The sequence below is a fragment of the Roseiflexus sp. genome (assembly GCF_057785375.1).
Map to the genome: position 1 here is coordinate 1 of NZ_JBYNRX010000008.1, position 57,671 is coordinate 57,671.

Sequence of the window (57,671 nt, forward strand, 5' to 3'; positions counted from 1 at the left end):
TCTCCCCTCGTGGGAGAAGGGGGGAGGGGGGAAGAGGGGATAGGGTCGCCCGCTGGTCCCCCCACCCCCACCCGCCCCCTTCTCCCACCAGGGGAGACGGGGGGAACGTTGCTCCTCTCCCCCTGGCGGGGGAGCGACGGGGGAGGGGTTGGGGGTGGGGGAACAGGCGGCACGCCCCTACGATCCCTCATCCCCCTGACCTCTTCTCCCAATCGCAGCCAGCGTGTAAGGATACCCCTCCAAGGTCTCTCCAGTATGCCAAACTCTGACGATTTCCAGACAGTACTATGGTACCGCTTTACAGAGCGCTGTAGAGTGTCTACTCTTGCTTGTGGTTATGATACACACATGGTGGGTGAGGTTCCTTATGATATCGAAATCCCCCAATTGGCACATCTCCCTCATGCTCGTGGCCATCGTCGCCATCGTAGGTGCGACATTTCTCCTTCCTTCAGCCGTGTTTGCTTCTGGTTCTGTCGTGTATGTCGCTCCTTCGGGAGCTGATACGCCAACATGTGGAAGCACGAGTGAACCCTGTCGCTCGATCGAAGCCGGTCTTGAACGGATTGTCAATCCCGCAACTGGTCGATACAGCGGTGAGATCCGTCTGGCTGCGGGAACATACACCTACCCATCGAATCGGGCAGTTGCGTTCATCTGGCGCAGAGGCGTCGTCACCATTCGCGGCGGGTATTCGATCAGCGACTGGAATGTCAGCAATCCAACGGCGAATGTCACAATCATCGACGGCGAGAATGTCCGGCGTGGCATCTGGATGACGAACAGCACATACGATGCTGCACAGTGTCTGGTCACTATCGAGGGGTTGACCGTAACCCGTGGACGTGTGCGGAGCGATGATCCCTCCGGCGGCGGAATTCTGAACGATAGTTGCACCCTGACGTTACGCAACATCACGATTACGAACAGTGTGGCGCGCGGGCAGGACAACACAAATGCTAATCCTGCGACGTCTCCAGGAAGTGGCGGTGGTCTGTCCATAAGAGGCATTCCCAACAATCCAGCGATCGCAACGCTCGAAAACGTGATAATCCGCGACAACCAGGCCATCGGCGGAAATGACAGCGCTTCAGCGCCGCGCGGCGGCATTGCGTCCGGCGGCGGTCTTTTCGCCATCAACGCACGTGTGCGCGCCACAAACCTGCGAGTTGAGAACAACATCGCGCGCGCGGGCGATGCGCCGGGATCTGCGGGTGTGACTGGCGGCATCCAGTTTGCCGATGGACTTGGGGGCGGCATCTTTTTTGTACTGACTCCGTCGTTTGAACTGAACAATGTTCAGGTGCTCAGTAACCTGGCGGAGGGCGGCGATGCTGGCAACCAGGGCGGTCTGGGGCTTGGCGGCGGCATCAAAATCGAATTGAGCGCCGGCAGCATCACAAATAGCGTCATTCGAGGGAATAGCGCAAAAGGCGGCGTCGGCGCGAACGGCGGCGCAGGACATGGCGGCGGCATTTTCTCGACCGGCTCGGCTGTGACTATGGAAAATGTACAGGTGCTGGAAAACAGCGTCCAGGGGGTCAATGGCTCAACCGTTGGCGGCAATGGCGGGGGTGGAGGCATCTATCTGATCACCACGCCCGGCGTTGCCAGCGCTTTTACTGCCAGTAACATTGTTATCGCCGGAAACAGCGCGCAGGCAGGGAATGGCGTCACGCCAACCGGCGGTGGTATCGATTGCATTGACACGCAGATGACGTTGACTCACGTGACAATTGCCAGTAACGTGTTGCAGGGATCGAGCGCAGGTCTTGGCGCGGCCGTCAGACTGGTTGGTACATCATCGTCAGCCGGTTGCAACGGCGAGATCAGCAACAGCATCATCGCCAGCCATACCGGTTCGCCGATCTACGCCAATAGCCAGAGCGAGCTGACGACCGTCCGTCGCGTCCTGTTCTTCAATAACGGCAGTCCAAATATCACTGCCGAAAGTGGCGCGCCGATCAGCGAGCAAAACTCGTTTGGCGGCAATCCGCAGTTTGTCTCGCCAGGCGCGCCGAACTTCGATTACCACATTCAACCCGGTTCCGCGGCAAGAGATCAGGCGGTGAACAGCACAACCGCGAGCGATATCGATGGACAGGAGCGCCCCTTCGGATCTGCCAGCGATGTCGGCGCCGATGAGTATTCGACTGAAATACCACTCACGTTTTCTTCCATACCGCGTGGTGTGATCCTTTCCTGGCGTCTACCGCCGAACCTTTCGGTGACACAGTATCGTATCGAATATACCAGGAGCGCTGGCGCGAGCGACGCGCTTGAGGGTCCATCGCCGATCAACCAGTCTGGCTCGACCACAACGCTAACCCTGAACGGTCTGACGCGCGGCGCCACGTACACGTTCGTTGTGATCGGGTTGAATGGCGCCGGTGAGGTCGGTCGTTCGCATGAAGTGACCCTGACCATCGCCACACACGAGGCATTTCTTCCACTTGTGGTAAGATAGGTGAAGGACAGGAGCGCGGCTATTACCAATTATTATGAATCTCTGGCTGCTCACATCACAATTTCCCCCGTCGGTCGTCGGCGGCATTGCGCGCTATGTTGCCAATGCCGCCGATATGTTTGCGCGCGCCGGTCATCAGGTGACGGTGGTGGCGGTTGATCAAATGGAAGGCGAAGATGTATTGCCGTCGGGTGTGCGCGTGATCCGCTTCGTGCCGCGAGGACAGACGCTCGCTCCTGACACCTCGAAGGATGCGACCGTCCACAATCCGGCGTTCCCGTACAATATCCTCGCATATCCGATTGCACTGAGTTATGAACTAGCAGAACGGGTTGCGTCGTATGTGCAGCGCGATGGCGTCCTGCCTGATGTAATCGAATGCCAGGAATATCTGGCGCTGCCTTACTACCTGACTCAGCGTCGGCTCGTTGAGCGCCATCCGCTCAGTGATGTTCCGCTGCTGCTGCATCTTCACAGCCCCGATTTTTGCATTACGCGCGCGAATCGCCAACCGCGCCACCGGTTGCCAGGGTACTGGATCGGTCGGATGGAACGGTTCTGTATGCTCTCAGCAGATGCCGTACTGTCGCCAAGCGCCTTTCTGGCAAATGAGATCGCCGGAGAGATACCGCAACTTTTGAACGCCATCGAGGTCATTCCTTACCCCTATCCGCCGTTGCCGTCGCTCCAGTCTGCGCCGGAGCATGGCGACCTTGTGTTCTTCGGGCGGCTGGAGCCGCGGAAGGGGGTGATGGAACTCGTTGCGGCGTGTGATTGCCTCTGGTCGCGCGGTTGCGATTTTCGGTTGACTCTCATCGGGGATGATACGCCCTTCGGTCTGCGTGGCATGTCGGTGGGCGCCTGGCTGCGTCAGCGCTATCGTCGCTGGATCGACGCGAAGCGTCTGGTCATCACCGGCGCACCACTGCCGCCAGAGGCGCTCTGGCGCCGGCTAGAACGGGCATGGGCGGTCGTGGTTCCTTCGACCTGGGAAAATTACCCGAATGTCTGTATCGAAGCAATGGCGCTGGGCAAACTGGTGATTGCCTCGACCTCGGGCGGTCAGGCGGAAATGATCGGGTTCGACGAACATACCGGGATTCTGTTCAGTTGGGAGAAGTCGGGTGATTGTTCGGCTGCGATTGAACGAGCATTATCACTGTCGAGCGAGCAGGTGCAGGCGATCGGCGCGCGCGCACGCGAGCGCATTACGGCGCTGACATCGTTTGAAACAGTGCTGCCGCGACGAATCGCGCACTTCGAGCATGTCATCGCCGACAGGCGACCGCGACGATCCTTTCCTGACCCGATGCCGGATACCCCTCCGCCGGTGCGCATGACGATGCCAGACACAGTTCCGGGGTTGCTTTCGGTTGTTGTGCCTTACCACAACCTTGGGGAATACCTCGCTGAGACGGTTGCCAGTATCGTTGCTTCTTCCTATCGCCCAATGGAAATTGTCATTGTCAATGACGGGAGCGATGATCCTGCCAGCGTGGCGGCACTCGAACAGATCACCCGGAGATACGCCGATCTGACGCGCATCGTCCGCTATGATCGCGGTGGGCTGGCGCGTGCACGCAACCGTGGGGCGCAGACAGCGCGCGGCGAGTTTCTGGCGTTCGTCGATGCGGATGATCTGGTTGAACCTTCCTTTTTCGAGCGCGCCATCGATGTGCTGCAACGGTACGACAATGTCAGTTTCGTCTACTCGTGGGTGCGTTTCTTTGGCGAAGCCGATGCCTGCTGGCCCACATGGAACGCCGAGTTCCCTTTCCTCCTGGCACATAATATGCTGACGGCGTTTGTTGTTGTGCGGCGGAGCGATTTTCTGGCGTGGGGACAGAACGACCCGTCATTCCAATATGCGCTCGAAGATTATGATGCCTGGATTTCGATGGTTGAGCAGGGATGCATTGGGGTCAGTCTCCCTGATCCTCTGGTGCGTTACCGGGTGCGCGGCGACTCGATGTACCACTCGTTGAGCGAAGCCCAGATTCTGGAGATGTACGACCGGATCGTGGCTCGCCATCGTTCTCTGTACGAACGCTATGGCGCTGAACTTTTCGCCCTTCAGAACGAAAATGGGCCTGGATGGCGCTGGAACCATCCAGGGACCAACCCGCCCGATGTCGTTCAGCAACAGCAGATTGCGACGCTGCAACGTCGTGTTGCCCGTCTCGAACGTCTGTTGGCGATACCGCTCAGGGTTCGCCGTGCGCTGCGCAGGGTATGGAGTCGTCACCAGTGATGAACCATGTGCGTCACGCCTTCAGGCGATTAAAGCCGCGCTCCGATGAGTATGGCAATGGCTGGTCATCAGGCGGAGCGCCACGGGTGCTGTTTGCCAGCGGCATGGACGGTGCGCCGCTGCGGTATCGTGTGGCGCATCAGGCGGAGCAGATTACGCTGACCGGCGGCTCGTGGATGCTCCTGCGCGATACCGATCGCCGTCTGGTGCGGCATGTTCGGGAGTGCGCTATGTTGTATCTCTACAAAGCCGCTCTTACGTCGCAGGTATGCGAGGCGATCACTGAAGCGCGCGCTCGTCATCTTCCGGTAGTGTATGATACCGATGATCTGAACTGGGATGAGCGTTTGGTCGACTATTGTGAACTCGAGCGATACTATTCAGATATGGAGGTCACACGGTTTCGCCGCATCTTCCGTGAAGCCGAACGCCTCATGCAAACGGTTGATGGTTTCATCGCTTCGACCGACTATCTCGTTGCCGCGCTCACTGCCCATTTCGGCATTCCTGCCTATGTCAATGCCAATGCGCTGTCACAGGAGGCGCTCGCGCTGGCTGAACCGATCTATTGTCGGCGTTCCACGACACCAACGCGGCTGGCTGTGACGCTTGGCTACTTTAGCGGCTGGCCCAAAGCGCACGAGCCGGATCTGGCAGTTGCGCTGCCAGCCGTGCGACGGGCGCTCAAAGACCTGCCAGGAGCGCGGTTGCGTATTGTCGGGCATTTTGAACGAGATGCGCTGCCGACAGACCTGCGCGACCGGATCGAGTTGGCGCCATTTGTACCGTATGAGCGGCTCTTCGAGGAGATTGGGCGCGTGGATATCAACCTCGCGCCATTGGTCGATAATCCGCATCGTCGCGCCAAGAGCGCCGTGAAATTCCTCGAAGCGGCGCTGGTCGGCGTGCCGACGGTCGCCAGCGATCTGGAGCCATACCGTCTCATAGATCATGGGCGCACCGGCATGCTGGCAGCGGATGAGGAGGGATGGTATGCGAGTATCATGGCGTTGGCTGCCGATCCAATGCGCCGATGCGCGATGGGAGATGCGGCGCGCCGATACGTGCTTGAACACGAAACGACCGTGGCGCGTGCGCCTGGATTTGCGAACCTGCTGCGTCATCTCATTAATACACTTCCACGGAGATAACTGTATACATCAGTGGTGGCGAGAAACACGGGCAACGAAGCTAAAACGGCACGCTGACGGAAAATTATTCCGCCATGCCCCCCTGACAGTTGATGAGGATCGGGGAAATACCCGGTATCGCCAGGGCGCCGCAGGCTGAAGCTCTTGTTGCGTTCCTGCAAGCCGAATGGCTGCTTGCACAGCCTGAGCGCCCCCCGGCGCTGCGGGCTGAAGCCCGTGCTGAGGTCCTGCAAGCCCCTGCGGGGCTTCCACGTCCTGCGAGAGGTTGAGCCGATCGCTCAGGGATGAGGCGCCGACTCGGCGATACGGGCATGCCGGATTCATTTCTCAGATTCATAAGCCGCAGGCTGCTGCTGGCTATTCGGAGAGGCGTCAACCACGTATGACCTCACCGCTAGTTTCAATCATCATCCGCGCCCGCAATGAAGCGCCGGCGCTACGGCGTCTTCTCCCGCTGTTGAAAGCGCAGGAGACCGATTTCCCGTTTGAAATCTGGTTGCTGGATAACGACTCGCACGACGAGAGCGCAGACCTCGCGCGCACCTATGGCCTTCGTTATCACCATATTCCACGAGGCGGGTTCAACTATGCGGCAGCGCTCAACCTTGGCGCATCGCTAGCGGAAGGCGAATGGATTGTCAGTCTATCGGCGCACTGCTTCCCGCAGCATAACCGCTGGCTGGCAGCGCTGACGGCGCCGTTGCGCGCCGATCGTCACGTGGTTGCCACCTACGGTCGCCAGGTGATCGACCCACAGAGCGGCGCATTCGAGGCGCACGGCAATGCCGCGTTGTTCCCGGCAGATGTGCGCCAGCCGAAGATTGTCGCCTTCTCGAATGCCAACAGCGCCGTCCGACGCGATTATCTGCTGATCCATCCGTTCAATCCGGCAATCAAGATTCTTGAGGATCACCTGTTTTATCTGGAGATTGCGGGCGATTTCGATGTGGTGTATGTGCCCGAGGCGGTCGTGATCCATGAGCATGATCGCTTTTCGTGGCGTTACTACGTGCGACGTTGGGCGTTGGAGGGGTGGTCGTTCTACTTTCTGCTGCGCCACCGCGGGTTGCAATCGCCGTATATTCCGCAACGGCTCGTTTCTCCCCGACGGCTGTTGTTCACCTACCCGCGTATCGCATCTGCGTATGCGCGGCGTGGTCAGTGGCAGCCGGCGTTGCGGGCGATCCCGTTCTTCTGGCTGCGCGACTTCGTCTGGCTGGCGAGTTTTGTGCGCGCGCGCCTGCTACACCCCATCATGGCGCAGACTGATACGGCGCTGTTGGTGCGCACCAACCGCTTTCTACGGCGTCAGGCGATGCAGCAGGCGCGCGCGGCGCTTCCCGACGCTCCGCTCGACTGGCCCGAAGAATGGCAGCTCAAGGCGGATTGGGGATTCATCCGGCGGAATATTGCCGATTTCATCCGTGCGTGCCACGAACGGGGGTTCTTTGCCAGTCCGCTGCTCGAAGTCGGCGCATCGGGGCAGAACGATTACCTGGCGGAGTGGTATGAGATGCACACCTCGAACCTGGCGTCGAACCTGCAGGGCGCGGATATGCCGCTCGACATGGAGGATATGCGACAGATTGCGGACAACTCGCTCGGCGCGATCCTCTGCTCGGAGGTCATCGAGCATGTGCGGCATCCGGAGCGCGCGATTGCGGAAGCGTTTCGCACCCTGCGTCCAGGCGGTACGCTGATCATCACAACGCCGTACAACATCGTCATTCACAATACTCCCGAAGATGGCGGGTTTCACGGGCGCAATTTTACGCCGCAGGGGTTAGAACTGATCCTGCGTGAAGCGGGGTTTGAGATTGTGCTGCTCGAGACGCGCGGCGCAACCGAAGTACGACGCCGTATGATGCCAAGTAATGTGTTTGCAGTGGCCCGGAAGCCACAGTAAGCCTATGGTCTCACGATTGCGCCAACGCCTGCCGGCGCTGCTGCGCGCTGCCGTCATGCTGCCACGCTCTGTCACTGCGCCACGCCGTTCGCCGCCGCGTTTGCGGTTTGTTTACCTGCATCCCGGCGCAGCGACGCGCTACCGCGTCTGGCATCAGGTGGAACAGGCGCGTATCGCCGGGCTGACCGCAGATGCCGTTCATCTGCACGACACGGCGCGCGTGTACGATCTGGCGCAGACCGATCTCCTGATTGTGTATCGTCTGCCGCTTGCGGCGCTGACACTCCCTCTGGTGGTTGCAGCACGCTTGCGCCGTATTCCTCTGGTATTCGACACCGATGATCTGGTGTGGGATGAGCGTGAGCGCGAGTACAATTTTCTCGACCGGCATCATGATCCGGCGACGATTGCCCGCCTTTTGCGAGCGGCGCGCGCCATGCGGCGGTTGATGCGGCTCGCCAATAGTCTGATTCTGTCAACTCCATACCTGGCGGCGCTGGCATCCGCCGACATCCGCCGACCGACATTCATCAGCCCGAATGTTCTGTCACGCGAACAGGCGGCGTTGTCGTGCGCCGCGTTCGAAGAGCGGCAACGACGTCCTTCGTCAGAATCGCCAGTGATAGGGTACTTTTGCGGACATGCACATGTTCATGACGAAGACATTGCGACAATTGGCGCTGCACTGCGCGCGACGCTGGATGCCTGTCCTGAAGCGAAACTGCGTTTCTACGGCGAGGTGACGCTTCCGCAGGAATTGACAACGGCGCCTGTCAGCGAACGCATCGAGCGGCATCCGGTGGTTGACTGGCGCGATCTACCGCGCCATATTGCTGCGGTAGATATCAATATCGCGCCGTTGGTCGATAATCCGCAGCGGCGCGGTAAGAGCGCCGTCAAATATCTGGAAGCGGCTGCCGTGGGCGTGCCGACAGTTGCAGTGCGACTCGAACCATACCGCGACGCGATTGCCGATGGCGTCACGGGATTTCTGGCTGCCGCGCACGAGGAATGGGTGGCGGCGCTGATGCGGTTGCTGCGCGACCCGGCATTGCGACGCCGGATGGGTGAGGTGGCGCGCGCCGATGTGCTTGCCTATCACACGACGGAGCGTCAGGCGGAACGATTTGCGCAGGTCGTTAGGGAGATTACATCTGTATAGGACACGGATATGCGCGGGTTGGGACGGATTGGCACGGATTGAAAGCTGTATTCCACATGCTCACAGGACCTCTGAACGGAAATCCGAACAATGTAAGGGCGCGGAGCGGTGAGCGCTGGCTGAGCCTGTCGAAGCCAACGCTCACCGTAAGACGGGCAACATAGCGCCTGATTGATCGCTCTGTGAGAGATAAAGCATGAACATCCTGTTGATAGCGCCATGGTTGTCGCTCGGCGGCGCGGATCGGGTCAATCTTGATCTGATTCGCCAGTTGACGCAGCGCGGTTATCGGTTCAGCGTCGTTGCAACGCTGCCGGGAACGCATGAATGGCGCCCGTTGTTTGAGGAACTGACGCCTGACGTGGTGACGCTGCACCCGGCGATCGCACCGGAACACCAACCAGCATTCATACGCGATCTCATCCGATCACGCAACATTCAGACCGTGCTGATCAGCAATAGCCAGTTCGGATATGCGCTGCTGCCCTATCTGCGGTTCCACTGTCCGGATGCGACATTCATTGACCTGCTCCACGCCGAAGATCCGCACTGGCTGAATGGCGGGTATCCGCGTCTGTCGCTCAGCCACGGGTCCTGGATTGACCTGAGCATCACGGTTTCGCACCATCTGCGCGACTGGATGATCGCGCGCGGCGGCGATCCAGCGCGCATCGAGGTCTGTTATGTGAACGTTGATGCCGACGCCTGGAACCCGATGCGTTTTGATCGCGCGTCGGTGCGGCGAACATATGGCATCCCTCCCGAAACCCCGCTGATCCTGGTGATCGGACGACTGTCGGCCGAGAAACGTCCCCGCCTGGCTGTGCATATCTTTCGGAAACTGGCAAAGCGCGGCATCGCCTTCCATGCGCTGATCATCGGCGATGGACCGGAGCGCCAGGCAATCGAGCGCCTGCTACGCGACCCGCGGCTGCGGGACGTCCGATTGACCGGCGCCTTGCTGCTGGAGCGGGTGCAGGAAGCAATGGCAGCCGGGGACATACTCCTGCTGCCATCGGCGCGAGAGGGAATTGCGCTGACGCTGTACGAAGCGATGGCGATGGGGCTTGTGCCAGTTGCGGCGGATGTCGGCGGGCAACGTGAACTGGCGACGCCCGACTGCGGAGTGCTCATTCCGCCTTCCAAAAGCGAAGCGGCGGCATACATCGCGGCGCTCACCGATCTGCTGCGCAATCCAGCGCGTCGCACGGCGATGAGCGCCCGCGCACGCCGGCGGATTGTCGACCATTTTCGGATCGATCAATTCGGCGAGCGGATGGAGGTGCTCATCCGGCGCGCGCACGAGCGTGCAGCGCGTGCTGTTCGTCCTGTTCCCACGGAACCCGATGCCGCACATAGCGCGACTGAGGCGATACGCCTTGCGCGTCAGTCACGGGATGTTGCGCGTTTGTGGCAAGTTGGCGAGTATGCCGATAGCGCTCCGCTTTCTCCAGCGCGCCGCGTGGCGCTGCAGGGCTTGCGCATCGCGCGGCAACGGCTGCGCCCGTTGTACCGCCGCCTGGTCAATCGTGACGGGCATCCGTTGAGCCGTGGGATCGTTGCAGTGCGGGATTGGATCGTGGAATGGGTGTTTCGTGAGGAGTCTGGCAGACGTGAGCGCGATATAGTGCAATAGGACGCGGATATACACGGGTGCGACAGATTGGCGCGGATCCGCTTGTGAGATGTCTGTGTTCATCCGTCTCGATCCGTGCGAATCCGTGTGCTCCCATGCGCCACACAACCTGAACCTCTCAGACGGGTTGAGTTGCCAGCGGCGCCCGCGCGTGGTACGATCCTGGTGACCTTGCGGAGCAATATGATGAGTCGTCAGTCCGACCTTGACCTGTCCGCCATCCGGGCGCACCTCAGAGCGCGCCAGGAGCACGAATATCAGGCTGCGGAGCAGCGGAGACAGGCGGCGCTGAGCCTCGTCAGCGCAGCGGCTTGCGCCGTCTTCCCGCGCTTTCCCGGCGTTCGCAGAGCATATGTCTTCGGTTCGGCGTTGCGTCCCGGAGCGATGCGTCTGGACTCAGACATCGATATTGCTATCGAAGGGGCGTTGTCGGCTGAAGAATACTTTGCCCTCTGGCGCGATTTGGAACATGCAGCAGGCGACTGGGCGATTGACCTGGTGGAACTGGATCGAGGGGTGCGTTTTGCCGACCGTGTGCGCGAAGAAGGGATGCTGATCTATGAATGCCCGGATTCAGACGTTGAAAGCGGAGATCGTAGCCGACCTGAAGGCGATTGCTGAGATCTACGCAATAGAACACGGATTTGCACGGGTTGAGACGGATTGGTACGGATCGAGGCAATATCCTTTCAGGCGCAGGCGCGATAAGAACGGCTCCAGGCGGCAGAAAGTGGCACCACGATGGCGCCAGACGATACATACCGGCAACTGTTGCAGCAGCGGCGCGCAGCCCACCGACAGGCGCTGCGGCAGGAGGCTGAGCGTTTAGCGACAGAGGCGGCGGCGCTCGGAGTTCAGCGAGTCATCCTGTTCGGTTCCATGGTGCGGAACGAGGACGGTTTGATGAGCGATCTGGATTTGTTGATTGTCTGGGACACGCCGCTCAGTTTTCTGGAGCGCACAGTGGAATTGTACCGTCGGCTCCAGCCCCGCGTTGCGACCGATCTGCTGGTCTATACCCCCGCCGAGATGGAAACGATGGCGCAGACCTCGCTGGTGCGGCGGGCATTGCAGGAAGGACGGGTGCTGTATGAAGCGTGATGCGCGGTCGGAGGGGTTACGCTGGTTGGAACAGGCGGAAGCGGATCGGCACGGCGCGCAATTGCTCTTTGACGGAGCAAGTTATCATCTGGCGTGTTTTGTAGCGCAGCAGATCGCCGAAAAGGCGCTCAAAGCCTTTCTCTATGCTCAGGGTGAGGATCTGGTGATTGGTCATTCGGTGGAGGCGTTGTGCCGTTGGGCCGCCGGATTCGACGCCGACTTTGAGCAACTGCGGCAGGAAGCGGCGCCGCTGGACGGCTACTACATACCAACCCGCTACCCGAATGGTCTGCCTGACAGCATCCCGGCGCGGGTGTATACCCGGGCTGCGGCTGAGGAAGCATTGCGACTGGCTGATCAGACCCTGCGCCTGGTCCAGAAGAAACTGCGCGGCGGACAGGCATCTGGTTGACTCCGCCAGGACCCTTGAGGTCGGGCAAGGTTGCAGACCGGCGCGAAGGACATGCCGCCGGAGGTGATCCCAGGCAGCGCCGATTGCCTGGCGGCAGACCTCAAGGGTCGGGGGCATTTGATCGACAACCCGAAATCGCCCCATCGCCCAACATGTCGAGACGTTGCAATGCAGCGTCTCTGCGTGCAATAACACGTTTCCTTCTCATGCTTAAGGTGCAACGTGCAACATTTCGAGACGTTGCGATGCGACGCGCAACATCATTTGCGACGCTGCGATGTCTTGAGACGCTGCGATGCAGGGTCTCTATGGGCAACACATTCCTTTCTCGCGTTCAACGTGCAACGTTCAACGCTTCGAGACGCTGCAACGTTCAACGCTTCGAGACGCTGCAATGCAGCGTCTCTACCTGAAACCTCCCACCTTACACCTCTTGCCTCACTTGACACCCCCCTCAACCCGTGCTATTATCGCGCTCCGTAGGCATCGAACCCAAATGAGCGCAAACGCAGGCAGTAAAGAGGGCGTTTTTTGGCGACGCCCGCCAGTATTATGGTTGTTTCCACGCCAGAACCCGTTCTTCAAGAAGCGGCGCCGCCCCCCGTTCCCGCCGACGACGTGGTCATCAGCGTCCAGAACGTCGGCAAAATGTATCGCATTTACGAACAGCCCCAGGATCGTCTGAAGCATATGCTGCTCTGGCGCTTCGGCAGGCAGTACGGGCGCGAGTTTTGGGCGTTGCGCAACGTCAGTTTCGAGGTGCGGCGCGGCGAGACGGTGGGAATTATCGGGCGCAACGGCAGCGGCAAGAGCACGCTGCTGCAGATCATTGCCGGTACGCTGGCGCCGACCGAGGGCGAGGTGCGGGTGAAGGGGCGTGTAGCAGCGCTGCTGGAACTCGGCAGCGGCTTCAACCCGGAGTTCAGCGGGCGCGAGAATGTCTACCTCAACGGCGCGATCCTGGGGCTGAGCCGCGAGGAGATCGATGCACGCTTCGACGACATCGCCGCATTCGCGGACATCGGCGAGTTTATTGATCAGCCGGTGAAGGTGTATTCGAGTGGCATGTATGCGCGACTAGCGTTTGCAGTGGCTGTATCGCTTGATCCCGACATTCTAATTGTTGATGAAATACTTTCTGTGGGTGATCTTGGATTTCAGCAGCGTTGCGCAACACGGCTTCGCCAGCTTCGAGACAACAACCTGACGCTTCTTTACGTTAGCCATTCCCCTGATTCTATTAAGAGTATTTGTCGAAAATCTCTACTTCTACAAGAGGGGCAAGTTCTTTTTGAAGGGGAGGCAGAAGTGACAATGAACAAATATCTTAGCCTAATTCGAGAGGAAGCGAATACCGCAGTATTAGCGCAAGAAAAGCATCTTTCAAGACGTATACCTTTTCAATCGCTGTCTAAAGCAAAACTGCGCTATGGTTCTGGTCATGTTCAGATAATGCAAGTGAATCTCCTGAATGGGCGAGGAGTTCCCGCGCAATCTTTCAAGTTTGGCGAGGAAATCATAATCGAGGTTCGATTTCAGTCATATATTGATATAGAACACTTTAGCTGCTCCTTCTTAGTAAGAGACTCTACGGGTATCGATTTGTTTGGCACAACCACGTTTGATGAGGGAATTCAATTCCCACCGCTTTCCCAAGGATCAAGCGGTATTATTCGCTTCAGGTTTAAGAACCAACTGAGAATTGGCAATTATGGAATATCCGTGGCGTTGAATCGGACATTACAAAGGGATTACTCTGACAACATCTTATTCGACCAAATCGATGGAGCAGCGGTATTTTCCGTTATACCCGATATTGCGAGACCTGTACATTATAAATTCTTTCTCCCGATCGAGATAGATTACGACTTAAAGGCGGATAAAATCTGAAATGACACCTCCTACGTCTCAGGGTATATCCATAATAGCCATAGTGATAGTTATGGCGCTAGATTTGTACACCTATTACAATTGTTATTACTGTAAAGGAATTAAGATATGGAAATAAGCCCAAATTATCAATATTGGCGTAACTATGGACACGAATGGACTAATGAGTATAAAAGACGCCAAAGATATATGATACTTTATCATATTCAGAAGATTATGCTTGCAGATTATATGCGGCATAGTCAACCCGCTCGAGTACTGGAATTCGGTTGCGGAGTAGGGCGTCATTTACAGTATCTTTGTCAGATAGACAATATTGAGGTATATGGGTATGATCAAAGCGCTACTATGGTTAAAGGATGTCTCGAATGGACAACTCCGGAATGGATTTCAGAGCGCATTGCTGTAGGTGAGCCGGTCGGTCGATTGCCGTACCCTGACAAACATTTTGATATTGTGTATACTGTCGAAGTGCTTATTCATGTTTCTCCGACAGACTTAAGTTCAGTGCTATCAGAGCTTGTGCGCGTCAGCAACTGGCAAATACTTCATATAGAGCCATCCCCTGAATATTATGTGCATGAGGACGCACACGATGGCTCTTGGAATCATGACATTGTCGCTGCGTATCATCACCTTGGATACACTTGCGAGTCTTTGCAATCGGGATTTCGTGTGCAGCAACCGTACCGGGTTATTCTTGATCACAGCCGTCCTGTATATACCTGGTCGCATGAAATCCTGAGATTACTGTGGGAGATGGAATCCGATATACAGCCCACCATTGATCAGTTATTGGCAGACACAGGCGCATTGCGTTCGCAACTTGCTTCCTTACAGGAAGAGCAGGCGCGCGGAGCGGAAATCCGCCAGCGCCTCGAAGCCGCCCTGGCGGAAGAGCAGCAGAAAAATAAACATCTCATCCGCTACCAATCTCGCACTGAGACATTCATCAAACAATTGCAGGAAATCCTTGGAATGGAGTAAAAAATATGGGAACAAGCAACTGGCAACACATCCCTTTCTGCGTAGAAGTGTTGATGAAAATTGAACCGAAGCGTGTGCTCGATGTCGGGGTAGGATTTGGAAGATGGGGCATTATTGTTCGTGAATTCTGTGATGTATGGTTTGGAAGAGTGCCACCCGAGCAGTGGTCGGTTTATATTGAAGGAATTGAAGCTTTTGAACCGAATATCTCGCCATATCACAAGTACTTCTACAATAAAATTCATATAGGGGATGCTTTAGACATTATTCCGGGCATAGACGAACTCTGGGACGTAGTAATATTCGGTGATGTTATAGAGCATTTCACCCGCGATGAAGGAGAAAGATTATTGCGTTGGTCAATTGATCATTCAAAATATGTCATTGTCAATGTCCCATTAGGCGACGATTGGCAACAAGAGGAGATGTATAACAACCCATATGAGCGTCATAAGAGTATATACAAAGAAGACGACTTCTCTAGCCATTTAGCGAGAAAATCCATCTTTCAAGATTATATCGGCCGAAAACACGGATCTTTCGTGTTATCACGAGAAGATCCACGTAATATCTCAAAGCGGCTGTTTTCTCAAGGAACTGATGCTGAATCATATCTCCAAGAAACTATAGCCGCCATGGAAACCGATAGCGAATCTTTACAAAAAATTGTTACACGCGCACAGGCTATAGTAAACGAACTCAACTCAATCAAGGTTTCGCGGAGTTACCGTGCTATGACTAGAATTCAGCGATCTATGCCCGGCAGACTCGCAAGCCATGCACTGCGTTACGTTGATCGATACGTCCATCCTGAACAACGCTTATCAATGATGAGAGGGTTTATTTCTCGGTTTTCACGCCATGCGCTCTCTCGAACAGGCGTATATCTTTCCGAGCAATCCCACCCATTGTGGACTGGATATACTCGCCTTAAAGTGATTGGGCGAAATCCACAGAGTCAGGGTGCTGAGGTATGGATACTCGCAGTTCGGAATAATGATGGATTTCTTGACCTTGACCGGATTCACCTGCAGGGTGCCTGGACGGTGAGAGAGGGTTTAGGAATGGAAAAACGCCCTGTACTGGTTGCATCAGAATATGGCTGGTCTGATATTCCTGCCGAGAATGGCGCACATCTGATGTTGTTGCGGCATCCATGGAGCGGAATCGTCGAGTTGCAGCACGGAAACATACGACGTCGTTTTGATCTTTATACTCAAAATTCAGATCATATTATCGTCGATCTCACAACGTTGGACCAGAAGCATACATTTCCATCAATACGAGTTACACCAATTCCAGAGGCAGACAGAAGTTGGCTCGAGATGATTAATCGTCGCCAGGAGTTTATTGCGATTGTCAACCCAGAATGGAAAGGCATTTATAGTTCAACCAAAAACCTTTTCGATAACATTTTGGAATTACCGGACGATCTTAATGAAAATAAAGGACTGCGATATGCACGGTTGATTGCCGAAACAAACTGTCGAATTGCAGTTATTCAAGGATATCCGTTAACTTACGATCACTTAGTTTCATCACTACGTCGAATTGCACCCAAGGTACGCATTGCCGTAATCTGGCACGGAACATTTTTACGATCTAACGAAGATTATGCATGGCGGTCTTTTCGGCGAGTCGAACAACTTGCTTCTGAGGGGGTCATCTGGAAGTGGGGATTCGTCAAGGCGCGCATGGCTGAGATCATGGCGCAGCGTGGCATACAAACCGGATTTATCCAGAACATGGTGCGTGAGATACCGGACAAGCCGTCAAAGCCACTTGAAGACGGACCACACTTCGGCATCTGGTTACTTCGTGCCAGTAATTGGCGCAAGAACCCTCTTGCGTCTATTGCCGCTGTTTCCATGTTTCCCTCCGCAACTCTCCATATGTCGGCAACGGATGGCCGAGTGCAAGAGTTCATTCAGTTCATGAATATTAAGAGCGTGTCACACAGCGGAACGATTGAGCAACATTTGATACGGCAGTATTTCGCTCGCATGCATCTTAATCTCTATGTCACACTGAGCGAATGCGCACCTATGCTTCCGCTCGAAAGCCTGTCGGTTGGATCTCCCTGCCTGATCGGCCCTGTCTCTTACTACTTCGAAGACAATGACTATTTGCATAAACGTCTTGTTGTGCCTCAACCAGACAATGCGGGCTTGATAGCCGCGTATATGCAGCAGGCGCTCGAAGAACGGGATGAAATCATTCGCGCATATATTAAGTATGCGCCAGGCTATAATCAAAGAGCTCAAGAGTTATTGGCTAATTTTTTGGAACTCGATATTGATTCTTCGCACGACAACCCATGAAACGCATCTGTTTTGTTACTCATGAGATCGCACCAACCACTTGGGGTGGATGTGGTGTGCTACTCTTTAATGCTGCACGTATTCTTTTGCAGCAAGGCAATGAAGTGATTTTTGTCTTGGATTTGCCGAAAGATTATTTTCACCAGTTTCAATATTTTGATCGTCCCCGTCTACTTCACCCGGAAAAATGTCGAGCGTATCACGTCGAAAGCATTTTAGCTACGGAAGAAGAGAACATAGAACAAGATCACTTCGTCGATCCGGCTGCCTGGCGATCATACCGAATTCATCTGGCGTGCCGATATGTCGCTCAAATTGAGCAGCCTGATATTATTGAGTTTCATGATTTTTTGGGTGTCGGGCATTATGCGCTGGCGGCCAAAGTAGCAGGACTATGCTATCGGGATCAGCACCTTGTGGTCCGCTTACATACCTCCATCGAGGTTATGGATATAAAAGGACCTTCTGCGCCGGTCGACGCCCATTCCCATATTGTTCATGATCTTGAGCGAAGCGCCCTTCAAATGGCAGAGACGATTGTTTATCCCTCGTTATTATACCTTAGTGAAGCGTATCGTCCCTTTTATCCGTCTTGGTTCGGCAATGTCGTCGAGTCGCAATCTCCAATCGTTGATATTCCCGTTTTGCGGAACTGCGCCGCGAGTCCTAACATTATTTTGTTCTATGGGCGTATCTTCTCGTTTAAGGGTGTTGACACCTTTGTGGATGCCGCTGTTGAGTTTTTGCGTCAACACGAAAACGTGCGTTTTGTCCTGGCAGGATATGACTCTCGACAAGCGCCCGACGGCAGCCTGACTTATGAGCAGTTCCTGCGTCGCAAGATCCCCTCAGCGTTCCAGCCTAATTTTGAGTTTGTCGGTCAGATTGAACGCAATCAGCTTGATTCTTTACTTTCAGATGTTCGTTTCGCCGTATTTCCCAATAACTACGAGTCTTTCTGCTATGCCGCCCACGAAATCTATGCAGCTGGCATCCCTATTATCGTTTCGAATATTCCAACCTTCAGGGATTTCTTCAAACACGAGGAGAATGCTCTGATTTTCGATGGAACCGTCGGCGATCTCGTAAAGCAGATGACACGTTTATGGCGCGATGAAGTATTGCGTCGCCGTTTGATGTTTCCCTATCCCGTTGCGACACGACCTCTAGGGGATGTCTACGCCAATCCTCCGCGCAATAGTTGGATTGTGGCGGATGCGCTTGCTTCGTGTTCTCTGCTCGTATGCATCGTCGGCGAGGCGGATGATCGCCTACAGGAAACGATCGAAAGCGTGAGACGTATTCAAAAGCGTGATATGCGCATCATCCATCTCCAACCGACAGATACGAACGATGATGTGGCATCTGGATGGCTGCTTGGACAACTGTTCCGTTTTCGCTCACCTGAAGGTGATGCGCTCCTTCCTACCTCCGTGCTCACCGAGCAGGCGCTGCTCCTGTTGCGCACAGGGGATCGCATCGCTCCCGATTTCGTTCACATCGCCTGTAATACGCTTGCTCGCCAGCCTCAGATCGGTTTTGTAGGCGCCTGGCATCGCGTTTATTCATCAGGGAAGGCGCGCCTGGAGAATTTTCCGTTTGATGCGTCGGTGGAACTGCTGCCATTCTTCAGCGGAATGATGCTGCACCGTTTCATTATGCGCACGCCTGCTCATCAAATGCTGATTGACGTGTTTGACCAGAAGACGGGTTCGTGCGGCGAAATCGCATATATGTGGCGCCTGGACGCAGAGGGACGGCGCGGACTGATCATTCCAAAGCCGCTGCTGGAACGTGATGAGGAGCCGCGCTTCGTCCCTCGTCTGATCGACCTTAGCGCGCTGATACTCCGTGATTCGTCCTACTGGCACCAGTCACGTCTGGCGCGACTTCTTATCTGGTATGCCGACTATGCAAGAGCCGGGAAGCTGCCAGGCTCTGCAATAGGCGAGCCGTCATCTGTTGCACAGTCGCGTTTGTGGCGTCTGGTTCGGAAAGTCTATACGCTGCCGGGCTACCCTCTGATGCGTAGTGCGGCGCTTGCAGGCTATCGCGTATGGCGAAGGATAACAACATACGACTAGTTGCGATGTCCAGATCAAAGCGTATCCTGGCAATCTGCGGGCTAGGGGCGGCATTGACGGTGACGTTTATCTACCATATCGCAGATTTGCCGCTGGAAAAGACGGATCTTGCTCTTTTCGCGGGACTCTACTTTTTCCTGCTGTTTAGCGCGCTGTCATACGCCCTGCTGCGCGCTGTCGTCCCGCGCCTGCGCCGATTCGGACGACGCGCGCAGATTGCCTGGATGGTCGGCGTTCCGCTGCTCGGAGCGGGGGTCACGCTGCAGCTCTGGCTTGGGGAAGCGGGGGTCACGCTGCAGCCCTGGCTTGGGGAACTGGAGGTGACGATTACGCCGCTCAACAACCGCCACCCCGCCGCGCAAGGCAGCGAGGTGTGGCTGCTGCGCGCCTTCAACGGCGGGCAGGCGCTCGACCTGACGACATTCGCGCACGACGGCGCGTGGGTCCGGCGCGACAACGGCGAACTGACGGCGCTCAGCGGCGTGACGGCGCCGCTGCGCTGGCGCGGCTGGGTGCGCGGCGAATTGACCCTCGAATTGCTCGAACACCCCTGGTCGGGCCGGGTGCGGGTGCAGGCGGGCGAGCAGGTGCAGGACCTCGACCTGTATGCCGCAACGGCAGGCGGGCGCGCGGTGACGTTGCGGGCGCCGCCGTCGCTGTGGACGCGCGCGCAGCAGGGGATAGTCTGGCTAGCGGACATCGTGAGTTTCGGCGCGCTGCTGACGGCGGCGCTGCTGCTCGCGTCCGCCTGGCGGCCGCAAGCGCGTCGGTTCGTCGCAGCGCTGCACCGGTATATGCTGCCGTGCGTCGCCGTCTGGTCGTGCGCGTTGCTGTTATTCTGGCCCGGGCTGATGTCACCGGACTCCTTTGATCAATGGATGCAGATGCTGAGCGGCAGATATAACGATGTTCACCCTGCGGCGCATACCCTGACCAATCGGGTGCTGACGCTGCTGTGGCCCTCTCCGGCAGCGGTGGCGCTGGCGCAGATCGGCGCGCTGGCGCTGGCGTTCGGGTTGACGATGCGCGAACTGGCGCTGCTCGGCGTCAGCAAGTGGGCGCAGGCGGTGCTCGTCGTTCTGTTTACCCTGTCGCCAGCTAACAATCTGTTAGTGATTAGCTTGTGGAAGGATGTCCCGTATGCAATCGCAATGCTGTTTGTCTTTTGGGCGTTGCTGCGGGTCTGGCGCACCGACGGCGCGTGGCTGCGCTCGCGGCGGGCGCAGGTCGCCGTCGGCGCGGCGCTGGCGGCCATTGCGCTCTACCGCCACAACGGCGCGCCGGTTGCGGCGCTGAGCCTGATGGCGTTTCTGATCGTCGGGAGGCAGGTGCGCTGGCGTCAGATCGTCGTCATCGGCGGCATCGCGCTGACGCTGACGCTGGCGGTGAAGGGAGGGGTGTATCGCGCGCTCGATGTAGCGCCGACGCCGCCGCGGATTGCCCGTCAAATGCTGATCCATCAGGCAGGGGCGATCATAACCGACCCCGAAGCGCGGATTGCAGATGACGATCTGGCGTTTCTCGAGCGCCTGTTGCCGCTTGACGAATGGCGTCGTGCATACTCGTGCTATGAGTTGAATACTCTCCTTTATCATACACCGATGGATAAGAACTGGTTCGATGCACACGCGGCGGAATTCGATGCGGTCTGGCTGCGACTGGTGATGAACAATTCGCTCACGCTGGCGCGGCATCAGGCGTGTTTGACCTCTCTGGTCTGGCGGGTAACACACCCGAAGGACGGGTACTTGTACACATTTGTGAATCCTGAATGGATGTATATTGATGCACTACGTTCTCTGCCTGAGTCTGAACTTGACAATGTCCTGCCTCATTCAGCAGCTCCGGCGGTGCGGGACGCACTGTTGGTGTGGTTGAATCTGCTTCAACATCCCGAATGGATCTGGCTGGTCTGGCGTCCTGCATTGTATCTGTACCTGACCCTCTTCTGCGTAGCCGTCACTATGATCCGGCATCGGTCGTGGCGTCTGGCAGGGCTGGCGCTGCCGGTCGTCGCGCAGTCGCTGGTCTGGATGCTGGTTTTGACCGTGCAAGATTTTCGCTTTCAATATCCTGCGTATGTCATCGGTTTACTGGCGCTGGGGCTGATCTTTGTTCCGGCGCCGGGCGCGGCGGGTGAAGCCATGACGGAAGAACCTGGGTGCGTGGCAGTGCCCCGCCCTTCCTGACATTCTGATGCAAAGCGCGTTCTCCCCATTCCCATGCCGGTGTTCGCCATCATCCCCCCTGCCCTCTTCCCTGCTCGTGGGAGAAGGGCGGGTCAGGTCCTTCCGGGTTTCGCGTTACTCTGGGGAGCAAGACGCAGCGGCGCTGCGCCCGCACCGGCATTCTGATGGTCGGAATGAGCCATACAAGGTAATACTAATGCGCGGTCATTCGTCCAATACTGCCGGGGCGCTGCGGACGAACTCCCTCGCTGAGGACGTGGTTCGACTGCGCTCACCGCACGCGGTTCGACGGTGCTCACCGCACGCAGTTCGACCATGCTCACTGCACGCGGTTCGACGGTGCTCACCGCACGCGGTTCGACTGCGCTCACCGCACGTGAAAGCCCCGCTGGGGCTGCTGATGCCAGGGCACAGTCTGCGTCCACGATATGCCTGCTGGTGCGCGTTGACCGTTGCGCCTTGCCTGACGAACGCTCGAACATTTTGTCCGACTGAACGCTACCTGGTATAAGGATATGACCGGAATGCCATCGCTTGTGATCGGTGCATTTCCCCTCTCCCTTCCCGCCTACGGCTACGCCCCGGTCGATCCGACGGCGCCGCCAGCGGTGAGCATCATCACCCCCTGTTACAACACCGGTGCGATCTTTCTCGATACTGTTCAGTCGGTGCTGCGCCAGTCGCTGCAACAGTGGGAGTGGATCATCGTCAACGATGGGTCGGACGATGCGGCGACGTCGCGGGTGCTGGCGCTGCTCCGCGCCACGCACGACCCGCGGATCCACGTCCTTGATCGTCCTCATGGCGGCGTGTCGGCGGCGCGCAATGCGGGCATCGCTGTCAGCCGCGCGCCGTTGCTCTTCTTTCTCGACAGCGACGATCTGCTGGCGCCGACGGCGCTCGAGCAGTGCGCCTGGTCGCTGGCATCACGCCCGCAGAGCGCAGCCGTGGCGACGTGGTGTGCGACGTTCGGCGCGGCGCAGCAGATGACGCGGCGCGGTTTGACAACGCGCCATATGTTTCCGCACGATAACCCGCTGACGGTTAGCGTCATGCTGCGCCGCACAGCGCTCGACCGCGTCGGCGGGTTCGATGAGCGGCTCCGCGATGGGCTGGAGGACTATGACTTCTGGGTGCGCCTGGCGGCTGCCGGACTGTGGGGCCATGACATACCGGAAGCGCTGGTCTGGCTGCGCCGTAAGTCACCTGAGATGTATCCAGGGTATCGCTGGAGGTTTCGTGAGGATCAGGGATCAATAGCGCGTATGCGCAATGATTTACGCATGCGCTATCCACAGGTGTTCCGCGATGGTCCGCCGCGTGTGCCTGCTGAGCCATCCCCCGTGCTGCAACCGCACGCGCTGATCGACCCTGAGCCGCCGTTTGCCAATCGCCTGCGACCGGTCGGCAAGCGACAGGTGCTGGTGCTTGCCCCCTGGGTCGAGGTCGGCGGTGCGGATCGTTTCACGATCGACCTGGCAGCCGGTCTGCGCGCGCGGGGGTGTCGGGTGTCGGTCGGTCTGTCGCGCCCGTCGGCAAACCGGTGGTTGGAGGAGTTGCGCCGCGCTGCCGATGAGGTCTTCAACCTGCCAGCGTTCCTGGCGCCCGCCGATTATCCGCGCTTTCTGCGCTATCTGATCGAGTCGCGCAGCATTACGACGGCGCTGGTGCACAACGATCTGTTCACCTATCGGTTGCTGCCCTTCCTGCGCGCCTGGTGTCCAAATGTGCCGATTGTCGATTTTTTGCACATCGAACAGGAGCACTACCACGGCGGCGTACCGCGCGCAGCGCTGGAGTATGACCCGGTCATCGATTTTCATATCACATCATCGCACCACCTGCGACAGTGGATGATCGAACGCGGCGCCGATCCGATCCGGGTCGATGTTTGTTATACGAATGTGGACACGCAAAACTGGCGATCTGATCCGGTGGTGCGCGAACGTGTTCGCGCGGAATTGGGTGTATGCTCCGATGAGCCGGTGATGGTGTTTATTGGACGGCTTGTGCCGCAGAAGCGCCCGCGACTGGCGGCGGAGATTGTGCGCGCGCTGGTGAAACAGGGGATGCCCGGCACGCTGCTGGTGGTCGGTGATGGTCCTGATATGGGCTGGATGCGCCGTTTTGTGCGGCAGCATCGACTGGAGCGCCGGGTGCGTTTGCTGGGGTCGGCGCCATCGACGCGGGTGCGAGAAATCATGGCTGCCGGCGATCTGCTGCTGTTGCCGTCGGAAAACGAGGGGATTGCGTTTGTGCTGTTCGAGGCGATGGCGATGGGGCTTGTGCCGGTTGCCGCTGATGTCGGCGGGCAGCGTGAACTGGTCACGCCCGACTGTGGCGTACTCATTCCACGAGAGGGTGATCAGGTTGCGCAGTATGTCGAAGCGATCCAACGATTGCTCGCCGACCCGCAACGGCGCGCGGCGATGGGGCGCGCGGCGCGCGCGCGGGTGGTGGAACATTTCGATCAGCAGCAGATGATCGACCGCATGCTGACGCTCTTCGAGAAGGCGGATGCGCTGGCGCGCGAAGCGCCGCGCTCTCCGATTGATCGCGGTTTAGGGCTGGCGACCGCTTCCCTGGCAATTGAGTATTTTCAGTTCCGCGAGGCGTTGCTCCGCCTCCCGCCGGTGCGTTGGGCGCGCACGCTGCGCTGGTCGTCCGCCTGGGGGACGGTGCGGCGCAGCGCCGAAATGCGGGTCCTGCTCGACCGTCTCGACCGGCGGGTGTATGTGGTGCGTCGCGAGGTGATGTGGCGGATCAAGCGTGCGTTGGGACGGCCGTATAATCAGTAGGGGGCGGGGCGAGAGGCGAGGCGTGAGGTGAGAGGTGAGAGGTGAGAGGTGAGAGGTGAGAGGTGAGAGGTGAGAGGTTGCAGGTAGAGACGCTGCATCGCAGCGTCTCGAAGGATTGTACGTCTTCGTTACATGTTGAACGTGGGGCGGTTGCGGGTTACCGGTATAAACGTACCCGACCCTTGAGGTCTCTGTTGTGAATCAGGATCAGCCCAGGCGCGACTCTGTAGGCATGTCTCTCGTGCTCTGTTGAAATGTTGCAAGACCTCAAGGGTCTTGAGGGAAGGTTGCCGGTCAGGGCGTGCGGCAGGGTCGCCCCTCGTGGGCGCCCGGCGAGTGCGCCAGGGTAGGGTCGCCCCTCGTGGGCGCCCGGCGAGTGCGCCAGGGTAGGGTCGCCCCTCGTGGGCGCCCGGCGAGTGCGCCAGGGTAGGGTCGCCCCTCGTGGGCGCCCGGCGAGTGCGCCGGGGGAGGGGCGCCGCTCTGTGTCCTCCGTGTCTCTGTGGTTAATTCAAGGTGTTATTAATGCCCCACCTGCACACACAATCAGATCAAGCCGCCGCTCCCGGCACGCCACGGGTCAGCGTCGTCATTCCCTGTTACAAACAGGCGCAATTTTTGCCCGAAGCGGTTGCCAGCGTGGCGGCGCAGACATTCACCGATTGGGAGATCATCATTGTTGACGATGGCAGCCCTGATGATACTGCGGCGGTTGCGCAACGTCTGATCGCCGTGTATCCTGATCGATGCATTCGCCTGATCCGCCAGGACAATCGTGGTCTGGCGGAGGCGCGCAATGCGGGCATTCGCGCAGCGCGCGCGCCGTATATCCTGCCGCTCGACGCCGACGATTTTATCGAACCAGAGATGCTGGCGCAGACGGTTGCAGCGCTCGATGTCCATCCCGATGTCGGATTCGTCTACACCGATGTGCGCCGGTTTGGCGCCGAGAATAACATCCTGCGCACGTTGCCCTACAGTCTGGAGCGATTACGTTTCGAGAACCTGATGATGCCGGCGACTCTTCTCCGCTGGGAAGCATGGGAGCAGGTCGGCGGGTTTCGCACGTTCAGTCCGGTGCAGGGGTATGAAGACCACGAGTTCTGGGTGAGTCTGGCGGATGCCGGGTGGAAAGGGCTGCACATTCCGCAACCGCTGCTGCGCTACCGGCGCACCGAAGGGAGTATGCTCTCGCAGGCGCGCCGCCACGATCTGGAGCTGCGCGCGAGGATCTTCCTCGACCACCCGCGGCTCTATGAGCCCGACGTGCTCGCCTGGGCGCGACGCGTCCTGTCGCCCGAATGGAGCGCCCATGGCGCGTTACGTTCGCCGTGGCATTGGTTACTGGCGTACCTGGGGTATGTGGCGCTAATCCGGCGCCACCATCCTGCGTTGCTCCTGCCAGCGATCGTCCATCCGTTCTTCTGGCGCCTGCCGATCCGCTGGCAGGGACGCATGCGCGCGCTGGCGCGGGTGGTGCGGTTGCAGCGGTGAGGTTATTCTTCGTCCTGGTCAAATGACACTTTGTGATAAACGTCGCTCAATTGCAGGGTGCATGCGATTGAACATTCAGGAATGGCTCTCGCTGCGCCGACATCGCGCCCTCTAACGTGTGCATTGCTTACCCTGCCTGTTGTGTATTGTACAACGTCTGCACAGGTGCGTCTACCTCGCGGTGCAACGGGGGTGCGGTCATGAGTTGTCAGGAAACGACGCTGCGGCTGCCAGCGATTGAAATCGCCCCTGAAGGACCTGCGGCCGACCGTCCGCCTTCGCGGACGGGAACGGCGGCATCCAACTGCGTGGGCGCCCGGTGGAACGCCCGCCCGCTGCGCCCCCTGCTTGCGTGGGGTTAGGGGGGTGAGGGGCAGGCGCAGTGCAGCAGGAATGCGCTTTCTTGCCGTCTGACAAATCATGCCTGCACCCGTGCAACGGCGCCACGTGCGGCGCTCTGTCGTAATGACGCTCCGCCGTTGCTCCAATACAGACGCTCGTAGACGTTTATTGTGTATGATACGCCGCACATCAGCGCACTGCCTGTCGAGTCTCTGCAAGAGGTGCGCGACGGCACGGCGCCCTACCGCGTCGAGTGGCTCAACGGCGAGGGCGAAACGATCCAGTCCACGACTCTCAACACTTCTGGCGAGGTGACGGTGACGACGAACAACCTCCCTGCCGGGAGCCGGGATGGTACGCCGGGACCGACGACCGTGACGTTGCGCGTGACCGATGATGAGGGGGCTGTTCGCCAGGATCAGATCACCCTGATTCCCTTCAACACGCTCCATCTTCCGTTGATCACGCGCGGCGGGACAGGCGCGGCGGTGAGCAGCGCCAGCAGTGAGTGCGTTGCAGATATTCGGGTCGCGCCGCAATCGACCGGATACACGTTTGGCGTCGAGTCGGTCTCGGACTATCCGCCAACCGGCGTGGGGGGTGCCGACCTTCCTGGCGTTATCCCGGATGCCAGCGGCTTCCGCGAGGGAATGATCCGCTACGGGTACACCCGGCGTTTTTCCTGGAACGAAGGGCTGGCATGGGAACGCGACTGGCGCGATTGCGCTCTGGGAGGCATCGACTGTACGGTCGGCGTGGATCGGGCGGATTTTGTCTACTTTGCTGGTCATGGAGGTTCGGCAAGCATTCTGTTCGCCTCTGCCAGAGATGACCGCTGGTTCCTCGCCCGAAACGCCCGTTTCCAGACGTTGCGCTGGGCTGGTTTCGCGTCTTGCCAGACGCTGCGGGTCCAGGGTTTTACATCCGGAAATGAACCAATCCGCCGGTGGTTCTACGCATTCCAGGGTGCGCATATGCTGCTCGGCTTCAACAGCGATATGGCGGACGTTGCGTTCGGCGGCCGGCTGGTGGACAACATGCGCATCCCCACATTCCTGGGCATCGAGTTTCCCTGGGCGCAGCAGACGATCGCGCAGGCCTGGGTCAATACAGCATTCCAGTTAGGAGCGGGCAGCCCTGCATTCATCTATGCGCGCACCGCCAGCGCCAACCCTGCGAACGACAAACTGCCGAAACCGGGCCAGCCGATGCCGCCGCGCCCGACGCCAGCCACGTCGTACCACTGGGTCTGGTGGGAGTTCTGAGACGCCGGTACCGTAACGCGGCGTTCGTTGCAGCGGTATAGATGAGAGACGCGTTGGTCAGCAGCGTCGCTCCCTCATCTCCCGCAGTCGCCTGGAGTCGTCGGACAATCAACCAGAGGAAGAAAGCAACCGTATGAAGGCGCGAGGGCGAACCTGGAATCCTTTCTACGGATTATTGTCGGGTGTCATTGTCGTCGCTATTGGGTTGGGCATTCTGTGGCTGGGTCAATCGTGGCGCGCACATACGCACAATCAAATCGCCTCAATGGTCAAGGCGCAGGGTACTGTCGTCGATGTCGTTTCCCGGACGCGAACGCAGAGCGGGGAACGCAAAACGTTCTTCTACGCTGTGGTGGAATTTCGCACGGCGAATGGCGAGGCGATTCGCTTCGAGGATGGCACGGGCAGCAACCCGCCAGCGTACCGCGTGGGTGATGCCGTCGAGGTGCTGTACGATCCGCAAACGCCACAGTCGGCGATGATCGACTCCTGGGTGCTCTGGCTGCCTTCCACGATTGTCATGGGGTTCGGCGGTTTCCTTGCCGTCATTGGCGGTCTTACGCTGCTCGATGCCCTGTTCAGGCTGCTCAAACTCGGCGGTCTGCTGGGATTGCTGGGCATTCTGCTGCTGCGCCGGCGACGCGAGCAGCATATATAGCTTGAGTCCGGCATACCTGCGCTGCCGCATTGCACATCCGCTGAGCTGCGGGCTAATGAAGCATTAAGATCGGCATACCCTGGCTGGCGGTTGAAACCGCGCCGTGGGGCGCGTGCGCGCCGGGCGTCAACCTGCGCCGACGCTTTCCCGCGCGCAAGCGGGTGGCCAGCCGGAGTCCAACAGGCGCGTTTGAGAACATAATCCGGTATCGCTTGAGGGAGCCCGCGCAGGCGGGCTTCGCAGCAGGAGCCCGCGACTTTAGTCGCCGGGCGGGCGGGATTTGCCCAATCACTCCCCGGAAACGGCGCGCACCTGGCGCGCAGATGGTTCAGCCTTCGCCATGCGGCGACCGGAAGAATCGAGCATGGAGCGAATGACCGGATACTCATGCGCCAGGTGCTGCAAAAACGCATGGGCGATGGGTGAGAAGGGCCATTCCTGGTTCCAGATCAACTTCAACTGGCGCTGCAGGTCGCAATCGTTCACCGGCAACAGGCGCAGCACGCCGAGATCCACTTCATGGCGCACCACATAGGCGGGCAGGATGGCAAAAGCGCCGCCTGCCAGCAACGCGCGCTTGATCGTTTCGGGGTTGTCGAACTCACCCGCATACCGGAGGCGAACATTGTGATCCTTCAGGATTCCGTCAAGCCAGGTGCGGCTCTGGCTGCCAATCTGGCGCAGGATCACCGGCTGATCATCGAGCGCCCGAATGCTCAATGATGTTGCGTTCCACCACGGGTGCGCCTGGCTTACGACCACGTATTGTTGCACATTGTCCAGGATTAGCACGCCAAGGCGCGACGGCAGGCGCGCGCCGTTCAACTCCCCCTCGATAAAGCCCACATCGCACTGCCGCTCTATCACCTGGGCGACCACCTCGGACGTTGTGCTCGTCTTGATCGAGACGGTAAATTGCGGATAGCGGATACGGAACTGTTCGACACATTCTGATAGTACATAAATGCCAACACCAGGCGTTGCAGCAAGCGCCAGACTGCCTTCGCTCAGGCGCGACACGTCGGTGATCGCCAGTTTAGCCTCCGCCACCAGCCTGAAGATCTCCTGCGCATACTGGACGAGCAGTTCTCCGGCAGGCGTCAACTCGACCCCACGATGTTTGCGGATCAGCAACTGCTCGCCAAACTCGGCTTCCAGATCCTGGATATGCTGGCTCACATTCGGCTGCGACATCAGGAAGTGATCGGCAGCCTTGCTGATGCTGCCCGCCTGCGCCACATAGACAAACAGTTCGAGTTTGTGCAGGGTCAGCATGGCATAACTTCAGGTTATAGCAGCGATAGTAAAGAGAGTATACCACAGGACGGGAGTTTCCGGTATATTCTTTGTACTGTCATTCACCATAATCCCGCCGCGCACGCAGAACCATGGACAAACGATCTGCCAGAGCGATCCCCGACGGTCGAGCGACTGCGACTCGGTCCTGTCGCCGTCCTCGTCAGCCATGCGGCTGCGCCGTTGCATGGGGCGTCCGCTCCGCGTGCGCCAGGCGGCGGAGGCAGCGGATGCGAGCGACTGCGGCGCTGCTGGCGCACCGCGCCATGGCGCGGCTGAAGCGATGATCAATCACGCGAAGGAGCATACGAACGATGACGACCCTGACATCCACAATCACAGGCGTGGCAGCGCCGCCGGGCAACGGCGTCCTTCCTACGCCGAACGGCGATGGCAAAGCCGACGTCCTTGCGCTCATTCTCGCCAGACTGGAGCGGATGGAACAGCGTTTCGATCGCTACGAGACGCTCATTCAGCAGGGATTGCCCATGGCGGCAATGATGACCGACACCATCGACGGATGGATGCACGACCTGAAACAATCCGGTATCGACGTCGATGAGCGGGCGAAGGAGACGCTTCGCCTCCTCGCCGAACTGACGGCGCCGCAATCGGTGGAGGCGCTCCATACGTTGCTGAAGATGCTCCCCACGCTCGGTGCACTGGTTCAACAGGCGCCAGGCGTGGTTGCGATGCTGGCGGATACCGGCGACGACCTGGTGATGCGTCTGCGTGAAGAAGGGGTTGACATCGAGCATTTGGGGCGCAGAAGCTTGAAGGCGGCGAAAGCATTGATCGACTCCAACGTTCTTGAAGACTCGGCGGTTGCCGTGATCAGCAACGCTGCCCAATCGCTGGCAGACAGCGCCGGCGCTGCGCGCCCCGTCTCGGCATTTGGGTTGCTGCGCACCCTGGGTGATCCCGACGTTCAGCGCGCTCTCGGATTTTTCCTCGCGTTTGCAAAATCGTTTGGCAGCCGTTGTAAAACCAAAGCCTAGAGGAGGCATCAATGCAACACCATTATCCTGTTGTGATTGCCGGCGGCGGCACTGCGGGGCTGACTGTCGCAGCTCACCTGGTCAACTCCCTCGATCCATCCCGAATCGCCTTGATCGAACCGAGCGCCCACCACTTCTACCAACCGCTCTGGACCCTCGTCGGCGCCGGCGTTTTTTCCAAAGAAGAGTCGATGCGCAATGAGGCGGATTTCATTCCCGCAGGCGTGACCTGGATCCAGGAGTATGTCAGCGCCTTCGAGCCGGATCAGAACCGGGTTCTGCTCAAGAATGGCGATGCGCTCACCTACGATTATCTGGTCGTGGCGCTCGGCATTCAGATCGACTGGGATCGGGTGCAAGGCTTGCAGGAGGCGCTGGCTGAACGGAATGGCGTGTGCAGCAACTATTCCTACGACACGGTTGATCGCACATGGGAGAATATCCGGTCGTTCAAGGGCGGCGTGGCGGTGTTTACGCAACCTTCGACGCCGATCAAGTGCGGTGGCGCGCCGCAGAAGATCGCCTACCTTGCCGACGATTACTTCCGCCGCACCGGTGTGCGGAACCGGTCGACGATCCAGTTCCTCTCTGGTTCTGCCGGGATCTTCTCGGTGAAGAAGTATGCTGACGCTCTGACGAATGTGTACCGGCGCAAAGGGATCGAGGCCCGCTTCCAGCACGAACTGGTCGCAATTGATCATCGTCGGAAGGAAGCGGTCTTCCAGAACCTTGCCAGCAGTGAACAGGTCTCGGTTCAGTATGATATGATCCATGCCACGCCGCCAATGAGCAGCCCGGATGTCATCAAGCAGAGTAAACTGGCGGCTTCGACCGGGTGGGTGGAGGTTGATCAATTCTCGTTGCAGCACGTCCGCTACGCGAATGTATTTGCCCTGGGCGATTGCAGCAACCTGCCGACATCGAAAACCGGCGCGGCCATCCGCAAACAGGCGCCGGTTGTAGCGGAGAATCTCGTCGCCGCGATGGAAGGACGACCGCTCGAAGCCGTCTACGATGGGTACACGTCCTGCCCGCTGGTGACCGGATATGGCAGCCTGATCCTGGCGGAGTTCGACTACCAGTTGACGCCGAAGGAGTCGTTCCCGTTCGATCAATCGCGCGAGCGCTATAGCATGTATGCGTTGAAAGCCTATGGCTTGCCCGCCATGTACTGGAATGGCATGCTGCGCGGCCGCATGTAATACGTTGAGGAGGATGTCATGATCTTTCGTCAATTTCTCAATGAGGCAATCTCGGCGGCATCGTATCTGATTGGATGCGTCCAGACCGGTGAGAGCGCGGTGGTCGATCCGGGTTTGCCGCCTGAGGAGTATCTGATGGCGGCTGCTGACAGGGGGTTGCGCATCACAGCGGTTGTCGAGACGCACTTCCATGCCGACTATTTCTCAACCGGACGGGCGCTGGCGGCGTTGACCGGCGCAACGATCTATGCGCCGAGCCGAGACGATATCGAGAATGAGATCACTGGCGCATCGGTTCACTACCCGCACACGCGCGTGCGCGACGGCGACGAGATTCGGGTCGGTAACGTCATTCTCCGGGCAATCCATACCCCTGGACACACGCCGGAGCATATGGCGTATGCCGTCATCGATACGCCGCGTTCTGATCAGCCCTGGATGGTCCTGACCGGCGACTCGCTCTTTATCAACGATGTGGCGCGCACCGATCTGGTCAATTTGCCGCTGACCGGACCGGAGGTGATGTTCAACAGCATTCAGCGCCTGCTGGAACTGCCGGATTACTGCGAAATCTATCCGGCGCACTATGGCGGTTCCGCGTGCGGCGGCAAGCAGATGAGCGGCAAACCAATCAGCACGATCGGGTTCGAGCGGCGCTTCAACTGGATGCTGCAGGCGCGCAACGTGCAGGAATTTGTTGAACTCAGCGGGGTCGTACCGCGTGAAGCGGTCGAGTCAGTGCTCAGCCACCGCAATACGAACCGCGGCGTTCTTCCGCTCCCTGCTGAAGCAGTCCGTCCGGCTGTGCATCACCATCGCCACCTGCCTGCCGATGTGCCGGCGCTCTCCGTTCAGCAGGCGTATGACGCAATGCAGAACGGCGCGGTCTTGATCGATCTGCGACCGACGCTGGCTTTCGCTGACGGTCATCCGGTTGGCGCGATCAATATTGCGTTCAACAAGAGCAATATGGTGGAGCGCGCCAGGATGCTGCTTGATGCCCATATGCCGCTGCTCTTCATTAGCGACGTTCCGCTGCTGGCGCAGGAAACCGCGCACCTGTTCGTTGAGGAGGGACTCGCCGTTGTCGGGTATGTGCAGGAACCGGTCGACGCCTGGCTGGCGAGCGGTCTTCCGGTCGAGCGGATCGCCATTGGCGATCTGGCGACGCTCCATCGCTACGCCCTGAACCGCGAGGCGGTCATTCTGGATGTGCGTGAACCGTTCGAATGGGAGAAAGGGGTCATTCCTGGCGATGCTGCCGATGTGCGCCTGATTTCGCTCAGCGAGATCGGGCAGCGATGGCGCGAACTACCCGCCGACCGCGCCATCGTCGTGGTTTGCGAGAGTGGAACTCGTGCTGGCGCTGTTGCCAGCATGCTGAAACGTGCGGGGTTTGTCGATGTCGTCAACATTGCGCCCCAGGGGATGAGCGACTACGCCAGACAGTACAAGACGGTTCGCTCGGAACTGGCGATGATGACGTGATGCCGGGTATTCAGGCAGCCGTGCCCATGAACCCGGACAATCAAACGTGGAGGGGCAGGCGTGGGTGCAGGCATGCATTGTCAGGCGGCAAGCAAGCGCGTTCCTGAGGCAATGCGCCCTGGCTGGCGACTGAAGTCGCGCCGGGCAAGTGTTCCGCCGGGCGTCCACCTACGTGGACGCTGCTGTTCCCGTCTGCGCAGGCGGACGGTCGGCCGCAGGCCCGCCAGGAGCGATTTCAATCGCTGGCAGCCGCAGCGTCGTTTCCTGACAATTCATGCTCGGACCTGGCAGGCGCCGGCTGAGCCTGTTGACGCCAGCGCCAACCTGGTTGATCGCTTGATGACAGAACTTACGCGGTGGCGCGTTTTCTGGCTTCGCCAGAGCCTGCGGCAGCGTGGCGTTCCCGATCAAAGTGGTGCGGTGCGGCGGCAAAGCCGCCGCACCACAAAAGAAGACGCGTACCGCTCTGCCGAAAGCAAAAAGAGCCATCACGCGGCTCGTCCGTGAGGCGACCGCGTAACTCCTGTTGATGAGAAGCCTGCTACGGCGTCCCGCCTGGCGGCGTCGGCAACGCAATGTCGGGGTTGACCGGCACCAGCGCGGCAGTCTCCGGCGGCACGTTCAGCAACGTGGCGCTGACCCACCCGGCCACGCCGCGCACGGTCAGCACCAGATACCAGCGTCCGTTGTCGCTGCGCCCCAGGAGTTGCACTTCTTCACCCTGGTTGACGCGGTCGATGGGCGTTGCGCTGACATTCGGATCGGCGCGCACGTTGCCGGGATTCGCCACCGTGCCGCGCAACGACGACACAATCGGCACCGGCGGATAGGTGGGGGTTGGGGTTAGCGATGGCGTCACATTCACATCCGGCGTCGGTGAAGCCGATAGAGTCGCAGTCGGAGTTGCGCTTGGGGTTGACGTGTCGGTCGGCGGCGGCGCCGTCGGCAGACCAGGGATCGGCGATGGTTGCAGGTACAACGGTTCTTCCGTCGGTCCGGGTGTATCGGTTGGCGCGACTGCGGTTGCCGTGGGTGATGATGTCGGTGTAGCGGTGTCGGTCGGCTCAGGCGCGGTTGCCGTGGGTGATGGCGCTTCAGCGACTGCTGTCGCGGCGCCGGTTGGAGTCGTTTCTGGTGATGGTTGCGGTGTGGCGGTGTCGGTCGGAGGAATAACCGGCGTGTCGGTATCGGGCGGAAGCGTCGGTTGCTCGACTGCCGTCGGCGCGCCGCCGATGCCGGGTAGCGGTATGGTGCTGCATCCTGTAAGCGCCAGGATCAGAGCGATGACTCCAATAATGGGTCGTATGTCCGGCATATCACTTCTCTACGTTTCTACGTTTTCTCCCCTTCAACCCTTTGCGCCTCCGCTCCTTTATGTGATCCCTTCGTGTAATCGAAAACGTTCAACGTGCAACCTTTCACCCAAACACCATCCCACAGATCGACTTCCGCGCGCGCCGCGCGCCTCTCCCCTCGCGCCGCTCACCCAAACACCATCCCACAGACCGACTCCCGCGCGCGCCACGCGCCTCTCCCCTCGCGCCGCTCACCCAAACACCATCCCACAGATCGACACCACCGACGTACCCTCGTCGTCCGCCGGGCATTGCGCATACCCGACCAGCTCGCCTTCAACGGCGTCCAGCAGGCGCAGCGCGAGGTACGTCGGCGGCAGGCAGCCCGCAGATATTCTGGCGATCACCGGCGTCGGCAATGACGCGGAAGAACCCGGCGGCATCACCGGCGCGCATACGGTCGATCACCAGATCGTCGGCGTGACGCAATGCTTCCTTATCGGTGTCGTTCAGCGGCGCTCCGCCAAACGCCGGACCGACGTGCGACATGTCGCCGGAGATGACCACCAGTGCGTGCCGGGAGGCCATGACCCGACGCAGGGTTGTGATCAGCGCCTTGAGCCGTGGATCGGTCGCCGGATCGCCGCCGTTTATGTAGCGTGCAAATGAACCTGCCAGGATGGGAATAACCGGGCAAGGCGCATCTCCGCGTATGTATTGCAACCACACCGCTACCAGTTCAAGCGAGTGTTCGACACGGTGATACAATTCACCCGCAAAAGCGGCATCCTCCCCAAGGGCTGCCGCCAGGTCCGCGACAATCGCCTCATCGGTTGGCAAAACGCCGAAGGGCGTCGCGTACTGCTGGCGTGTCAGCGTGACCGGTTCGGGGCTGTAGTGATCGGTACCGATCAGAATGATGACCTCTGCCGCACGCACCATTGCCGCAGCGCGCTGCCAGACCTGCGCATACACCCGACCGCCGCGCGCGTAATCGATATGCGGGCTGAGCACGCCGCGACCGGTTGGCGGCGCCGGGGCCACCGGACCGGCTGCCGCAACGAAATCATCGAGCAACTGGCGGAGTTCCGCTGGATCGGCCGGGTACGACTGCCCTGTCAGCACTGGCGGGCGAAATGGCGCGGCGCGATACCGTTCGAGCGCCCGCTTATGCGCTGCCCTGAAACGCAGATTGTCCAGCAATAAGGCTTCGTCGAGCGCATCGACGAGGTTGTTGATCAGCGCAATATCGACCGGTATGCCAAGCATCGAGCTCAGTTTCCCGGCAATAGCGGCGCGGTGATGTTTTCCATTGCAGAACAGCAACACCGGCCCGAGTCCCTGAGAAATCACCAGGAAGCGGTCCGCAATCTGAAGCGGATCGCGCAACAGCAACGAAGGCCGTCCCTCGTGCATCACCTGGCGAATGTCAATGGCGCACAGTTTTGGATACTGATCAGTGGGAAACCACATGGCGCAGTTCATCTCTGTGATCGCGGATTTTGATGATTGCAGCCGCCACATCGTCCATTTCCGCGGGATCGGCGAGCAGCAGCCATTGGGGCAGCCAGATCGCTTCGCGGCATGCTTGCTCGGCGTTCGGGCAGGCGCCGGCGCGTGCGAACGTCGGACCGAGCGACTCCTGCCGGTAGAGTGGGAAGGGGTATCCTGTCGAGCATGGGATGCCTTCGGCTTCGAGCGCCTGTTCGAACCGATCGCGCGGCACGCCAAAGGCGCGTTCATCGTACCGCACCATATACAGATGGAACGCATGCCGGTCGGCGCGCGCGTCCCAGCGCATCGGCTGCATGCCTTCGACATCGACAAAGAATGCGTTCAGGCGGCGCGCGCACGCCATGCGCCGGTCGGTCTGCTCATCGAGGCGTTCGAGTTGCGCCAGGAGCACGGCGGCCTGCCAGGCGGAAAGGCGCATATTCGTGCCCAGATTCGGGTGCTCATACCAGGCGCCGCCGATGGCGCGCCCCTGGTTCACGCGGCTGCGGATGGCATCGGCAAGCGCCCGATTATTCGTTGTCAACGCACCGCCCTCGCCGGCCGTCATATTCTTGCTGCTCTGGAAACTGAACGATCCCACATCGCCCAGCGACCCGCACATGCGACCGCGCCACGAGGCGCCATGCGCGTGCGCGGCGTCTTCGATCAGCAGCAGGCCGTAACGCTGCGCCAGCGCGGTCAGGCGGTCCATATCCGCCGCGTGACCGGCGAAGTGTACCGGAATGATCGCCCGTGTGCGCGATGTGACCGCCGCTTCTGCCGCACCTGGATCGAGGTTGTAGGTATCCGCCCCGATGTCGGCGAATACCGGGGTGGCGCCGACCAGTCGCACCGCCGATGCAGTGGCGATAAAGGTGTACGGAGGAACAATCACCTCGTCGCCGGGACCGATGCCGGCCGCCATAAGCGCAGCGACCAGCGTTTGCGTGCCGTTGACCGCAGCAATGCCGAATGCAGCGCCATGATGCCGCGCGAACGATTGCTCGAATGCTTCGACAACCGGCGCGAATCCGCCCCAATCGTCGCTGTGGAGCACATCGAGCACCTGTCGCTCTTCGCGCGCATCCCACTGCGGCCAGCGGGGCCAGGGACGGGTGCGCACCGGTGCGCCGCCGTTGATTGCGAGGGTTGCCATAAACCTCCCCGGCTACCGTCAGAACGCGAGAAAACGCCATTGCAAGGTAGCATAGCCGGGGAGAATTGTCAATCGACAGGACGAGCCGGGGTGCAGGCATGGTCAGGAACCATCGCGTTCCCGGCAGGCGCGCCCGCGCGGACGTGAACGCCCGCGCCCTTCGTATGCTCAGCCCGACGGTTCAGCACCGGGCGGTGCGGCGGGCTGCCGCAGGCTCTGGCAGAGTCAAAAAGGCGCTACCGCGTAACTCCTGTCAATTTATGGGCACGTAGTAGCCATCGCCGGTTCATACCCTAGCACGCGCAGCTGCCCGGCGATCACCGCGTGCCCTGCCGAATTCGGGTGGTAGCCGTCGAATGAGAGATACAGCGATGGCTGGCGAGGAGCGGTGTAACTGCTATTGAACGCCTGATAGACCTGCGCCGTCTTGACGCCGCACCCTGTCGAGTTAATGATGGCGTTCGTTTGCTGGAGGTACGGCAGCAACGTTGCCAGGCGTCCACTGGCGGCGTCTTGAGCGACAAATGGGTAGTACAGGTCCATCGTGCGGTAGACTGTTGGTTGACCGCGGCGCAGCATGAAAATCTCGCGCACAATCGCAGTCCAGTTGCCACTGAATGTTGTTACGGCGTCTCTCAGGCACTGCTGATTGTCGAGACCGCCGCACGTGCCTGCGATATACCGGTCGCGGGCGCGCAACAGGTCATTCCCGCCGATGTCCCACGTCACAACCCGCGCCGAAGCAACCGACAGCCTGAAGGTCCAACTGGTGCGCAGCGCATTTAGTAGATCGCTGCTCGTCCATCCCGGAACGCTGAGGTTGATCAGCGAAACCGTAGCGCCGGTATCGGCGGCGAGCATCGCCCCATAGCGATAGACATACCCGCCGCGACTGAAATCCCACAGACCAAAGCCGAGCGAGTCACCGAGGGCGACATACGTAATCCGTGGCGATGAGGCGGTCGCGGTGGCCTGTGCCGGGGCAGCTGGCACAAACATCGTGAGAGCGACTGCCACGAGCAGCAACGCGACTAGGCGAGCAAGGAGTTTCACGACAGTCCCTCCTTTCTGATTGAGGCGACAACAAGACGGCGTGGCAATGATGCAGGGGAGAATGCGCCGTCTGGATCATAATACTGATCCCGTCTGAGTAGCATTGCAGTTTTGTCATTTGAGTGTGAGGCGCGGGGCAAGAGGCAAGAGGAGTTGCAGGCGGGAAGGCGGAAAGGCGGGAAGACGGGAAGGTGGGAGGGTGGGAAGGCGGGAAGGTGGGAAAGCATTCCTAACTCCTAATCCCTAACTCCTAACCCCTAATTCCTAACCCCTATTCACGGCAACCCCCGTATCCTCGGCGCGACGACAAACATCAGCGCCGCAGCCCCAAGCACCACCAGCGCCCCGCTGATAACCGCCGCCGGTTCGCCCGCCTGCTCAGCAATCAGCCCGACCCAGAGTGCGCCGATGGGCATCATCCCAAAAAAGACCATGCTGTAGACCGCCATCACCCGGCCACGCAGTGCGTCGGGCGTCAGCGTCTGCACTAGAGCATTTGCCAGATTCATAACCAGGATCACCGCCAACCCGGAAGCCACCAGGATCGCAAGGGTCAGCGGCAGCCAGTTCGTGAAAGTCAGCAGGATGAGCAGCGCCGGAAACGCAAACGTGCCGACAGTCAACAGGCACCCTTTGAACTGAAAGCGCCCAAGCGACGCGATCAGCAGCGCGCCCAATAGCGCCCCCAGACCGCGCGCCGACTGCAAGAGGCCGGTCGTGGTTGCGTCGCCCCCCAGAATGCGCACTGCCCACGCTGGAAAGAGTGTCGCAAACGAAATGCCGAAACAACTCGTCACCCCCACCAGTGCAATCAATGTGCGCACCACCGGTTCGTGCAGGATGTAACTCAATCCTTCGCGCAGGTCGCGCCACGCCGAGGCGCTGCGCGGCGTAACCGGCTTCGGCGCGATCCGCATACGCCAGAGCGCGCCGATCACCGCCAGAAATGAGATGCCGTTGAGCATGAAACACCACGCCGGTCCCACCAGGTTATAGGTCACTCCAGCCATCGCCGGTCCGGTCGTGGTCGCTAAATTGAACATGGTTGCATTAAGCGCAATGCCATTCGTCAGGTCCTCTTTGTCCACCAGTTCGCGCACGAACGCCAGGCGCGCCGGTGCGTCGAAGGCGTTGGCGACCCCCAGCAGGAACGAGAGCGTGACAATATGCCAGGGTTGCACAATGCCGGTGAACACGAGCGCCGCCAGCACGAACGCTAGCGCCATCTGCGCTGTTTGCGTGATTATCAGGAGGGTGCGGCGCGGCACATGGTCAGCGACCACGCCGCCGTAGAGGGTCAATGCCCACGCGGGAACGCCAGCGGCAAACCCCACATATCCCAGATACGCGGGCGAACCGGTCAGTTGGAAGACCAGAAAGCCCTGAGCAGTGGTTTGCATCCAGGAGCCGAAGAGCGATACCATCTGCCCGAAGAACCAGAGACGATAGTTGCGGTAACGTAACGCCGCGAATGTCCGTGCGGCAAACGCGCTGCGCTGCGACGATGGAATGGTCATTTATTGCGGAAAGACGCTCAGGTCGTTCTTCAACACAAGGGCGTACCGGTAGGGGTCGATCATCTCGGCAGTGATGCCAAGTCTTTCGATCAGGGTGCGGTAGCGCGGATGCGCTTCGGGGCGTTCACCGGCGGCGAGCACGGCGTCGAGCAGATTGAGCGCCAGGCAGCGCAATTGCTGATGGTTGAGCCGCTCACGCGCTTCACGGACGAAATCATCGAACGAAACGCGCGCCAGATACTGCTCGATCCGGTCGAGCAGATCGCGGTCCAGCGCCAGACCGCGCCGTGCATCCGGCACAAAGTGCGCCAGGTTGCCATTCTCGTCGTACAGACTTGTCGCGCCGTGCAGATGCGCCAGCGCCGTCACCAGCGCCGCGCCAGGCGTCAGGGCGCCCGGCGGGTACACCGCGTCCAGTTCCGACCACCCTCCCATCGCCGGTCTCCTTTCCTTCTCGCCATATCGCCGGATAGGAAGAGCAATTATACCACTAAGGCGACGTAACGATGAACCGCCTTCCTGCATCGTATCCATAACCAGATCGGTCCTCGCGATGGAAAGGGGCGAACCATGCCATGCGATGTCATGGTCATCTCCGCGCACCCCGACGATGCCGAAGTGCAGATGGGCGGCACGATTGCGCTGCTGACGGAACAGGGCAAACGGGTGTTGCTGGTTGATCTGTGCGATGGCGAACCGAGCGACTTTGCGGCGCCGGGGGTCCGCGCCGAACAGGCGCGCCGCGCGGCAGCCCATCTGGGCGCCGATCGCCTGTTTCTCGACGGGCAGGACCGCCTGATCACCGATACGATCCATCTGCGCCTCAAAGTCGCTCGCCTGATCCGCATCCATCGCCCTGCGCTCGTTTTTGCGACCACCGACGCATGCGTGCACCCGGATCACGCGGCGGTTGGCAGCCTGGTGAGCGCCGCCGTGTTCTACGCGCGCCTCGACCACTGGGATCGCGTGCCAGGCGGGGAGGCGCTCGGCGACACGCACCCCTGGGCGGTCGATCGGCTCTTCTACCCGCACTGCAAGATGGAGCCGCCATGGGGTCGCGACTTCGCCTTTGCCGTTGATGTCAGCGCCACCTACGACCGCAAACGCGCGGCGCTGGCGGAGTACGGCTCGATTTTCAGGGTCGAAGAGGGGCACGACCGCCTGTTGACCCTGTACGAAGCGGAGGATGCGTACATCGGGCGCCTCTTTGGCGTGGCGTATGCTGAAGCGTTCAAGAGCCAGAGCCCGTTGTTGGTGCGCAGCCCGGCGGTCTTCCTGCCCGCGCTGCACGGTTGATGTAACGTTTGCCGCAGTTTCTCCATCATATTCGCAGAATAACCGATGGACAAAGGAGGAAAGCCCAATGGCGCTCTTGAACGATAAGGACCGGAAAGTTGTCCGCGAGCAACTCGACGAAGGACTGAAGCGACCGGTGACGATGGCCTTTTTCAGCAGCAAGGAGAACTGCGAGTTGTGCGATGTGACCGGCGAACTGGTCGAGGAAGTCGCAGGCATCCATGCGTTGCTGCGCGTCGAGAAATACGACCTGGAGGCAGACGCAGCGCGCGCTGCCGAACTGGGCGTCGACAAGGCGCCGGCCATCGTCATCCTCGGCGGCGAAGAGGCGCAGAACTATGGTGTGCGCTTCTACGGCATTCCGAGCGGCTACGAGTTCGTAACCCTGCTCGAAGCGCTGCGGATGGTCGGCAGCGACACGGTGGAGTTGCAACCAGCGACGCGCAGTTTCCTGAACGAACTGAAGCAACCGATGCACCTGCAGGTCTTTGTGACGCCGGGGTGCCCGTATTGCCCGCGCGCCGGGGTGCTGGCGCACCGCCTGGCGTATGCCAGCCCGCTGATCAGCGCCGATGTCGTTGAGGTCACCGAGTTCCCCGACCTCGGCGAGCGCTATGAGGTGATGGGCGTGCCGCGCACGGTCATCGACGATGTGGTGCACATCGAAGGCGCCGCGCCGGAGGGCATGGTCGTCGGCAAGTTGCGCGAGGCGCTGGCGGCGGCGTAGGGGGTTGGAACGTTGAACGTTGAACGTTCAACGTTCAACGTTCGCACCTTACAATCTTTCAACCTCATGCCTTCGTCCGACTATCGCTTTTGGAACTCATCCAACTCAATGCCCAGCTGTTGCAAGAATGCCCGTAATGCGCCCATCTTGACATCTTTTGAGCCCCAATCTGGTAGCGGAGCAATCGGTCCTGTGCGTGGATTATGCCAGATGCGAACCCTGGCTCTTTCGCGGAACTTCTTCGTAGCCCAGATCTCTCTATCTGGCAGCTATCTCACGGTACTTCATGGCGCTGCCACGATAGTTTCGACCCAAATGGGCGCTTCCGGAGGAGAGGGCTGTAAAACGGCGGGTATTGGTCGCCCCAACGTTTCCCAACCCTCCAGAAGAGCCTGCAAAGCATCGCTTGCATTATGGAGCGCCTCCTGGATCGTGTCTCCCTCACTCACTAATTCGGGCAGTACAGGAGAGGTTACCGTATAACCTTCTGGTTGCGGTTCAAGCACGAGAGGAAGCTTGTAAATGGGCTCATCAGGTGTCTCTTCCACTACTGGCTTGCTCTCAACACTCACGATTATAGCCTCGTATTCCAGCATCGGGCAAGAACATTATGGGAGGGGTTAGGGACAATATCTTCCAAATAAGCACCACAAGGGCGCCTTCAACCCGCAACCCCTCTCGCCTCTCACCCCTCACCTCTCGCCTCTCGCCTCTCCTCAACCTGTGCTATACTATTTGCGCCAGATGACGCAATTTCAGAACCACACCCATCGCCGCGCGGCGACGCTGGTAAACAAGTTGTCTCAGGTACGCCTCAAGCCACCCTCATATGCGGAAAGGAGGAGTGTGATGGCAACAATTGGTCGTGACACAACGATCAGCTGGCTTGGACACGCAACATTCCACATCCAGACCCCTGGAGGGAAGAAGGTTCTGATCGACGCCTGGGTGGATGGCAATCCCTCCTGTCCCGATGAATGGAAACAGCGGGTGCGAAGCGAAGGGGTCGATGTCATCTTCCTGACCCATGGGCACTTTGACCATATTGCCGATATTCTGGCGCTCGCCAACGACACCGGCGCCACCATCGTCGGGCAGTTCGATATTACCGGCTGGATCGCATCGAAAGGCGTCAGCCAGGATCGCCTGGTCGGGTTCAACAAAGGCGGCACGGTCGAAGTAGCCGGCATCCGCGCCACGATGACCCATTCGACCCATAGCAGCACCTTTACCGACAATGGCGTGATTGTGCCGATGGGGACGGAAGCTGGCTATGTGCTGCGCATGGAGAATGGGTTCGTTATCTATCACACCGGCGATACCGCGGTGACGATGGATATGCAGATCATTGGCGATCTGTATCGCCCTGAACTGGTTATCCTGCCGATTGGCGATCACTTTACCATGGACCCGATGCAGGCTGCCTATGCGCTGAAATTGATTCGACCGAAGTTCGCCATCCCGGAGCACTACGGCACCTTCCCGATTCTGCACGGGACGCCGGATCAACTCCGTGAGCATTGTAGCGCCTTCGGCGTGGACGTGACCGTGCTCGATCTGAAACCGGGCGAGTCGGTCAGTTGAGCGGCGACGGTCATCTTTCTGTGAGGTATGCATGAAATTGCTCATTCCGCAGGCTCTCGCGCCCCTGATCGAACCACGCCTGGCGGAGATGGCGCCCGATCTGGAGGTGGTGCGCTTCGATAATACCGGCGAACCGGAGAGTGATGTCCGCGATGTCACGATGCTGCTCCGCTGGTGGACGCCGGTCAGCGCGCTGCGCCGCGTCCTGGCGGCGGCGCCGAACCTGCGCTGGATCCATACGCCGAGTGCCGGCGTTGAGCACCTCCTGATTCCTGAAATCCTCGAACGCGACATTGTGTTGACGAACTCGGCGGGGGCGCATGCCATCCCCATCGCCGAGTTCGTTCTGATGTACATGCTGAACCACGTCAAACGCGCCTTCGACCTCAAGGCGCTGGCGCCCGATGAGTGGGAGCGCGGCGAAAACATTTCGTGCGACGAACTGTTCGATCATACCCTCCTGATTATCGGCTACGGCAATATCGGCGCCGAGGTCGCAAAACGGGCGCGCGCCTTCGGGATGCGGGTCCTGGCGAGCCGCCGCCACCCCCAACCGACCGATGGAGTCGATCTGATGGTCGGCGAACATGGCTGGCGCGACCTTCTCTCGCAGGCGGATTATGTCGTCATTGCGACGCCGCTGACCGCCGCAACTCGCGGGATGTTCGACGCCGACGCTTTCCGGCGCATGAAGTCGAGCGCCTACCTGATCAACATCGCGCGCGGGCAGATCGTCGATACCGATGCGCTGCTAGAGGCGCTGCACAGCGGGCGAATCGCCGGCGCGGCGCTCGATGCCCTGCCGGTCGAGCCGTTGCCTCCCGACCACCCGCTCTGGAAGGCGCCCAATGTCTGGATTACGCCGCATATTTCCTACTCGTCACCGCGCACCCGCGAACGCATGATCGATCTGTTCTTCGAAAACCTGCGCCGCTATCTGAAGGGTGAACCACTGCTCAATGCGGTCGATAAGACAGCAGGATACTGACGTTGCACCATCCACAACTTACAGGAGACGACGATGCTGACACCGGCGCCGACGCGCGGCGACACTGCCTGGTTCGTGCACGACCGCTTCGGTATGTTCATCCACTGGGGGTTGTATGCCCTCGCCGCACGCCACGAGTGGGTCAAAAGCCGCGAAAAGATCGTTGATGAGTCCTACCAGCGTTACTTCGACCATTTTGACCCCGATCTGTACGACCCGCGCGTGTGGGCGCGCGTTGCGCGTGAGGCGGGGATGAGGTATGTGGTGATTACAACCAAGCACCACGAGGGGTTCTGTCTGTGGGATTCGCAGTACACCGATTATAAAGCGCCAAATACCCCCGCAAAACGCGATCTGCTGAAGCCGTTCGTCGAGGCGTTCCGCGCCGAAGGGTTGCGCATTGGATTTTACTATTCGCTCATCGACTGGCATCACCCCGATTTTCTGATCGATATCTACCATCCGCTGCGCGATCATCCGAATGTCGCCCAACTGAACGCCGGTCGTGACATGCACCGCTGTGCCGCATATATGCGTAACCAGGTGCGCGAGCTGCTCACCGGCTACGGACCGGTGGATATCATCTGGTTCGATTTTTCCTACCCTGATCGCGAGTACCGTGGGTTGCCCGGCAAGGGGCGCGCCGACTGGGAAAGCGAGGCGCTGCTGCGCCTGGTGCGCGATCTGGCGCCTGATATTATTGTCAATAACCGCCTCGACCTGCCCACTGAGTTTGCCGATGTGCATACGCCGGAACAGTTCCAGCCGCGTGAGTGGGTTCACGTCGATGGCGAACCGGTCGTGTGGGAAACATGTCAGACCTTCAGCGGCTCGTGGGGGTACCACCGCGATGAGATGACCTGGAAAAGCCCGGAACAACTGATCCAGATGCTGATCAACTCTGTGGCATGCGGCGGGAACCTGTTGATGAATGCCGGTCCGACAGCGCGTGGAACGTTCGATGATCGGGCGCTTGCCGCGCTCAAGGTCTATGCCGACTGGATGCGTCTGCATAGCCGCTCGATCTACGGCTGCACCCAGAGTGAGTTCACTGCGCCGACCGACTGCCGTTTCACCCAGAATGGAAAGCGCCTCTATCTCCACATCTTCTCCTGGCCCTTCCGCCATCTGCACCTCGATGGGATGGCGGGCAGGGTGGAGTATGCGCAACTGCTCAACGACGCCAGCGAGGTGCGGCTGCTCGAACCGGGCAAACACACAGAATGGAGCATTGCCGCGACCGCCGCTGATGCGCTGACCCTGGAGTTGCCGGTGGTCAAGCCCCGCGTGACCGTGCCGGTGGTTGAGTTGTTTCTCCGATGAATGCTCTAAGCGATGGGTATCTGCTGGGCATCGACGCGGGCGGCACGAAAACACACGCGCTGATTGCCGACCTGAACGGGCGTGTCGTCGGCGGCGGCGCGAGCGGACCGGGCAACTGGGAGGGGGTTGGTCTCGATGGCGCGTTCGCTGCATATGCGCAGGCAATTGATGCGGCGTTGCGCGCAGCCGGCAAGACGAGAAACGACATTATCGCCGCCGGATACGCGCTGGCGGGTCTCGACTGGGACAGCGACGTTGCACGGCTCGAACCGGTAATTGCCCGCCTGGAACTGCCCGGCCCCTGCACACTGGTCAATGACGCTTTTGGCGCGCTCCGCGCCGGTTCCGCCGATGGATGCGGCGTGGTGGTGATCGCCGGAACCGGCTCGACTGTCGCCGGACGCAACCGCAGCGGCGCCACCTTCCGCACCTTTGGGCTTGGGGCGCACTGGGGTGATTTCAACGGCGCGGCTGGACTGGTGTGGGAAGCGACCCGCGCGATTGGGCATGCCTGGATCGGGCGTGGACCGGCGACGACACTGAGTGACGCTTTTGTACAGGCGTATGGTGCGGCTGACGTGCCCGATCTGGTCGAACGGGTGTCGCGCGGCGCTGCCCCGCTGCCTGATGGACGCATGGCGCCGCTGGTGTTTGCGGCAGCCGATGCGGGTGATGAGGTTGCCCGCCGCATCGTGCAATGGGCAGGCGAGGAACTGGGGAAAACGGCGGCTGCGGTTGCGCACAAACTCGCGCTTGAGCACGAAGTGTTCGATGTGGTGCTGGCGGGAGGCGTCTTTCGTGCGCAGAACCGGCTGCTGATCGATGCTCTTGCCGCACAGGTGCGATTGTGCGCGCCAGAAGCGCGTGTGGCGCCGCTGGAGGCGCCGCCGGTCGCCGGAAGCGTTCTGCTGGCGTTCGATGCCGCAGGCATCCCGACACCGCCGACGCTGCACACACGCCTGCTGGAAGAGGCGCGGCAATGGTCTCACACGACAGGAGGAACGACATGACCACGATTGCGTTGATTGGTACGGGAAGAATGGCGCGTGGACTGGGCGCAGGATGGGCGCGCGCCGGTCATTCCATTATCTTCGGCTCGCGCGTTCCCGCTGAGAAGACCGATCTGATCGCCGCCATCCCCAGTGCGCAGGTGGCCGCCTACAACGAGGCGCAGAGTGATGCGGCGGTCGCCGTCATCACTCTGCCATACGCCGAGGTTGCGCCTTTCTGCCGCGCCCACGCCGATGTGCTGCGCGAGCGCCTGGTGATCGATATCTCGAACCCGTTCGATCATTTGCCGGACAATCGCGTCGCTGGCGCTGAAATCACCCGCGACGCGATTGGTTCGGGTGCGCGCGTCGTTGCCGCGTTCAAGACCAATTTCGCGGCGACGCTCCTTGCGCCGTTGAATGCCGATGGCGTCCAGCGCGATGTGCTGTTCGCCGGGGACGATGAGGACGATAAACGCATCGTCGCCGGGCTGATCACCGATCTTGGGTTTCGACCGGTCGATTGCGGCGTATTGCACAATGCGCGCATTCTCGATGGCATGGTTCCGCTGATCATCGAACTCGATCAGCGCTACGGCAGCGCATGGCAGGCGTCGTGGAAACTGCTGACCTGACCATGGCGCTCTCTGCACGTGTGCTCATCCTCGTCCTTTTTCTGCTGGCAGCCTGCGGTCAACCCGCAGCCACGCCGCCGTCGCCGTCGCCTGAGCCAGCCGCAACGCCTGCTGCCACATCAGCGCCGTCTCCTTCGCCAACTGCTGCACCGACGACCACTCCGCCGCCGACACCGACTCCTGAGCCGGAGCCGCTAACGGTGTGGGCGGCAGGCGACGAAATGCACCGTGATGCGCTCACGCTGCTGCTGACCGATGCCGCCGCCGCAGCAGGCGTGCCGATCCGCATCCGCAGCAGCACCCCCGACGCCATGATCGCGCGGCTGCGCGTCGATCAGATCGATGGACGACCGCTGCCGGATGTTATCTGGGGCGATGGTAACGATCTGGCAATCCTGCGCGCCATGGGGCTGATCCAGGCGGTGCGACCGACGCCTCCCAACGACACGCTGCCCGCCGTAATCACCGGCGCTACCGCCGATGATCAGCAGTGGGGCGCGCCGGTTGGCGCACAGGGAGGGTTGCTGCTGCTCTACAACAAAAAACTTGTGGAGAATCCGCCGCGCACCATCGACACACTGATCGCCACGGCGCGCGCCAACACCGGTGGCGGAAGGTTTGGACTGGTCGCCGGATGGACCGAGGCGCGCTGGTTTGCGTTCTGGCTCGACATCACCGGCGGAACAGTGCTCGACGCCAATGGTATGCCCGCCCTCGACGCACCCACCGTTGTCGCTGCGCTTGAACTGCTGCGCACCGCGCGGCGATATGGTCCAACGCCCCCCTCGACCTACGACGAAGGGGCGCGACTGTTCCGGCGCGGCAGAGCGGCGCTCGCAATCGATGGCGATTGGGCACTGGACAGCTACCGCGGATTGACCGATACCCTGGAGTTGGGGATTGCGCCGCTGCCGCTGACGAATCGGGGCACACCGGCGACCGCGCCGCTCACCGGCGTCTACCTGATGTACAGCGCGGCGCTCGATGGTCAACGCCTGGCGCAAGCGGAAGCGCTGGCGGCGACCCTCCGCGAACCGGCATGGCAGGCGCGCATTGCCCGCGACCTGGGTATGCTTCCGGCTTCCATCGCATCCCTGAGCAACTCCGCAGTCACCGATGACCCGGCGCTGGCAGCCGCCGCGACGTATGCCCGCAATGCGCCTGGCATCCCGCCAACTCGACCGATCCGCTGTTCCTGGGACGCCATCGAGGTCGAACTGCCGCCATTGCTGCTCGGCAAGCGCGGCGCCGCCGAAACCGCTGCCGCCATGCAACGGCGGGCGATAGGGTGCGCACAGGTGGAATAGATCGTTGCGAAAGAAGCGCACACCGGCTGAGAACTGAGAACTGAGAACCGAGAACTGAGAACCGAGAACTGAGAACTGAGAACTGAGAACTGAGAACTGAGAACTGAGAACTGAGAACTGAGAACTGAGAACTGAGAACTGAGAACTGAGGTGGAATAGCCCGGTGCGAAAGAAGCGCACACAGAAGCGCAAGGGCACGAATATTCTGCGCCTGAACTCCATTGATCATGGCTCGCCAGGATGGACTTTTCCGCCTGCCCTTAAGTCGAACTGCTTGTTTGAGGCATCAGGACATCTAAACATCTCCCTCTCTTCCTGTGGGAATGCCCGACGGAACGACCACCCGGCGTGACATATGAGGATGAATACAGTCAAACCCGCGAAGACGGGCGTTGCACTCGTAGCCTGTCGCTTCCGCCGCCGGGCGCCTCCCGCGATGGCGTCAACCCTCGACGCGCACCTCAACCCCGCCATCCGCAATGATCTCCACCCCGGTGCGCGTTGCCCGGAAGTGGACTCGTCGCTCGCCAACCCGCACATTCTGTACTTCAATCCACGACAGCCATGGTGGGAGGTGCGGCGCCAGGCGCAACGTATTGTCGAACGCATCGACCTCCAGCCCCAGGATGCTGCGCACGATCAGCAACCCTGTGCCGGCAGCCCATGCCTGCGGACGGCAACTCACCGGGTACGGCACAGGACCATCGAACGTGTCGGGATCGCGGTCATACCCGCACATCAACTCGGGCAGGCGATGAAGCCGGAAATGCGTTGCTGCTTCAACCAGCCGACCGGCAATGTCATTGGCTTCGTTACGGAACCCGCTCCGCGCCAGTCCCCACACGATGAGCGAATTATCGTGGGGCCAGACGCTGCCATTGTGATAACTCATCGGGTTGTAATTCGGGTCGGCGGCGCTGCGGGTGCGCACCCCCCAGCTCGACAGCATATCGGGCATTGTCAGACGCGCCGCGATCTGTGCGGCGCGTTCCGGCGGTATAATGTCGCACATCAGCGCATGACCTGGATTACTGGTAATCTCACGGATGGCGTCTCTGCCGACCTCAATCGCCTGCGCGTAGAACCCCTCGTCCGCCAGCCAGAAATCAGCGTTGAACCGCTCTTTGAGCGCCGTTGCAGCGGCGCGCACTTCGGCAGCGCGGTCAGTCTCCCCCATGCGTTCGAGCAGGTCCGCCATCCAGGTTCTGGCGGCGCAGGCGTATGCCTGCACCTCCACCAGCGCCAGCGGCGGCTCGGCAGGCGTTCCGTCCGGGTGCAACACCGAGTCGCGCGAGTCTTTCCACCCCTGAATGCGCAACCCTGCCGTTGAACGCGGCTCGAACGCAATATACCCGTCACCATCGGCATCGGCATAGAGATCCATCCAGTCGAGGGACTGGAACGCCGCCGGCAGCAGTTCGTGATACAGATTCATATCGCCGGTCCAGCGCACTGTGGCAGCGAACAGCATCAAAAACAGGAGCGTGGCGTCGATGCTGCCGTAGTAGGGATTGAACGGGACACTATTGGTATTGGCCAGCTCGCCAAAGCGCATTTCGTGCAGAATCTTGCCCGGCTGCTCATCGCGCCAGGGGTTATCCTGCGTCCCCTGATGCGCCGCCAGGTAGCGCAGCGTGCCGCGCGCCAGGTCGGGCTGAAACCAGAGCGCCTGAAAACTGGCGATCAGCGAGTCGCGCCCAAAGGGAACCGCAAACCAGGGAATACCCGCCACTGGCAGGGAGTGATCGTCAAACTGCGCGGTCAATGCGCGCAGATCGTGGCTGCTGCGCCGCAGCAATTGGTTGAACGCCGGGTTATCGGTTGTTACCGTCGCCGCTGCGTCGTCCCATGCCCGATACGACGCGCGCACCGCTTCCAGCGCCGCCTCAAACGACCTGAATGCGCCGCTATTTTGCCGATCCGACGGGTTGGTTGCAGGTGTAATCGTCAGATCAACGACCCACTCATCGTGCGGCGCGAGCGCTATCCGCCAGTGCATCTGCGCGCGTGCCGGGGTCGGCAGTTGCCGCAGGCGGTGCGCTGAGCCTGCCGAGGCGCGGCGCACCCCTTCGCCCTGCGCGCCGGGAGACGGCGGCGGCGCTTCTGCGTCAAGAATATCAACCGTATCCGGGACCGCGCTCAGGTGAATGTCGGTTATGCGTACCACATCATCAGCGCCGCGATAGACGAACCGCAGCCGATCGCCCTGGTACTCAACCGGATCCATCGCACCGCGCAGACCGCCGGCAAACCCGCGCACCACGAACATATCGGCAAAATCGGCGGCCACTTCGACAGTCAGGTCGCACTCAATCGAAGCGCGATTGTGATTGGTCACGGTGATGCGTTCAACCACCGTCTCCTCCACCACCCGCTCGCGCCGGACGGCGATCGTGTGCCGGTCGATGCCCTGCTCCTCGCTGCCGGGCGATCCGTTAGTCAGGAAAAACACCGCGTGATACACGTGTTCGTCGCTCGAAGCGAGCAATTCGAGCGGTTGACCGTTCAGCCGCACCTGAAAGCCGCTGAGGTGGCGCATATCCTCGAAATACAGACCGAACGGCGAGTCCTCAACGGGAATATCGCCGTTGTGATGACTGATCATGAATGTGCGATTATTGGAAACAACCAGATAGTCCACAGGCGCCTCCGCTGCGCGCAAAGCAACGAAAACCGACGTCGCTACCCGATAGCGATGTACTTTCGCCAAACAAAAAAGTCTCCTCATCGAGGAGACATAGGTGGGGTGCCTGATGGGTCTCGAACCCACAACCTCCTGAGCCACAGTCAGGCGCTCTGCCGTTGAGCTACAGGCACCACGACTGCTCTAGTATAGCACAGCGACCGGCAGGCGTCAAACAACATGCACAGGGCGCATCGGCAGTGCAGTGAGCCGCACACAGTCGTCCTGCCTATTCCAGGAGCAGCGCCCGAACGGACATGACCGTCCTGACCATTCCCATCCGGAGTCTCGCAGATCGTGCTACAATCGTGTCGCGTGTTTACCGACAGGAGGGTCATTGTGTCACAGCCTGCAACCTGCATTCACTGCGGCGCGCCATTGAACCGACCCGGGGCGAAGTTCTGTACGCGCTGCGGGAAATCACAGGATACACCGCTATCTGCTGCCCTTGCATCAACTGCTCGTTCTTCCGCCGCTCCCGGCAACACTCCTGAGCGAACCGCATCCCTGTCACAGGGAGCATTCGCTGCCGTGCATGGCGGCGCTCCTGACGCGACCATGATCGGCAGCGGTTCATCACAGGGTGGGGCGTCCGCCACCGGACCCGTGCTGATCGTGCAGGATGTGGGGCGCACCTTTGAAGTTGCGCTTGGTCAGCAATCTCTTGCCATTGGGCGCGCGCCCGATAACGATATTGTCATCACCTCACGTTTCGTCTCTGGTCGCCATGCGCGCATCGAACCGCACGGCGTCGCGCACCAGATTGTCGATATCGGCAGCACCAACGGTCTGCTCTTCGAGGGGAAGCGGTTGCCCGCCAATACGCCGCACGTGCTGGCGGACAGCGACGTGTTGCGCATTGGCGACCCGGCGACCGGTAATTTTGTCACGCTCACCTACCGCAACCCGCAGGCGCCAAAGACTCCGCAGGCAGCTGAGGTTGCGCGCAGTTACCGGCTCGATCCGACCGACCCGCAGATCACCGTCGGGCGCGAAGGATGCGAGATCCTGCTCGACAACCCGCAGGTGTCGCGCAGGCATGCCGTTATTGACCGCGTGAACGGGAGGCATGTGCTGCGCGATGTGGGCAGCACCAACGGCACGTTCGTCAATGGACGTCGCATCACCGAGCATACGCTGGTCAAAGGCGACATTATCCAGATCGGCGCGTTCAAACTGGTGTACACCGGCGAGAGCCTCGACCAGTACGACCAGCGCGGCGCGTTGCGCATCGACGCCCGCAACCTGTGGCGCGAGGTGTCGCGCAATGGCAAAACCCGCATGATCCTGAAAGACGTATCGCTCTCGATTACACCGCGCGAGTTCGTGGCGCTTGTCGGCGGCAGCGGCACCGGCAAGAGCACGCTCCTCAACGCCCTCTCCGGCTTCGTCCAGGCGACCCACGGGAGCGTCCTGGTCAACGGCGACGATTATTACCGCAACTTCGACGCCTACCGTTCCGTGCTCGGCTATGTCCCGCAGGACGACATTCTCCACCGCACGCTACCGGTCGAGCGCGCGCTGGGATACGCCGCCGAACTGCGCCTGCCCGCCGATACCGCCCCAGCCGAGATCCGCCAGCGGATTGATCGCGTGCTCGAAGATGTCGAAATGACGCCCCACCGCGAAAAACCGATTGAAAACCTGTCGGGCGGGCAGCGCAAACGGGTCAGCATCGGCGCCGAACTGCTGGCGGACCCGTCGCTCTTCTTCCTGGACGAACCCACCTCCGGTCTCGATCCGGGTCTCGAAAAGAAGATGATGTACACCCTGCGTCGCCTGGCGGACAGCGGGCGCACGATTATCCTGGTGACCCACGCAACTGCCAATATCAACGTTTGTGATCACGTGGCGTTTATGTCCGACGGGCGCATGGTCTTCTTTGGTCCGCCGGCTGAGGCGCTCAACTTCTTCGGCGTGTCGAGCGGCGATTTTGCCGACATTTACACGCGCATCGACGGGGCGGCCGATCCGAACGATCCTGAACGATGGGCGATTGTGCAGCGTGACCTTCAGGCAGAGTATGCAGCGTGGCAGCATCATGCGCAGCAGGCGGCGGGCAACAGCAAACCGGCGATGCCAACGCTCGCCGAGTTGTGGGAAATGAAGTTCCGCGCTTCGCCGCAGTTCTCAACGTATGTAACCGGGAGGCTGGCCGAAGCGCCGGCCGGACCGGTGGCGGGCAGCGCCGAAGGGAACGGCGCCACAAAGCGCCCGGGCGTCTCGTCATTGCGACAATTTGGCATCCTGATGCGCCGATACTTCGACCTGACGCTGCAAGACCGGCGCAATCTGGCAATCCTGCTCCTTCAGGCGCCGATCATCGGCGTGCTCTTGATGCTGGTCGCTAAGGCGGATGCGATCGTCGGCGAGAACGCCTTTGCCAACGAAGCCAAGAAGGTGCTCTTCATGCTGGCGACGGTTGGCGTCTGGTTTGGCATTATTAATGCCGCGCGCGAGATCACCAAAGAGGCGCCGATCTATCGTCGGGAGCGCCTGGCGAATCTGCGCATCGCGCCGTATGTGCTGTCGAAGGTGCTCGTGCTGCTGCTGCTGGTTATTCTCCAGAGCGCCATGCTGCTGGCGCTGGTGGGGCTGAAGGTGCAGTTCCCGGCACAGGGGGTGATACTGCCGATCCAGCTGGAACTGTTCATTACCGCCGTGCTGACGTCGCTGGCAGGTCTGGCGATGGGACTGGCGATTTCAGCATTTGCGGCGACGCCGGATCGGGCGATCTCACTGGTGCCGCTGGCGCTCATTCCGCAGATCATTTTTGCCGGGGTCATTTTCAACCTTGGAGACGGCATCACAGTTCAGCGCGTCTTCTCCTGGCTGACGATCAGCCGTTGGGCGATGGACGCCTACGGTACCTCGGTCAATATCAATGACCTGCCGCTGCAACCGGGAATGCTGCGCCTACCCAATCCGCCAGAAGAGTACACCTTCACACCGGAACACCTGCTCTCGCGATGGGGTATCCTTTTCGGATACATGGTCGTCTGCCTGGCACTGACCGCCTGGCAACTGTATCAGCGCGATCGTCAGCGGTAGGGAGTGGGGAGTGAGGACGCCTTCGCACCTGTATTTCTGAACCACCGAGCCACAGAGGACACAGAGGGATGCCAGGTGTGGAACTGCACGCACCCCCTTATTGTCAACCTCTCTACCTGCAACCTTCCCACCTGTAACCCGCAACCTTCGCCTCTTACGGAGCCATTGCACTGCAACGGCTCTATCTTTTGCCCCTCACGCCTCGCGCCCGGAGACGTTGCGGTGCAACGTCTCTACGTGCCACCTCGCCTCTTGCCTCACCCTCTTGCCTCTTGCCTCACGCCTCGCGCCTCTTGCCTCACGCCTCGCGCCTCTTGCCTCACGCCTCGCGCCTCTTGCCTCACCTTCTTGCCTCTTGCCTCACCCTCTTGCCTCTTGCCTCACCCTCTTGCCTCTTGCCTCACCCTCTTGCCTCTTGCCTCACCTTCTTGCCTCTTGCCTCACCCTCTTGCCTCTTGCCTCACGCCTCGCGCCTCTTGCCTCACCCTCTTGCCTCTTGCCTCACGCCTCGCGCCTCTTGCCTCACCCTCTTGCCTCTTGCCTCACCCTCTTGCCTCTTGCCTCACGCCTCGCGCCTCCTCCCTCCATTCTGTGGTACTATACAGAACGTCGTATCCGCCTGTGTGTTCCTGAGGAGACAACCATGCGTCTGGTGACTTACCGCGACGGCGAGGGAGTTCACCTGGGTGCGCTACGCAGCGACGAGGTCGTATCGCTCGCCAGCGTAGCGCCTGATATGTTGAGCCTGATCGATGCCGGTCCTGCCGGTCTGGACGCTGCGCGCGCCGCCGTTGAGCGCGGTGCGGGCATTCCATTGAGCGCCGTGACGCTCCTCGCGCCCATCCCGCGCCCCCGGCAGAATGTTATCTGCCTGGGCATGAATTATGTCGCCCACACCATCGAGTCATACCGCGCGCGCGGGCGCGAGCCGAAGATGCCGGAGTATCCGGTTTTCTTCACCAAAGCGGCACATACCGTGTGCGGACCGGATGACGATATTCCGCTCGATCCCAGGGTGACGACCGAACTCGATTACGAAGTCGAACTTGCGTTTGTCATCGGCAAGGCGGGCATGAATATCCCGCGCGCCGAAGCAATGGAGTACGTATTCGGGTATACCATCGTCAATGATATTTCAGCACGCGATCTGCAAAGCCGCCATCAACAGTTCTTCAAGGGCAAAAGTCTCAACCGCGCCTGCCCGATGGGACCGTGCATCGTGACGGCGGACGACATCCCCAATCCGGCAGGGCTTGGCATTCGCCTGCGACTGAATGGCGAAACCCGCCAGGACTCCCATACTGGAGACCTGATTTTCGACATTCCGGCGATCATCGAGCACCTGTCGCTCGGTATGCCGCTGGAACCAGGGATGATCGTGGCCACCGGCACACCGGCGGGGGTTGGGCTTGGGCGCACGCCGCCGGAGTACATGCGCCCCGGCGATGTGATGGAAGCCGAGATTGACTCGATCGGCGTGTTGCGCAACCGGATCGTCGGAGTGGGATAGGGATGCCATGGATGTGGTGATTGTCGCCAACGCACCGTCGTTACGGCTCGACCCGTACCGCGAGATGCTTGCCGGCGCCGATCTCATCATCGCTGCCGACGGCGGCGCCAACGCGCTGGCAGACGCCGGCATCCGCCCATCACTGGTCATCGGCGATCTCGACTCGTTGAGCGCAGCGCAACTGGCGTCACTCACAGCCGATGGCGTCGAATTGCGCCGCTTCCCGCGCGAAAAGGACGAGACTGACCTGGAATTGGCGCTGCTCCACGCTGCCGCCCTTGGCGCAACACGTATCGACATCCTTGGCGCCCTCGGCGGGCGCTGGGATCATACCTTTGCCAATATTACCATGCTGGCGATGCCAGAACTGCAAGGGCGACAGGTGCGCCTGATCGATGAACGGCAGCGCCTATTTCTCGTGCGCGACCAGGCGACGCTCGAAGGTCAACGCGGTGATACACTGTCGCTCCTGCCGCTGACGCCGACTGTCTGCGGGGTTACAACCCGTGGGCTGTTCTATGCGCTTAAAGATGCCACCCTGCACTTCGAGCGCGCGCGCGGCGTCAGCAACATCTTAATCGACCCGCCGGGCTTTATCTCGCTGCGCGAAGGGCTGCTCCTGGTCGTCCAGCACGATGATCACGGCGCACTCCAGTTTGCAAGAGACAATGAAGGCGGGCAGGGGTTGAACATTGAACGTGGGAAGGTTACAGGTTGAAGAGGGTACATGTTGCATCTTACCCGTTGAACATGCCAATTCCCGATCCCTGGTTCCCGGTTCCCGGTTCTCGGTTCTTGGTTCTCAGTTCTTGGTTCTTGGTTCTCAGTTCCCGGTTCCCGGTTCTCGGTTCTCGGTTCTCGGTTCTTGGTTCTCAGTTCTCAGTTCTCGGTTCTCACATCCCCTAACCCACAAACACCTGGAGTGGTGTACAATACAGGTGTATGGACGAACATCGACGACAACCGCAGATCAACTGGGGATCGATCATCGGCTGGCTCATCTTCTTTGCGGTGATCGCCGGCGGTCCGCTGCTCAACACATTGCGGAACGCGCTTGGCGGCACAGTACCCATCTCTCCAAACCTGCTCCCATTCATCATTTTGGGGCTGGTCATCCTGGGGGCGCTGGTGTCGATCATTCGCGGCATCAACCGTCGGAGCGAAAGCAGCTCCACCGTTGACCGTCCGGCGTCACAGCCCCGGTCGATGCGCTCGCCATTTCCTTCGACCTATCAACCTTCGAGGTATGACGATGCTCCGAGCCTGCCACAATCGGTGCGTTCGCCATTCCCATCGTCGTACCAGCCATCGACCTACCACGATGCTCCGAGCCTGCCGCAATCGGTGCGTTCGCCATTCCCATCGTCAGCGCCTGATCTGGAATGGCACGACCCGCAGATCCGCCGGATGTCATTGCCCGACCAGCAGATGCTCCCTCCTGCACCTCACTTTGATCCGGTCATCAGTCCGCTTGGCGTCATCATCGGCATTGCCGGACTGATCGCGCTGGTGGGGATTGCTCTGTACGTGTTCGGCGTTGTACCGTAGCAGTATGAGCGAGTACGATGCCATCGCCCGGTTTTATGACGCCGATCACAGCGGCTTTGTCGATGATCTCCCCTTCTACCGCGAACTGGCGCGCCGCGCCGGCGGGCGCGTCCTTGACGTCATGTGCGGCAGCGGGCGTCTGGTTGTCCCGCTAGCGCAGGCAGGCTTCCGGGTTGCAGGCATTGACTCGTCGGCAGCCATGATCGAACGAGCGCGGATGCGCGTTGCCGCCGCCGGAGTCGCTCCGCGCGTGACCCTGCACCATCAGGATGCGCGATCCGCCTTGCCTCCCGGACCCTACCATCTGGCCATCGTGGCGCTCAACAGTTTCATGCACCTGACGACGACGAAGGATCAACTGACGGCGCTCGACCACATCCGCAGCGCCCTTGACCCTGACGGGTTGCTGGCCATCGATGT

Annotated in this window: 44 protein-coding genes and 1 tRNA gene (1 of these 45 running past the window's edge); 34 read left to right on the plus strand and 11 right to left on the minus strand. The window is 60.1% G+C overall.

Annotated features, from left to right (window positions below; genetic code table 11):
- Positions 1 to 367: 367 nt before the first annotated feature.
- The 18 genes from AC3EA7_RS01230 to AC3EA7_RS01315 all read left to right on the plus strand — a co-directional run bounded on the left by AC3EA7_RS01230 (position 368) and on the right by AC3EA7_RS01315 (position 28,111).
- Positions 368 to 2,467, plus strand: a complete 2,100-nt coding sequence (locus AC3EA7_RS01230) for a fibronectin type III domain-containing protein (RefSeq protein ID WP_488612201.1) — start codon at positions 368 to 370, stop codon at positions 2,465 to 2,467.
- Between the two features lie 34 nt (positions 2,468 to 2,501).
- On the plus strand, positions 2,502 to 4,718 hold the full coding sequence (locus AC3EA7_RS01235; protein ID WP_488612202.1) for a glycosyltransferase: 2,217 nt from the start codon (positions 2,502 to 2,504) through the stop codon (positions 4,716 to 4,718).
- Entirely contained in the window at positions 4,718 to 5,869 is a 1,152-nt protein-coding gene (locus AC3EA7_RS01240) for a glycosyltransferase (RefSeq protein WP_488612203.1), read from the plus strand. Before AC3EA7_RS01235 ends, AC3EA7_RS01240 begins: the two co-directional genes overlap by 1 nt.
- A 382-nt stretch (positions 5,870 to 6,251) precedes the next feature.
- Positions 6,252 to 7,775 (plus strand): glycosyltransferase, encoded by a 1,524-nt coding sequence (locus tag AC3EA7_RS01245; protein ID WP_488612204.1) that lies wholly within the window; start codon positions 6,252 to 6,254, stop codon positions 7,773 to 7,775.
- 4 nt (positions 7,776 to 7,779) lie between these two features.
- The gene (locus AC3EA7_RS01250; RefSeq protein ID WP_488612205.1) at positions 7,780 to 8,937 is read left to right on the plus strand and encodes a glycosyltransferase; all 1,158 of its coding nucleotides are present in this window, start codon (positions 7,780 to 7,782) and stop codon (positions 8,935 to 8,937) included.
- 196 nt (positions 8,938 to 9,133) lie between these two features.
- Positions 9,134 to 10,573 (plus strand): glycosyltransferase family 4 protein, encoded by a 1,440-nt coding sequence (locus tag AC3EA7_RS01255; RefSeq protein ID WP_488612206.1) that lies wholly within the window; start codon positions 9,134 to 9,136, stop codon positions 10,571 to 10,573.
- Between the two features lie 183 nt (positions 10,574 to 10,756).
- The gene (locus AC3EA7_RS01260) at positions 10,757 to 11,194 is read left to right on the plus strand and encodes a nucleotidyltransferase domain-containing protein (RefSeq protein ID WP_488612207.1); all 438 of its coding nucleotides are present in this window, start codon (positions 10,757 to 10,759) and stop codon (positions 11,192 to 11,194) included.
- A gap of 120 nt (positions 11,195 to 11,314) precedes the next feature.
- Positions 11,315 to 11,674, plus strand: coding sequence for a nucleotidyltransferase domain-containing protein (locus AC3EA7_RS01265; protein ID WP_488612208.1), 360 nt, complete (start codon positions 11,315 to 11,317; stop codon positions 11,672 to 11,674).
- Positions 11,664 to 12,086, plus strand: coding sequence for a HEPN domain-containing protein (locus AC3EA7_RS01270; protein ID WP_488612209.1), 423 nt, complete (start codon positions 11,664 to 11,666; stop codon positions 12,084 to 12,086). The genes AC3EA7_RS01265 and AC3EA7_RS01270 overlap by 11 nt, the downstream gene beginning before the upstream one ends.
- 531 nt (positions 12,087 to 12,617) lie before the next feature.
- Positions 12,618 to 13,976 (plus strand): ABC transporter ATP-binding protein, encoded by a 1,359-nt coding sequence (locus AC3EA7_RS01275; RefSeq protein WP_488612210.1) that lies wholly within the window; start codon positions 12,618 to 12,620, stop codon positions 13,974 to 13,976.
- 108 nt (positions 13,977 to 14,084) lie between these two features.
- Positions 14,085 to 14,963 (plus strand): class I SAM-dependent methyltransferase, encoded by an 879-nt coding sequence (locus AC3EA7_RS01280; protein WP_488612211.1) that lies wholly within the window; start codon positions 14,085 to 14,087, stop codon positions 14,961 to 14,963.
- 5 nt (positions 14,964 to 14,968) lie between these two features.
- Positions 14,969 to 17,284, plus strand: a complete 2,316-nt coding sequence (locus AC3EA7_RS01285; protein WP_488612212.1) for a hypothetical protein — start codon at positions 14,969 to 14,971, stop codon at positions 17,282 to 17,284.
- Positions 17,281 to 19,368 carry a glycosyltransferase family 4 protein gene (locus AC3EA7_RS01290; RefSeq protein WP_488612213.1) on the plus strand — a complete coding sequence of 696 codons (2,088 nt, stop codon included), beginning with the start codon at positions 17,281 to 17,283 and terminating at the stop codon, positions 19,366 to 19,368. The genes AC3EA7_RS01285 and AC3EA7_RS01290 overlap by 4 nt, the downstream gene beginning before the upstream one ends.
- 5 nt (positions 19,369 to 19,373) lie before the next feature.
- A complete protein-coding gene (locus AC3EA7_RS01295) occupies positions 19,374 to 21,557 on the plus strand; it encodes a DUF6020 family protein (protein ID WP_488612214.1) in 2,184 nt (727 codons plus the stop codon).
- Between the two features lie 524 nt (positions 21,558 to 22,081).
- Positions 22,082 to 24,355: a glycosyltransferase gene (locus AC3EA7_RS01300; protein ID WP_488612215.1), complete on the plus strand. Its 2,274-nt coding sequence runs from the start codon at positions 22,082 to 22,084 to the stop codon at positions 24,353 to 24,355.
- Between the two features lie 522 nt (positions 24,356 to 24,877).
- Complete coding sequence (locus AC3EA7_RS01305) at positions 24,878 to 25,846, plus strand: glycosyltransferase family 2 protein (protein ID WP_488612216.1); 969 nt, start codon at positions 24,878 to 24,880, stop codon at positions 25,844 to 25,846.
- Between the two features lie 512 nt (positions 25,847 to 26,358).
- Positions 26,359 to 27,453, plus strand: a complete 1,095-nt coding sequence (locus AC3EA7_RS01310) for a DUF6345 domain-containing protein (protein WP_488612217.1) — start codon at positions 26,359 to 26,361, stop codon at positions 27,451 to 27,453.
- 133 nt (positions 27,454 to 27,586) lie between these two features.
- A complete protein-coding gene (locus AC3EA7_RS01315; protein ID WP_488612218.1) occupies positions 27,587 to 28,111 on the plus strand; it encodes a DUF3592 domain-containing protein in 525 nt (174 codons plus the stop codon).
- A 288-nt stretch (positions 28,112 to 28,399) separates the two neighbouring features.
- On the opposite strand, the gene AC3EA7_RS01320 is transcribed toward AC3EA7_RS01315, so the two are convergent.
- Positions 28,400 to 29,386, minus strand: coding sequence for a LysR family transcriptional regulator (locus AC3EA7_RS01320; RefSeq protein ID WP_488612219.1), 987 nt, complete (start codon positions 29,384 to 29,386; stop codon positions 28,400 to 28,402).
- A gap of 9 nt (positions 29,387 to 29,395) precedes the next feature.
- Positions 29,396 to 29,578, minus strand: coding sequence for a hypothetical protein (locus tag AC3EA7_RS01325; RefSeq protein WP_488612220.1), 183 nt, complete (start codon positions 29,576 to 29,578; stop codon positions 29,396 to 29,398).
- A gap of 143 nt (positions 29,579 to 29,721) precedes the next feature.
- Here AC3EA7_RS01325 and AC3EA7_RS01330 point away from each other — a divergent pair, with 143 nt between their 5' ends.
- From AC3EA7_RS01330 to AC3EA7_RS01340, 3 genes are read left to right on the plus strand one after another with little or no spacing between them, the layout of a single operon-like run.
- The gene (locus AC3EA7_RS01330; protein ID WP_488612221.1) at positions 29,722 to 30,405 is read left to right on the plus strand and encodes a helical membrane plugin domain-containing protein; all 684 of its coding nucleotides are present in this window, start codon (positions 29,722 to 29,724) and stop codon (positions 30,403 to 30,405) included.
- Between the two features lie 11 nt (positions 30,406 to 30,416).
- On the plus strand, positions 30,417 to 31,607 hold the full coding sequence (locus tag AC3EA7_RS01335; RefSeq protein WP_488612222.1) for an NAD(P)/FAD-dependent oxidoreductase: 1,191 nt from the start codon (positions 30,417 to 30,419) through the stop codon (positions 31,605 to 31,607).
- A gap of 18 nt (positions 31,608 to 31,625) precedes the next feature.
- Entirely contained in the window at positions 31,626 to 33,095 is a 1,470-nt protein-coding gene (locus AC3EA7_RS01340) for an MBL fold metallo-hydrolase (protein ID WP_488612223.1), read from the plus strand.
- 168 nt (positions 33,096 to 33,263) lie between these two features.
- Here the strand turns inward: AC3EA7_RS01340 and AC3EA7_RS01345 are convergent, their stop codons facing one another.
- The 7 genes from AC3EA7_RS01345 to AC3EA7_RS01375 form a co-directional block, all read right to left on the minus strand.
- Positions 33,264 to 33,584, minus strand: coding sequence for a hypothetical protein (locus AC3EA7_RS01345; RefSeq protein WP_488612224.1), 321 nt, complete (start codon positions 33,582 to 33,584; stop codon positions 33,264 to 33,266).
- 52 nt (positions 33,585 to 33,636) lie between these two features.
- Positions 33,637 to 34,410 carry an SH3 domain-containing protein gene (locus AC3EA7_RS01350; RefSeq protein ID WP_488612225.1) on the minus strand — a complete coding sequence of 258 codons (774 nt, stop codon included), beginning with the start codon at positions 34,408 to 34,410 and terminating at the stop codon, positions 33,637 to 33,639.
- A gap of 316 nt (positions 34,411 to 34,726) precedes the next feature.
- Complete coding sequence (gene amrB, locus AC3EA7_RS01355) at positions 34,727 to 35,863, minus strand: AmmeMemoRadiSam system protein B (protein ID WP_488612226.1); 1,137 nt, start codon at positions 35,861 to 35,863, stop codon at positions 34,727 to 34,729.
- The gene (locus tag AC3EA7_RS01360; protein WP_488612227.1) at positions 35,847 to 37,040 is read right to left on the minus strand and encodes a DegT/DnrJ/EryC1/StrS family aminotransferase; all 1,194 of its coding nucleotides are present in this window, start codon (positions 37,038 to 37,040) and stop codon (positions 35,847 to 35,849) included. The genes amrB and AC3EA7_RS01360 overlap by 17 nt, the downstream gene beginning before the upstream one ends.
- A 258-nt stretch (positions 37,041 to 37,298) precedes the next feature.
- The gene (locus AC3EA7_RS01365; RefSeq protein ID WP_488612228.1) at positions 37,299 to 38,093 is read right to left on the minus strand and encodes a GDSL-type esterase/lipase family protein; all 795 of its coding nucleotides are present in this window, start codon (positions 38,091 to 38,093) and stop codon (positions 37,299 to 37,301) included.
- A 275-nt stretch (positions 38,094 to 38,368) separates the two neighbouring features.
- Positions 38,369 to 39,610: an MFS transporter gene (locus AC3EA7_RS01370; protein WP_488612229.1), complete on the minus strand. Its 1,242-nt coding sequence runs from the start codon at positions 39,608 to 39,610 to the stop codon at positions 38,369 to 38,371.
- The gene (locus AC3EA7_RS01375; protein ID WP_488612230.1) at positions 39,611 to 40,045 is read right to left on the minus strand and encodes a hypothetical protein; all 435 of its coding nucleotides are present in this window, start codon (positions 40,043 to 40,045) and stop codon (positions 39,611 to 39,613) included.
- A gap of 135 nt (positions 40,046 to 40,180) precedes the next feature.
- On the opposite strand from AC3EA7_RS01375, the gene AC3EA7_RS01380 reads away from it, so the two are divergent.
- The 8 genes from AC3EA7_RS01380 to AC3EA7_RS01415 all read left to right on the plus strand — a co-directional run bounded on the left by AC3EA7_RS01380 (position 40,181) and on the right by AC3EA7_RS01415 (position 48,459).
- Complete coding sequence (locus AC3EA7_RS01380) at positions 40,181 to 40,906, plus strand: PIG-L family deacetylase (protein WP_488612231.1); 726 nt, start codon at positions 40,181 to 40,183, stop codon at positions 40,904 to 40,906.
- 67 nt (positions 40,907 to 40,973) lie between these two features.
- On the plus strand, positions 40,974 to 41,633 hold the full coding sequence (gene pdo / locus AC3EA7_RS01385) for a protein disulfide oxidoreductase (protein WP_488612232.1): 660 nt from the start codon (positions 40,974 to 40,976) through the stop codon (positions 41,631 to 41,633).
- Between the two features lie 849 nt (positions 41,634 to 42,482).
- Positions 42,483 to 43,217 (plus strand): metal-dependent hydrolase, encoded by a 735-nt coding sequence (locus AC3EA7_RS01390; protein ID WP_488612233.1) that lies wholly within the window; start codon positions 42,483 to 42,485, stop codon positions 43,215 to 43,217.
- Between the two features lie 31 nt (positions 43,218 to 43,248).
- Complete coding sequence (locus AC3EA7_RS01395; protein ID WP_488612234.1) at positions 43,249 to 44,205, plus strand: D-2-hydroxyacid dehydrogenase; 957 nt, start codon at positions 43,249 to 43,251, stop codon at positions 44,203 to 44,205.
- 33 nt (positions 44,206 to 44,238) lie between these two features.
- Positions 44,239 to 45,528 carry an alpha-L-fucosidase gene (locus AC3EA7_RS01400; protein ID WP_488612235.1) on the plus strand — a complete coding sequence of 430 codons (1,290 nt, stop codon included), beginning with the start codon at positions 44,239 to 44,241 and terminating at the stop codon, positions 45,526 to 45,528.
- Positions 45,525 to 46,538, plus strand: coding sequence for an N-acetylglucosamine kinase (locus AC3EA7_RS01405; protein ID WP_488612236.1), 1,014 nt, complete (start codon positions 45,525 to 45,527; stop codon positions 46,536 to 46,538). Before AC3EA7_RS01400 ends, AC3EA7_RS01405 begins: the two co-directional genes overlap by 4 nt.
- Complete coding sequence (locus AC3EA7_RS01410; RefSeq protein WP_488612237.1) at positions 46,535 to 47,152, plus strand: NADPH-dependent F420 reductase; 618 nt, start codon at positions 46,535 to 46,537, stop codon at positions 47,150 to 47,152. The genes AC3EA7_RS01405 and AC3EA7_RS01410 overlap by 4 nt, the downstream gene beginning before the upstream one ends.
- On the plus strand, positions 47,134 to 48,459 hold the full coding sequence (locus AC3EA7_RS01415; RefSeq protein WP_488612238.1) for an extracellular solute-binding protein: 1,326 nt from the start codon (positions 47,134 to 47,136) through the stop codon (positions 48,457 to 48,459). Before AC3EA7_RS01410 ends, AC3EA7_RS01415 begins: the two co-directional genes overlap by 19 nt.
- Before the next feature lie 442 nt (positions 48,460 to 48,901).
- Here the strand turns inward: AC3EA7_RS01415 and AC3EA7_RS01420 are convergent, their stop codons facing one another.
- Positions 48,902 to 51,169, minus strand: a complete 2,268-nt coding sequence (locus AC3EA7_RS01420) for an amylo-alpha-1,6-glucosidase (RefSeq protein WP_488612239.1) — start codon at positions 51,167 to 51,169, stop codon at positions 48,902 to 48,904.
- A gap of 32 nt (positions 51,170 to 51,201) precedes the next feature.
- A tRNA-His gene (locus AC3EA7_RS01425) sits at positions 51,202 to 51,276 on the minus strand.
- Between the two features lie 205 nt (positions 51,277 to 51,481).
- On the opposite strand from AC3EA7_RS01425, the gene AC3EA7_RS01430 reads away from it, so the two are divergent.
- The 5 genes from AC3EA7_RS01430 to AC3EA7_RS01450 all read left to right on the plus strand — a co-directional run.
- The gene (locus tag AC3EA7_RS01430) at positions 51,482 to 54,193 is read left to right on the plus strand and encodes an FHA domain-containing protein (protein WP_488612240.1); all 2,712 of its coding nucleotides are present in this window, start codon (positions 51,482 to 51,484) and stop codon (positions 54,191 to 54,193) included.
- A gap of 643 nt (positions 54,194 to 54,836) precedes the next feature.
- A complete protein-coding gene (locus tag AC3EA7_RS01435) occupies positions 54,837 to 55,703 on the plus strand; it encodes a fumarylacetoacetate hydrolase family protein (protein WP_488612241.1) in 867 nt (288 codons plus the stop codon).
- Between the two features lie 7 nt (positions 55,704 to 55,710).
- Complete coding sequence (locus AC3EA7_RS01440) at positions 55,711 to 56,421, plus strand: thiamine diphosphokinase (RefSeq protein ID WP_488612242.1); 711 nt, start codon at positions 55,711 to 55,713, stop codon at positions 56,419 to 56,421.
- A 224-nt stretch (positions 56,422 to 56,645) separates the two neighbouring features.
- Positions 56,646 to 57,251, plus strand: a complete 606-nt coding sequence (locus AC3EA7_RS01445; protein ID WP_488612243.1) for a hypothetical protein — start codon at positions 56,646 to 56,648, stop codon at positions 57,249 to 57,251.
- Positions 57,252 to 57,255: 4 nt separating this feature from the next.
- A protein-coding gene (locus AC3EA7_RS01450) for an SAM-dependent methyltransferase (RefSeq protein WP_488612244.1) crosses the window boundary here: on the plus strand, positions 57,256 to 57,671 show its 5' portion. Its footprint extends 346 nt past the window's final position; 416 of the gene's 762 nt are visible here — the first part of the coding sequence; the start codon lies at positions 57,256 to 57,258; its stop codon lies beyond the right edge, outside the window.

Coding starts and splice junctions, on each gene's coding strand:
- AC3EA7_RS01330 (WP_488612221.1), top strand. CDS start 29,722: ATGACGACCCTGACATCCACAATCACAGGCGTGGCAGCGCCGCCGGGC.
- AC3EA7_RS01360 (WP_488612227.1), bottom strand. CDS start 37,040: ATGGCAACCCTCGCAATCAACGGCGGCGCACCGGTGCGCACCCGTCCC.
- AC3EA7_RS01320 (WP_488612219.1), bottom strand. CDS start 29,386: ATGCTGACCCTGCACAAACTCGAACTGTTTGTCTATGTGGCGCAGGCG.
- AC3EA7_RS01370 (WP_488612229.1), bottom strand. CDS start 39,610: ATGACCATTCCATCGTCGCAGCGCAGCGCGTTTGCCGCACGGACATTC.
- AC3EA7_RS01445 (WP_488612243.1), top strand. CDS start 56,646: ATGGACGAACATCGACGACAACCGCAGATCAACTGGGGATCGATCATC.
- AC3EA7_RS01400 (WP_488612235.1), top strand. CDS start 44,239: ATGCTGACACCGGCGCCGACGCGCGGCGACACTGCCTGGTTCGTGCAC.
- AC3EA7_RS01305 (WP_488612216.1), top strand. CDS start 24,878: ATGCCCCACCTGCACACACAATCAGATCAAGCCGCCGCTCCCGGCACG.
- amrB (WP_488612226.1), bottom strand. CDS start 35,863: ATGTGGTTTCCCACTGATCAGTATCCAAAACTGTGCGCCATTGACATT.
- AC3EA7_RS01270 (WP_488612209.1), top strand. CDS start 11,664: ATGAAGCGTGATGCGCGGTCGGAGGGGTTACGCTGGTTGGAACAGGCG.
- AC3EA7_RS01405 (WP_488612236.1), top strand. CDS start 45,525: ATGAATGCTCTAAGCGATGGGTATCTGCTGGGCATCGACGCGGGCGGC.
- AC3EA7_RS01335 (WP_488612222.1), top strand. CDS start 30,417: ATGCAACACCATTATCCTGTTGTGATTGCCGGCGGCGGCACTGCGGGG.
- AC3EA7_RS01435 (WP_488612241.1), top strand. CDS start 54,837: ATGCGTCTGGTGACTTACCGCGACGGCGAGGGAGTTCACCTGGGTGCG.
- AC3EA7_RS01375 (WP_488612230.1), bottom strand. CDS start 40,045: ATGGGAGGGTGGTCGGAACTGGACGCGGTGTACCCGCCGGGCGCCCTG.
- AC3EA7_RS01350 (WP_488612225.1), bottom strand. CDS start 34,410: ATGCCGGACATACGACCCATTATTGGAGTCATCGCTCTGATCCTGGCG.
- AC3EA7_RS01325 (WP_488612220.1), bottom strand. CDS start 29,578: ATGGCTGACGAGGACGGCGACAGGACCGAGTCGCAGTCGCTCGACCGT.
- AC3EA7_RS01380 (WP_488612231.1), top strand. CDS start 40,181: ATGCCATGCGATGTCATGGTCATCTCCGCGCACCCCGACGATGCCGAA.
- AC3EA7_RS01345 (WP_488612224.1), bottom strand. CDS start 33,584: ATGGCTCTTTTTGCTTTCGGCAGAGCGGTACGCGTCTTCTTTTGTGGT.
- AC3EA7_RS01295 (WP_488612214.1), top strand. CDS start 19,374: ATGTCCAGATCAAAGCGTATCCTGGCAATCTGCGGGCTAGGGGCGGCA.
- AC3EA7_RS01230 (WP_488612201.1), top strand. CDS start 368: ATGATATCGAAATCCCCCAATTGGCACATCTCCCTCATGCTCGTGGCC.
- AC3EA7_RS01440 (WP_488612242.1), top strand. CDS start 55,711: ATGGATGTGGTGATTGTCGCCAACGCACCGTCGTTACGGCTCGACCCG.
- AC3EA7_RS01265 (WP_488612208.1), top strand. CDS start 11,315: ATGGCGCCAGACGATACATACCGGCAACTGTTGCAGCAGCGGCGCGCA.
- AC3EA7_RS01260 (WP_488612207.1), top strand. CDS start 10,757: ATGATGAGTCGTCAGTCCGACCTTGACCTGTCCGCCATCCGGGCGCAC.
- AC3EA7_RS01250 (WP_488612205.1), top strand. CDS start 7,780: ATGGTCTCACGATTGCGCCAACGCCTGCCGGCGCTGCTGCGCGCTGCC.
- AC3EA7_RS01410 (WP_488612237.1), top strand. CDS start 46,535: ATGACCACGATTGCGTTGATTGGTACGGGAAGAATGGCGCGTGGACTG.
- AC3EA7_RS01315 (WP_488612218.1), top strand. CDS start 27,587: ATGAAGGCGCGAGGGCGAACCTGGAATCCTTTCTACGGATTATTGTCG.
- AC3EA7_RS01340 (WP_488612223.1), top strand. CDS start 31,626: ATGATCTTTCGTCAATTTCTCAATGAGGCAATCTCGGCGGCATCGTAT.
- AC3EA7_RS01240 (WP_488612203.1), top strand. CDS start 4,718: ATGAACCATGTGCGTCACGCCTTCAGGCGATTAAAGCCGCGCTCCGAT.
- AC3EA7_RS01245 (WP_488612204.1), top strand. CDS start 6,252: ATGACCTCACCGCTAGTTTCAATCATCATCCGCGCCCGCAATGAAGCG.
- pdo (WP_488612232.1), top strand. CDS start 40,974: ATGGCGCTCTTGAACGATAAGGACCGGAAAGTTGTCCGCGAGCAACTC.
- AC3EA7_RS01300 (WP_488612215.1), top strand. CDS start 22,082: ATGCCATCGCTTGTGATCGGTGCATTTCCCCTCTCCCTTCCCGCCTAC.
- AC3EA7_RS01290 (WP_488612213.1), top strand. CDS start 17,281: ATGAAACGCATCTGTTTTGTTACTCATGAGATCGCACCAACCACTTGG.
- AC3EA7_RS01285 (WP_488612212.1), top strand. CDS start 14,969: ATGGGAACAAGCAACTGGCAACACATCCCTTTCTGCGTAGAAGTGTTG.
- AC3EA7_RS01235 (WP_488612202.1), top strand. CDS start 2,502: ATGAATCTCTGGCTGCTCACATCACAATTTCCCCCGTCGGTCGTCGGC.
- AC3EA7_RS01280 (WP_488612211.1), top strand. CDS start 14,085: ATGGAAATAAGCCCAAATTATCAATATTGGCGTAACTATGGACACGAA.
- AC3EA7_RS01390 (WP_488612233.1), top strand. CDS start 42,483: ATGGCAACAATTGGTCGTGACACAACGATCAGCTGGCTTGGACACGCA.
- AC3EA7_RS01395 (WP_488612234.1), top strand. CDS start 43,249: ATGAAATTGCTCATTCCGCAGGCTCTCGCGCCCCTGATCGAACCACGC.
- AC3EA7_RS01255 (WP_488612206.1), top strand. CDS start 9,134: ATGAACATCCTGTTGATAGCGCCATGGTTGTCGCTCGGCGGCGCGGAT.